The organism is Ramlibacter sp. 2FC (assembly GCF_005503345.1).
Classification (GTDB): domain Bacteria; phylum Pseudomonadota; class Gammaproteobacteria; order Burkholderiales; family Burkholderiaceae_C; genus SCMQ01.
The window spans coordinates 1-45492 of sequence record NZ_SCMM01000039.1 but is presented as its reverse complement, the minus strand read 5'-3'; the positions used below and the strand labels follow the sequence as shown (position 1 = coordinate 45492).

45 protein-coding genes, 2 tRNA genes and 1 pseudogene are annotated in these 45492 nt (G+C 69.7%); 30 read left to right on the top strand and 18 right to left on the bottom strand.

Going from position 1 to position 45492, the window contains the following annotated elements; translation table 11 throughout:
- Positions 1-176: 176 nt before the first annotated feature.
- Positions 177-614 carry a DUF192 domain-containing protein gene (locus FFS10_RS16365; RefSeq protein WP_249931323.1) on the top strand — a complete coding sequence of 146 codons (438 nt, stop codon included), beginning with the start codon at positions 177-179 and terminating at the stop codon, positions 612-614.
- Between the two features lie 100 nt (positions 615-714).
- Here the strand turns inward: FFS10_RS16365 and FFS10_RS16360 are convergent, their stop codons facing one another.
- The 3 genes from FFS10_RS16360 to xseA form a co-directional block, all read right to left on the bottom strand.
- Complete coding sequence (locus FFS10_RS16360) at positions 715-2952, bottom strand: NADP-dependent isocitrate dehydrogenase (RefSeq protein WP_137895543.1); 2238 nt, start codon at positions 2950-2952, stop codon at positions 715-717.
- A gap of 386 nt (positions 2953-3338) precedes the next feature.
- A complete protein-coding gene (locus tag FFS10_RS16355) occupies positions 3339-3920 on the bottom strand; it encodes a superoxide dismutase (protein ID WP_137895542.1) in 582 nt (193 codons plus the stop codon).
- Between the two features lie 54 nt (positions 3921-3974).
- Positions 3975-5348 (bottom strand): exodeoxyribonuclease VII large subunit, encoded by a 1374-nt coding sequence (gene xseA, locus FFS10_RS16350; RefSeq protein ID WP_137895541.1) that lies wholly within the window; start codon positions 5346-5348, stop codon positions 3975-3977.
- Between the two features lie 319 nt (positions 5349-5667).
- Here xseA and FFS10_RS16345 point away from each other — a divergent pair, with 319 nt between their 5' ends.
- The 6 genes from FFS10_RS16345 to adk all read left to right on the top strand — a co-directional run bounded on the left by FFS10_RS16345 (position 5668) and on the right by adk (position 9526).
- Entirely contained in the window at positions 5668-6297 is a 630-nt protein-coding gene (locus tag FFS10_RS16345; RefSeq protein ID WP_137895540.1) for a MotA/TolQ/ExbB proton channel family protein, read from the top strand.
- Between the two features lie 7 nt (positions 6298-6304).
- Positions 6305-6721 carry an ExbD/TolR family protein gene (locus FFS10_RS16340; RefSeq protein ID WP_137895539.1) on the top strand — a complete coding sequence of 139 codons (417 nt, stop codon included), beginning with the start codon at positions 6305-6307 and terminating at the stop codon, positions 6719-6721.
- A 9-nt stretch (positions 6722-6730) separates the two neighbouring features.
- Positions 6731-7768, top strand: coding sequence for a tetraacyldisaccharide 4'-kinase (gene lpxK, locus FFS10_RS16335; protein WP_137895538.1), 1038 nt, complete (start codon positions 6731-6733; stop codon positions 7766-7768).
- Complete coding sequence (locus tag FFS10_RS16330; protein ID WP_137895537.1) at positions 7749-7955, top strand: Trm112 family protein; 207 nt, start codon at positions 7749-7751, stop codon at positions 7953-7955. The genes lpxK and FFS10_RS16330 overlap by 20 nt, the downstream gene beginning before the upstream one ends.
- An 18-nt stretch (positions 7956-7973) precedes the next feature.
- On the top strand, positions 7974-8729 hold the full coding sequence (gene kdsB / locus FFS10_RS16325) for a 3-deoxy-manno-octulosonate cytidylyltransferase (protein WP_137895536.1): 756 nt from the start codon (positions 7974-7976) through the stop codon (positions 8727-8729).
- Positions 8730-8869: 140 nt separating this feature from the next.
- Positions 8870-9526, top strand: a complete 657-nt coding sequence (adk, locus tag FFS10_RS16320; protein ID WP_137895535.1) for an adenylate kinase — start codon at positions 8870-8872, stop codon at positions 9524-9526.
- Positions 9527-9572: 46 nt separating this feature from the next.
- On the opposite strand, the gene FFS10_RS16315 is transcribed toward adk, so the two are convergent.
- Positions 9573-10520, bottom strand: coding sequence for an asparaginase (locus FFS10_RS16315; protein WP_137895534.1), 948 nt, complete (start codon positions 10518-10520; stop codon positions 9573-9575).
- 80 nt (positions 10521-10600) lie between these two features.
- Here FFS10_RS16315 and lexA point away from each other — a divergent pair, with 80 nt between their 5' ends.
- The 12 genes from lexA to FFS10_RS16255 all read left to right on the top strand — a co-directional run bounded on the left by lexA (position 10601) and on the right by FFS10_RS16255 (position 19924).
- A complete protein-coding gene (gene lexA, locus FFS10_RS16310; protein WP_137895533.1) occupies positions 10601-11275 on the top strand; it encodes a transcriptional repressor LexA in 675 nt (224 codons plus the stop codon).
- A gap of 126 nt (positions 11276-11401) precedes the next feature.
- Complete coding sequence (locus tag FFS10_RS16305; RefSeq protein WP_137895532.1) at positions 11402-11710, top strand: hypothetical protein; 309 nt, start codon at positions 11402-11404, stop codon at positions 11708-11710.
- 100 nt (positions 11711-11810) lie between these two features.
- Positions 11811-12818, top strand: coding sequence for a D-2-hydroxyacid dehydrogenase family protein (locus FFS10_RS16300; RefSeq protein ID WP_137895531.1), 1008 nt, complete (start codon positions 11811-11813; stop codon positions 12816-12818).
- A 67-nt stretch (positions 12819-12885) separates the two neighbouring features.
- Positions 12886-14412: a 3-hydroxyacyl-CoA dehydrogenase gene (locus tag FFS10_RS16295; protein WP_137895530.1), complete on the top strand. Its 1527-nt coding sequence runs from the start codon at positions 12886-12888 to the stop codon at positions 14410-14412.
- Between the two features lie 94 nt (positions 14413-14506).
- Complete coding sequence (locus FFS10_RS16290; RefSeq protein ID WP_137895529.1) at positions 14507-15286, top strand: oxepin-CoA hydrolase, alternative type; 780 nt, start codon at positions 14507-14509, stop codon at positions 15284-15286.
- A 146-nt stretch (positions 15287-15432) separates the two neighbouring features.
- On the top strand, positions 15433-16152 hold the full coding sequence (locus tag FFS10_RS16285; RefSeq protein ID WP_137895528.1) for a Crp/Fnr family transcriptional regulator: 720 nt from the start codon (positions 15433-15435) through the stop codon (positions 16150-16152).
- Positions 16153-16180: 28 nt separating this feature from the next.
- Positions 16181-17266 (top strand): phosphotransferase, encoded by a 1086-nt coding sequence (locus FFS10_RS16280; protein WP_137895527.1) that lies wholly within the window; start codon positions 16181-16183, stop codon positions 17264-17266.
- Positions 17267-17305: 39 nt separating this feature from the next.
- The gene (locus FFS10_RS16275; RefSeq protein WP_137895526.1) at positions 17306-18565 is read left to right on the top strand and encodes an acyl-CoA dehydrogenase family protein; all 1260 of its coding nucleotides are present in this window, start codon (positions 17306-17308) and stop codon (positions 18563-18565) included.
- Between the two features lie 65 nt (positions 18566-18630).
- The gene (locus FFS10_RS16270; RefSeq protein WP_137895525.1) at positions 18631-19323 is read left to right on the top strand and encodes a glutathione binding-like protein; all 693 of its coding nucleotides are present in this window, start codon (positions 18631-18633) and stop codon (positions 19321-19323) included.
- Between the two features lie 39 nt (positions 19324-19362).
- Positions 19363-19439 (top strand) — tRNA-Pro (locus FFS10_RS16265).
- A gap of 41 nt (positions 19440-19480) precedes the next feature.
- Positions 19481-19557, top strand: a tRNA-Arg gene (locus FFS10_RS16260).
- A 49-nt stretch (positions 19558-19606) separates the two neighbouring features.
- Positions 19607-19924, top strand: coding sequence for a hypothetical protein (locus FFS10_RS16255; protein WP_137895524.1), 318 nt, complete (start codon positions 19607-19609; stop codon positions 19922-19924).
- A 52-nt stretch (positions 19925-19976) separates the two neighbouring features.
- On the opposite strand, the gene FFS10_RS16250 is transcribed toward FFS10_RS16255, so the two are convergent.
- Together FFS10_RS16250 and FFS10_RS16245 are read right to left on the bottom strand one after the other, a co-directional pair.
- Positions 19977-21035, bottom strand: a complete 1059-nt coding sequence (locus tag FFS10_RS16250; RefSeq protein WP_137895523.1) for a metal-dependent hydrolase — start codon at positions 21033-21035, stop codon at positions 19977-19979.
- Positions 21036-21042: 7 nt separating this feature from the next.
- Entirely contained in the window at positions 21043-21624 is a 582-nt protein-coding gene (locus FFS10_RS16245) for a hypothetical protein (protein WP_137895522.1), read from the bottom strand.
- Between the two features lie 304 nt (positions 21625-21928).
- On the opposite strand from FFS10_RS16245, the gene FFS10_RS16240 reads away from it, so the two are divergent.
- The 5 genes from FFS10_RS16240 (at position 21929) to FFS10_RS16220 (ending at position 26787) form a co-directional block, all read left to right on the top strand.
- Positions 21929-23125: an ABC transporter substrate-binding protein gene (locus FFS10_RS16240; RefSeq protein ID WP_137895546.1), complete on the top strand. Its 1197-nt coding sequence runs from the start codon at positions 21929-21931 to the stop codon at positions 23123-23125.
- Between the two features lie 161 nt (positions 23126-23286).
- Entirely contained in the window at positions 23287-24150 is an 864-nt protein-coding gene (locus FFS10_RS16235; RefSeq protein WP_137895521.1) for a branched-chain amino acid ABC transporter permease, read from the top strand.
- Positions 24151-24159: 9 nt separating this feature from the next.
- Positions 24160-25227 carry a branched-chain amino acid ABC transporter permease gene (locus FFS10_RS16230; protein ID WP_137895520.1) on the top strand — a complete coding sequence of 356 codons (1068 nt, stop codon included), beginning with the start codon at positions 24160-24162 and terminating at the stop codon, positions 25225-25227.
- Positions 25220-25981 (top strand): ABC transporter ATP-binding protein, encoded by a 762-nt coding sequence (locus FFS10_RS16225; RefSeq protein ID WP_137895519.1) that lies wholly within the window; start codon positions 25220-25222, stop codon positions 25979-25981. Before FFS10_RS16230 ends, FFS10_RS16225 begins: the two co-directional genes overlap by 8 nt.
- Positions 25982-26073: 92 nt before the next feature.
- Positions 26074-26787 carry an ABC transporter ATP-binding protein gene (locus FFS10_RS16220; RefSeq protein ID WP_137895518.1) on the top strand — a complete coding sequence of 238 codons (714 nt, stop codon included), beginning with the start codon at positions 26074-26076 and terminating at the stop codon, positions 26785-26787.
- Positions 26788-26790: 3 nt separating this feature from the next.
- Here FFS10_RS16220 and FFS10_RS16215 read toward each other — a convergent pair whose 3' ends face one another.
- Positions 26791-27561 carry an IclR family transcriptional regulator domain-containing protein gene (locus FFS10_RS16215; protein ID WP_137895517.1) on the bottom strand — a complete coding sequence of 257 codons (771 nt, stop codon included), beginning with the start codon at positions 27559-27561 and terminating at the stop codon, positions 26791-26793.
- A gap of 147 nt (positions 27562-27708) precedes the next feature.
- On the opposite strand from FFS10_RS16215, the gene pobA reads away from it, so the two are divergent.
- A complete protein-coding gene (gene pobA / locus FFS10_RS16210) occupies positions 27709-28893 on the top strand; it encodes a 4-hydroxybenzoate 3-monooxygenase (RefSeq protein ID WP_137895516.1) in 1185 nt (394 codons plus the stop codon).
- A gap of 16 nt (positions 28894-28909) precedes the next feature.
- On the opposite strand, the gene FFS10_RS16205 is transcribed toward pobA, so the two are convergent.
- Genes FFS10_RS16205 through FFS10_RS16195 form a run of 3 tightly spaced genes read right to left on the bottom strand, consistent with a single transcriptional unit; the run spans position 28910 to position 32042 of the window.
- Positions 28910-30121, bottom strand: coding sequence for an MFS transporter (locus FFS10_RS16205; RefSeq protein WP_137895515.1), 1212 nt, complete (start codon positions 30119-30121; stop codon positions 28910-28912).
- Complete coding sequence (locus FFS10_RS16200) at positions 30118-31239, bottom strand: Gfo/Idh/MocA family protein (RefSeq protein WP_137895514.1); 1122 nt, start codon at positions 31237-31239, stop codon at positions 30118-30120. Before FFS10_RS16200 ends, FFS10_RS16205 begins: the two co-directional genes overlap by 4 nt.
- A complete protein-coding gene (locus FFS10_RS16195; protein WP_137895513.1) occupies positions 31236-32042 on the bottom strand; it encodes a ThuA domain-containing protein in 807 nt (268 codons plus the stop codon). The genes FFS10_RS16200 and FFS10_RS16195 overlap by 4 nt, the downstream gene beginning before the upstream one ends.
- A 123-nt stretch (positions 32043-32165) precedes the next feature.
- Here FFS10_RS16195 and FFS10_RS16190 point away from each other — a divergent pair, with 123 nt between their 5' ends.
- A complete protein-coding gene (locus FFS10_RS16190) occupies positions 32166-33119 on the top strand; it encodes an AraC family transcriptional regulator (protein ID WP_212744143.1) in 954 nt (317 codons plus the stop codon).
- Between the two features lie 56 nt (positions 33120-33175).
- Positions 33176-34078, top strand: a complete 903-nt coding sequence (locus tag FFS10_RS16185; RefSeq protein WP_137895512.1) for a CoA transferase — start codon at positions 33176-33178, stop codon at positions 34076-34078.
- An 11-nt stretch (positions 34079-34089) separates the two neighbouring features.
- Here the strand turns inward: FFS10_RS16185 and eutC are convergent.
- Both eutC and FFS10_RS16175 read right to left on the bottom strand, forming a co-directional pair.
- Positions 34090-34955, bottom strand: a pseudogene (gene eutC, locus FFS10_RS16180) (ethanolamine ammonia-lyase subunit EutC).
- On the bottom strand, positions 34952-36307 hold the full coding sequence (locus FFS10_RS16175; RefSeq protein ID WP_249931322.1) for an ethanolamine ammonia-lyase subunit EutB: 1356 nt from the start codon (positions 36305-36307) through the stop codon (positions 34952-34954). Before FFS10_RS16175 ends, eutC begins: the two are co-directional and overlap by 4 nt.
- 180 nt (positions 36308-36487) lie before the next feature.
- Here FFS10_RS16175 and FFS10_RS16170 point away from each other — a divergent pair, with 180 nt between their 5' ends.
- A complete protein-coding gene (locus FFS10_RS16170; protein WP_249931320.1) occupies positions 36488-36940 on the top strand; it encodes a DUF1294 domain-containing protein in 453 nt (150 codons plus the stop codon).
- A gap of 52 nt (positions 36941-36992) precedes the next feature.
- Here the strand turns inward: FFS10_RS16170 and FFS10_RS16165 are convergent, their stop codons facing one another.
- Both FFS10_RS16165 and FFS10_RS16160 read right to left on the bottom strand, forming a co-directional pair.
- Positions 36993-39299 carry a YgiQ family radical SAM protein gene (locus FFS10_RS16165; protein ID WP_137895509.1) on the bottom strand — a complete coding sequence of 769 codons (2307 nt, stop codon included), beginning with the start codon at positions 39297-39299 and terminating at the stop codon, positions 36993-36995.
- Between the two features lie 64 nt (positions 39300-39363).
- Complete coding sequence (locus tag FFS10_RS16160; RefSeq protein WP_137895508.1) at positions 39364-40272, bottom strand: LysR family transcriptional regulator; 909 nt, start codon at positions 40270-40272, stop codon at positions 39364-39366.
- Between the two features lie 127 nt (positions 40273-40399).
- On the opposite strand from FFS10_RS16160, the gene FFS10_RS16155 reads away from it, so the two are divergent.
- Positions 40400-41038 (top strand): NAD(P)-dependent oxidoreductase, encoded by a 639-nt coding sequence (locus tag FFS10_RS16155; protein WP_137895507.1) that lies wholly within the window; start codon positions 40400-40402, stop codon positions 41036-41038.
- 6 nt (positions 41039-41044) lie between these two features.
- Here FFS10_RS16155 and FFS10_RS16150 read toward each other — a convergent pair whose 3' ends face one another.
- The 4 genes from FFS10_RS16150 to FFS10_RS16135 form a co-directional block, all read right to left on the bottom strand.
- Entirely contained in the window at positions 41045-41239 is a 195-nt protein-coding gene (locus tag FFS10_RS16150; RefSeq protein ID WP_249931319.1) for a DUF2783 domain-containing protein, read from the bottom strand.
- A gap of 169 nt (positions 41240-41408) precedes the next feature.
- Positions 41409-43109, bottom strand: coding sequence for an FAD-dependent oxidoreductase (locus FFS10_RS16145; RefSeq protein ID WP_137895505.1), 1701 nt, complete (start codon positions 43107-43109; stop codon positions 41409-41411).
- A gap of 93 nt (positions 43110-43202) precedes the next feature.
- Positions 43203-44045 carry a helix-turn-helix transcriptional regulator gene (locus FFS10_RS16140; RefSeq protein ID WP_137895504.1) on the bottom strand — a complete coding sequence of 281 codons (843 nt, stop codon included), beginning with the start codon at positions 44043-44045 and terminating at the stop codon, positions 43203-43205.
- A 117-nt stretch (positions 44046-44162) separates the two neighbouring features.
- On the bottom strand, positions 44163-44627 hold the full coding sequence (locus FFS10_RS16135) for a CHRD domain-containing protein (protein ID WP_137895503.1): 465 nt from the start codon (positions 44625-44627) through the stop codon (positions 44163-44165).
- A 162-nt stretch (positions 44628-44789) separates the two neighbouring features.
- On the opposite strand from FFS10_RS16135, the gene FFS10_RS16130 reads away from it, so the two are divergent.
- Positions 44790-45383, top strand: coding sequence for an IMPACT family protein (locus FFS10_RS16130; RefSeq protein WP_137895502.1), 594 nt, complete (start codon positions 44790-44792; stop codon positions 45381-45383).
- Positions 45384-45492 lie beyond the last annotated feature (109 nt).

The window sequence follows — 45492 nt, the reverse complement described above, 5'->3', positions numbered from 1 at the left end:
TCGCTGGTGTCCATCCACCAGCACCTCCAGTGTTCCGCTTGAACCGCCGTATGCGGAACCGCACGTACGGTGGTGTGAGAGGGCTGAGGGGGTAACCCCTCACCCTACTCAATCGCGTCCCACCTGCCCATTTCCAGCCACCCATGAACCTGCGCCAAATTCCCGTCACCGCCCTGATGCTGCTGGTCTTGTGGCCAGTGGCTGCCACCGCGCAGTCCGCGCCCCAGCTCGACCTGCCGCGCGTGAGCCTGCGGGCCGGCATGCACCTGATCGACGCCCAGGTGGCGCACACGCCCGAGCAGCGGCAGACCGGCCTGATGTGGCGCAGGGAGATGCCGCAACACGAGGGCATGCTGTTCGTCTTCGAGCAGCCCGCCGTCCAGTGCTTCTGGATGAAGAACACGCTGCTGCCGCTGACGGCCGCCTTCGTCGCCGACGACGGCACCATCGTGAACCTGGCCGACATGAAGCCCCAGAGCACGGACTCGCACTGCAGCAGCCAGCCGGTACGCTACGTGCTGGAAATGCGCCTGGGCTGGTTCAGCCAAAAGCGCATACAGGCCGGCTTCAAGCTCGGCGGCGCGCCTTTCGCCGCTGCTCCCAGGGGCCGCTGAGCCCAGGCCTCGCGACGGCCGGCCTCTATGACCATGAAAAAACGGCCCGCGGGCCGTTTTTTCTACCACCGCGAACGGCGGCCGCCGGCAGGCAGGCGCGTCAGGCCTGCATCGACGCCAATGCCGCGTTCAGCGTCTGGCTCGGGCGCATCACGGCGTCCAGCTTGCCCGTATCGGGCAGGTAGTAGCCCCCGATGTCGGCCGGCTTGCCCTGCACCGCCGCCAGCTCGGCCACGATGGCCTGCTCGCTCTCGGCCAGGCGCTGGGCCAACGGCGCGAACTTGGCGGCCAGCGCCGCGTCCTCGGTCTGTGCGGCCAGTTCCTGGGCCCAGTACATGGCCAGGTAGAACTGGCTGCCGCGGTTGTCCAGCTGGCCGGTCTTGGGCGAGGGGTTCTTGTTGTTCTCGAGCAGCTTGCCGGTGGCGGCGTCCAGCGTCCTGGCCAGGATCTTGGCCTGGGCATTGCCGGTCTTCAGCCCCAGGTCCTCCAGCGACACGGCCAGCGCCAGGAACTCGCCCAGCGAGTCCCAGCGCAGATGGTTCTCCTCGACCAGCTGCTGGACATGCTTGGGCGCCGAGCCGCCCGCGCCGGTCTCGTACATGCCGCCGCCGGCCATCAGCGGCACGATGGACAGCATCTTGGCGCTGGTGCCCAGCTCCATGATGGGGAACAGGTCGGTCAGGTAGTCGCGCAGGATGTTGCCGGTGGCACTGATCGTGTCCTGGCCGCGGATCACGCGCTCCAGCGTGTAGCGCATGGCGCGTACCTGGCTCATGATCTGGATGTCCAGGCCGGTGGTGTCGTGCTCATGCAGGTACATCTTGACCTTGGTGATGAGCTGGGCCTCGTGCGGACGGTAGGCGTCGAGCCAGAACACGACCGGCATGCCCGAGTTGCGCGCGCGGTTCACGGCCAGCTTGACCCAGTCGCGGATCGCGGCGTCCTTGACCTGGCACATGCGCCAGATGTCGCCCGCTTCCACGTTCTGGCTCATCAGCACTTCGCCGGTGTCGAGGTCCGTGATGTTGGCCACGCCGTCCTCCGGGATCTCGAAGGTCTTGTCGTGCGAGCCGTACTCCTCGGCCTGCTGGGCCATCAGGCCCACGTTGGGCACCGTGCCCATGGTCTTGGGATCGAAGGCGCCGTGCCACTTGCAGAAGTTGATCATCTCCTGGTAGATGCGCGCGAAGGTGCTCTCGGGCATCACGGCCTTGACGTCCTTCAGGCGGCCGTCGGCGCCCCACATCTTGCCGCCGTTGCGGATCATCGCCGGCATGGAGGCGTCGACGATGACGTCGTTGGGCGAGTGGAAGTTGGTGATGCCCTTGGCCGAGTCCACCATGGCCAGCTCAGGGCGATGCTCGTGGCAGGCGTGCAGGTCGCGCATGACTTCTTCGCGCTTGGCCGTCGGCAGCGTGGCGATCTTGTCGTACAGATTCACCATGCCGTTGTTCACGTTGACTCCGAGCTCGTCGAACAGCTTGCCGTGTTTCTCGAACGCTTCCTTGTAGAAGATACGCACGCAGTGTCCGAACACGATGGGGTGCGAGACCTTCATCATCGTGGCCTTGACATGCAGCGAGAACATCACGCCGGTCTTGCGGGCGTCCTCGATCTCCTTCTCGTAGAAGCCCAGCAGTTCCTTCTTGCTCATGAACATGCTGTCGATCACCTCGCGGTCCAGCAGGGCGACCTTGGGCTTGAGGACGATGGTCTTGCCGCTCCTGGTGATGAGCTCCATCTTGACGTTGCGCGCGCGGTCCAATGTCATCGACTTCTCGCCATGGTAGAAGTCGCCGTGGTGCATGTGCGAGACATGCGAACGCGAGGCCTGGCTCCACTCGGCCATGCTGTGCGGGTTCTTGCGCGCGTATTCCTTGACGGCCTTGGGCGCACGGCGGTCGGAGTTGCCCTCGCGCAGCACCGGGTTCACGGCGCTGCCGGTGCACTTGGCGTAGCGTGCGCGGATCTCCTTCTCTTCCTCGGTCTTGGGATTTTCCGGGTAGTCGGGAATGTTGTAGCCCTTGGCCTGCAGTTCCTTGATGGCCGCCATCAGTTGGGCGACCGAGGCGCTGATGTTGGGCAGCTTGATGATGTTGGCCTCGGGCTGGAGCGTGAGCCTGCCCAGCTCGGCCAGGTGGTCGGGCACGCGCTGCGCCTCGGTCAGGCGCTCGGGGAACTGGCCCAGGATGCGGCCGGCCACCGAGATGTCGCTGGTGGCGACATGGACCCCGGCCGGCGCGGTGAAGGCGCGGATGATAGGCAGGAAGGCACTGGTCGCCAGCCGCGGGGCCTCGTCGGTCAGGGTGTAGATGATGGTGGGTTGCTGGGTATTCATCTCTCGTCTCAGGAAGTGATCAAAGGGCGGAAAAAGGAGGGCATGCGGCCGACGCGTCACCCGACGCGCGGCCATGCGGCGCGACGATGCGGAGTCCGCGTCGACCCGCATTGACATCTTTTGCAATGCAATCCCACAACACGGAATTCTAAGCCCTGGAGCGGCATTTTCGCCAAGTCTTCTACAAGACTTACCATCCCGAACCCCCAGCCCACTGGATCGGAGGGCCGAAAATTCACATGGCGGAACCGTGGCAAGGCGCTTCGCCGGACAAAGAAAAGGGCCCGAAGATGGCTCTTCGGGCCCCTGGGTCCTGCATGCTCGCGGAGGAGGCGCCCGGCGGAGACCCGCCGGACGACCGCCAAAAGCAGGCGGCGCCTTGCAACTCAGGCGAAGTTGGCTTCGGCGAATTGCCAGTTCACCAGCTTGTCGAGGAAGACCTCGACGAACTTCTGGCGCAGGTTGCGGTAGTCGATGTAGTAGGCGTGCTCCCACACGTCGACCGTCAGCACGGCCTTGTCGGCGGTGGTCAGCGGCGTACCGGCCGGGCCCATGTTGACGATGTCCACGCTGCCGTCGGCCTTCTTGACCAGCCAGGTCCAGCCGGAGCCGAAGTTGCCCACGGCGCTCTTGACGAAGGCTTCGCGGAAGGCGGCGTAGCTGCCCCACTTGGCGGTGATCGCCGCGGCCAGCGCGCCCGTGGGCTCGCCGCCGCCGTTCGGCTTCATGCAGTTCCAGAAAAAGCTGTGGTTCCAGATCTGGGCGGCGTTGTTGTAGATGCCGCCGCTGGACTTCTTCACGATGGACTCCAGGTCCATGCTCTCGAACTCGGTGCCCTTTTGCAGGTTGTTCAGGTTCACCACGTAGGCATTGTGGTGCTTGCCATGGTGGTACTCCAGGGTTTCCTGGGAGTAGTGCGGGGCCAGCGCGTCGATCGCGTAAGGCAGGGGGGGAAGCGTGTGTTCCATGGTGTCCTCGTGGTTTGTTGTGGAGAAAGCGTTTGAATGCGCGATTGTAGGAACTTACAGCAGGCGCCGCTCGGTCACCATGAGATCGACCGTGCCATCGGCCAAGGTGGCCTGCAGAGCCTGGCCGGGTTGCGTGGCGCGCGCGCTGGTGAGCGCATGACCCTGCATGTCGGTCAACCAGGCATAGCCGCGCTGCAGCACCTGGCGCGGATCGAGCCCGGCCAGACGCAGACCCAGGCGGTCGAGGCGGTCGTGCTGGCGCTCCAGCCCGCGCTGCAGGTCCTGCGGCAACGCCTGGGCCAGCTGTTGCAGTTCGCGCAGGCGCGCCTGCAGCGCGGCGTGCGTGCCGTGGTGCAGGCGCTGGGCCTGTCCGGCGAGCAGCAGGCGGTGCTGAGCCAGCCGCGCCGAGGGACGGCCCAGTCGGGATACCGCCAGGTCCAGCCGCTGGCCCTGGCGGTCGAGCTGTCGGTGCGCCGCCTCGGCCAAGCGATCGGTCAGCAGCTCGAGCGCACCCAGCCAGACCTGGCGCGGCTGCGCGGCCAACTCGGCTGCGGCCGTGGGTGTGGGCGCGCGCAGGTCGGCCACGAAATCGGCGATCGTGAAGTCAGTCTCGTGCCCGACGCCGCAAATCACGGGCACCGGGCTTTGTGCCAGCGTGCGGGCCAGCTGCTCGTCGTTGAAGGCCCACAGGTCCTCCATCGAGCCACCGCCCCGCACCAGCAGGATCAGGTCCGGTGCGGGCACGCCCTGCCCGCCCTCGCCCAACTCCGCCAGGCGGTACAGGCGCGTCAGCGCCTGGACCAGCTCGGCCGGAGCACCGGCGCCCTGCACCGCCGCCGGCGCCACCAGCACCGGGATATGCGGCACCCGCCGCTGCAGGGCGGTTGCCACGTCGTGCAGGGCCGCCGCGCCCGGCGAGGTCACGACGCCTATGGCCCGCGGCATCAGGGGCAGCGGCCGCTTGCGCGCCGGGTCGAACAGGCCCTCGGCTTCGAGCTTGGCCTTCAGGCGCAGGAACTGCTCGAACAGCGCGCCCTGCCCGGCCCGGCGCATGGACTCGACGACCAGTTGCAGATCCCCGCGGGCTTCGTAGACGCCCAGTCGGCCGCGCAGTTCCACGAGCTCGCCGTCGCGCGGCGCAAAGTCGAGCAGGCTGGCCGCGCGGCGGAACATGGCGCAACGGATCTGTCCCGCCTCGTCCTTGATCGAGAAATAGCAGTGGCCGCTGGCCGCGCGCGAGAAGCCGCTGAGCTCGCCGCGCACCTCGACCGGGTTGAAACGGGCGTCCAGCGCTTCAGCCACGGCGCGGCACAGCGCGCCAACTGCCCAGATACGCGGCGTCAAATCAGGCTCCGGCTTGTACGGCGCCAGTCCTGCTCTGGCTTTGCGGGGCAAAGCACGGCGGCGGCAGGCATGAATAGTCCACATCCGGCTGCAAAGCGGCCCCCAAATCGCCCTGATGCCGCCGCAGAGCGTGAAATCTCGTCCAAGTCATTGATTTCATTGATTTTTCTTCTGCCCAAAATGTGATCGTTCTGTTGCAAACGCCATTTGGCGCGGGCTGAGCCCCCCTGGAACATGAGTTCTTCACAAAGTTATCCACAGAAAATGTGCACCGGATCGAGGCCGTGGCATCAGCCGCCCCGGGGAGCCCCGAACGGCAAACAAGCCTGGGCGAAGCGGGCGGCGCCTGAGCCATAATCTGCAGCGCAGTTTCCTGCCCCATGTCACACGCGGAGAGCCCGATTTGCTTTCGATCATACAAGCCGCAGGCTGGCCGATTTGGCCGCTGGTCGCCTGCTCCATACTCGCGCTGGCCCTCGTCATCGAGCGTTTCGCCAGCCTCAAGACCGCCCGGGTCGCACCCCCCAAGCTGCTCGACGAAGCCCTCACGGCCTCGCGCCAGGGCGTCCCGGCGCCGGACGTGGTCAGCAAGCTGGAGCAGAACTCCGCGCTCGGCGAGGTGCTGGCCAGCGGCCTGCGCGCCCTGAATGCCCATCCCGGCTGCAGCGACGAGGACCTGCGCGCCGCCATGGAGGGCACGGGGCGCAGCGTGGCGCACCGCCTGGAACGCTACCTGGCTGCCCTGGCCACCATCGCCTCGGCGGCGCCGCTGCTGGGCCTGCTGGGCACCGTGATCGGCATGATCGAGATCTTCGGCTCGCAGGCGCCGACCGGCGCCGCCGTCGGCGGCGGCAACCCGGCGCAGCTCGCGCACGGCATTTCGGTGGCGCTATACAACACCGCCTTCGGCCTGATCGTGGCGATTCCGGCGCTGATCTTCTGGCGCTACTTCCGTGCCCGCGTCGACGGCTACCTGCTGACGCTGGAGCTGGCCGCCGAGCGCTTCGCGCGCCACCTGAACACCCTGCGCTAGGTCCGGCATGAACTTCCGCCCCCGCTCGCGCGACGAGCCCGAGATCAACCTGATCCCCTTCATCGACGTGCTGCTGGTGGTGCTGATCTTCCTGATGCTGACCACCACATACAGCAAGTTCACCGAGATGCAGCTCAAGCTGCCGGTGGCCAACACCGAGGCACAGCGCGACTACCCCAGGGAGGTCATCGTCGCCGTGGCCGCCGACGGCCGCTACGCCGTCAACAAGGTGCCGGTGAACGGGCGCGGCGTCGACAGCATGGCCCGGGCTCTGACCGAAGCCGCCCGCGCCGGCCGCGACAGCGTGCTCATCATCAGCGCCGACGCCTCGGCGGCCCACCAGTCGGTGATCACGGTGATGGAGGCCGCGCGGCGCGTCGGCCTGACCCAGGTCACCTTCGCCACCCAGGCCGGCGCACACTGAGGCCGCCCCTTGCCTGGCTTTTCGCTGGAGCGTACGCTGCTGGCCGCCTGGACGCGGCGCGGCCTACTGGCTTGGGCGCTCTGGCCCCTCTCCCTGCTCTACGGCGCGCTGGCGGCTCTGCGCCGCAGCCTCTACCGGCTCGGCCTGCGCCGCGCCACCCGCCTGCCCGTGCCGGTCATCGTGGTCGGCAACCTGGTGGCCGGCGGTGGCGGCAAGACCCCGACCGTGATCGCGCTGGCGCAGCACTTGCGCGCGCGCGGCCTGCGGCCGGGCGTGGTCTCGCGTGGCCATGGCCGGCAGGGCCATAACTGCCGCGAGGTGCTGGCAGACAGCGCCGCGCAGGAGGTCGGCGACGAACCCCTGCTGATCCGCCAGACCTGCGAGGTGCCGGTGTTCGTGGCCGCCAGGCGCGTGGAAGCCGCGCAGGCCCTGCTCGCGCGCCACCCCGCCACCGACCTGCTCGTCTGCGACGACGGACTGCAGCACCTGGCCCTGGCGCGCGACATCGAGGTCTGCGTGTTCGACGAGCGCGGCACCGGCAACGGCTGGCTGCTGCCGGCCGGCCCGCTGCGCGAGCCCTGGCCGCGCGCGGTCGACCTGGTGCTGCACACCGGCCGGCGCGCCTTCGCGGCCGGCTACGGCGCCGAGCGCGCGCTGGCGGCCTACGCCCGGCGCGCCGACGGCAGCCGGGTGGCGCTGGCCGAGCTGCGCGCCCAGCCCGTGCTGGCCCTGGCCGGCATCGCCCGGCCCGAGGCCTTCTTCGCCATGCTGCGCGAGCAGGGGCTGAACCTGGCCCAGGCCCAGGCCCTGCCCGACCATTTCGACTTCGAAGGCTGGACCCCACCGCCGGGATGGCAGGGCGAGATCCTGTGCACCGAGAAGGACGCGGTCAAGCTCTGGCCCCAGTACCCGGGGGCCCTGGCCGTGCCCCTGGTCTTTGCACCCGAGCCCGCCTTCCTGGCTGCGCTGGATCGGGCACTCGACGCGCTGCGTGTCCCGCGCCAAGCGGCGTCGCTATCATCGGCCGATGGACACCAAACTACTTGAACTGCTGGTCTGCCCCGTCACCAAGGGGCCGCTGGATTTCGACCGCGAGCGCCAGGAACTGATCTCGCGCAGCGCGCGCCTGGCCTATCCGGTGCGGGACGGCATTCCCGTGCTGCTGGAGAACGAGGCCCGCACGCTGAGCGACGAGGAGCTCGAGAAGCTGCCGCCGCGCACGCCCCTGGTCTGAACACGGGGTGATTGCGGCATGAGTTTCACCGTCCTGATCCCGGCGCGCCTGGCTTCCTCGCGCCTGCCCAACAAGCCGCTGGCCGACCTCGGCGGCGCGCCCATGGTGGTGCGCGTGGCCCAGCGCGCTCTGCGCTCGGGCGCGAGCCAGGTCGTGGTCGCGGCCGACAGCCCCGCCATCGTGGACGCCTGCCAGCAGCACGGCGTGCGCGCCCTGCTCACGCGCGAGGACCACCCCTCGGGCAGCGACCGCCTGGCCGAGGCCTGTGCCCAGCTGGGCCTCGCCGACGAGGCCATCGTCGTCAACGTACAGGGCGACGAGCCGCTGATCGACCCCACGCTGATCGACGCCGTGGCGCAGTTGCTGCATGAGCGGCCCGAGGCCAGCATGAGCACGGCGGCGCACGCGATCGACAGCGTGGCCGACTTCGCCAACCCCAATGTGGTCAAGGTCGTGCTCGACGCCCGGCAGCTCGCGCTGTACTTCAGCCGCGCGCCCATCCCCTGGTGGCGCGACGGCTTCGCCCAAGGCATCCAGGACCTGCCGCAGCCTGCCCCCTTGCGCCACGTGGGCATCTACGGCTACCGGGCAGGCTTCCTGCGCCAGTTCCCGGCGCTGCCCCAGGCGGCGATCGAGGTCGGCGAGGCGCTGGAGCAGCTGCGCGCGCTCTGGCATGGCCACCGCATCGCCGTGCACGTGAGCGAGCACGCGCCGGGGCCCGGCGTGGACACGCCCGAGGACCTGGACCGGGTGCGCAGGCTGTTCGCCAGCTGAATCAAGAGGCCTTTACGCGGGGGCCCTGTCAGCGGGGCGGAAGCTCTCGCATGCTATTCTCGGAGGGAGATACGCGACGGGGCGGCCTTGCATCGCCCGTCTGCGCCGCCGATTTCGACATTCAAATTCCAAGGACATCCATGAGACTGATTCTGCTGGGCGCACCGGGCGCAGGCAAAGGCACGCAGGCCACCTTCATCTGCCAGAAATACGGCATCCCCCAGATCTCCACCGGAGACATGCTGCGCGCCGCCGTCAAGGCCGGCACGCCGCTGGGCCTGCAGGCCAAGTCCGTCATGGAATCTGGCGGCCTGGTCAGCGACGACCTGATCATCAACCTGGTCAAGGAACGCATCGCCCAGCCCGACTGCGCCCAGGGCTTCCTGTTCGACGGCTTTCCGCGCACCATCCCCCAGGCCGACGCCATGAAGGCGGCCGGCGTCAAGCTCGACTATGTGCTCGAGATCGACGTCCCCTTCGACGCCATCATCGAGCGCATGAGCGGCCGCCGCTCGCACCCGGCCTCGGGCCGCACCTACCATGTCAAGTTCAATCCGCCCAAGCTCGAAGGCCTGGACGACGTGACCGGCGAGCCGCTGGTGCAGCGCGACGACGACAAGGAAGAGACCGTGCGCAAGCGCCTGGACGTCTACAGCGCCCAGACCCGTCCGCTGGTCGACTACTACTCGGCCTGGGCCAAGGCCGACCCCGCCGCCGCCCCCAAGTACCGCGCCATCAGCGGCATGGGCAGCGTGGAAGAGATCACCGCGCGCGCCCTGCAGGCCCTGTCCAGCTGAACGCCGCCCGCGCTGGTAGACGCCCCGCCTGCCGGGGCGTTTGTCTTCAAGGGGCCAGCAGCGACAACAGCATCGCCACCCGCGCCTTGACCGGGCTCAGCCCCTGGGCGACGGCCAGCGCGTCGCCCGGCTTGGGCAGCACCCGGCCGTAGGCGCAGCGCGTCGTGCGCAGCACGCGTACGCCGCCCGCCTGGGCCCGCTGCAGCGCGGCCTCGAGCTCGTGGTGCAGCGAGCCATTGCCCGTGCCGGCCACCACCAGGCCTTGCACGCCGCCCTGCACCAGGGCGTCGACCGCCGCGCCGCCCGCCCCGGCGTAGTTCATCACGATCTCCACACGCGGCCAGGCCGGCGCACCGCGCAGCGCCTGCAGCGCCGACGCTGCGCCTTCGTCCGCGGCACAGGGCCGCAGCCAGCGCACGCGCGCCTCCTCCACCTGGCCCACGGGCCCCGCCTCGCCCGAGTCGAAGGCGTCGAGCCGGTAAGTGTGGCTCTTGCGCACGTCCAGGGCGCCGTGCACTTGGCCCGCGCAGACCGCCAGCACCCCATGTGCCGAGGGGGCGAGCGCCACGGCAAAGGCGTCCAGCAGGTTCTGCGGCCCGTCGGCCAGCAGGGCCGTGGCCGGGCGCATGGCGCAGGCCAGCACCACGGGCTTGTCCGGCGCCAGCACGGCCTGCAGGAAATACGCAGTTTCCTCCAGGGTGTCCGTGCCGTGGGTGATCACCAGGCCCCGCACCTCGGGCTGGGCCAGCCAGTGCTCGCAACGCAGAGCCAGGCGCTGCCAGACGCCGAAGTCCATGTCCTTGCTGTCGACCTGCGCCACCTGCTCGGCCTCGAGCTCGCAGTCCTGCAGCACGGCCGGCAGCCCGGGCACCGCGTCCAGCAACTCGGCCACGCCCAGCTGGGCCGCCTGGTAGCCGATGTTGTCGCCCGCCTGGGCCGACTTGCCGGCGATGGTGCCGCCGGTGCCCAGAACCACGATTTTTTGCTGTTTCACTTGCCAAGCCCTTCAAACTGATTAAAAATACAGTCACTGGATATCAACACAGTAGTCAGAGCCCGTCGCCAGGAGTCCCCATGATCGACAGCCCCAAACTCACAGCCCGCCAGCAGCAGATTCTGGAACTGATCCAGAACACCATGGCCCGCACCGGCGCTCCGCCCACCCGGGCCGAAATCGCCGCCGAGCTCGGCTTCAAATCGGCCAACGCGGCCGAAGAGCACCTGCAGGCCCTGGCTCGCAAGGGCGCGATCGAGCTGGTCAGCGGCACCTCGCGCGGCATCCGCCTCAAGGGCTCCTCGCTGCGCGCCCTGCACGAGGCGCGCGGCGACCAGTTCCACCTGCCCCTGCCCAGCCTGGCCCAACTGGTCCTGCCCTTGGTAGGCCGCGTCGCGGCGGGCTCCCCGATTCTCGCGCAGGAGCATGTGGACCGGACCTACCATGTCGAAAGCAGCCTGTTCCAGCACCGCCCCGACTACCTGCTGAGGGTGCGCGGCATGTCCATGCGCGACGCCGGCATCATGGACGGCGACCTGCTGGCCGTACAGGCCTGCAAGGACGCACGCAACGGGCAGATCGTCGTGGCCCGTCTGGGCGACGAAGTCACGGTCAAGCGCTTTCGCCGCAACAAGCAGCAGATCGAGCTGCACGCCGAGAACCCCGACTACCCCACCATCGTCGTCGAGCCCGGCGAGCCCTTCGAGATCGAGGGCCTGGCCGTGGGCCTGATCCGCAACACCATGCTGATGTAGCAGCCCGTCGCGCGCCGTCGCAGGTGGCGGGCGTTTGGCGGCCTAGGCCGACCACAACCCTGCGGCAGCGCGCTCGTTCCAGGAATCCTGCCTGTGTCCAACCTCGTTCATACCGAAAGGTTTCACATGGGAATCGCTTTGCTCACCCTGTCCTGCCTGCTTTCCCCGCTGCGCGCCCGCCTGGCGCGCAAGAAGCGCGCGCCTGGCAGCCCGGCGACAAGTACCGCCCTGCTTCGCCCGCCACACGCCAGTCATGCTGGCGCGCCGGCCCAGCCCGCCGCCAGGCATGCCGTGCCGCTGCGCGTGGTGCGCGTGGCCGAGGCCGGCTACCGGCCCGGCTGTGCCGGGCGCATGGTGATCTCGGGGCGCATGGCGGACGTCTGCGCCGAGCTGGACCGCCTGGCCGCGCGCGAGTCCGCGCTCGCGCAGCCCTGAGCTTCTGTTCTGCGTCGCCACGGGGCCATGCTGCGCGCCCAAAAATCTCGCGGCCGGCCCCTGGCCCCTGTCGGAGCCAAGGCCAAGGCACAATGACGGCATGAACATTGTGATCCTTGACGACTACCAGGATGCAGTCCGCAAGCTGGCCTGTGCGACCAAGCTCGATGCCTATCCCGCCAAGGTCTATACCAACACCGTCAAGGGCATAGGCCAGCTGTCCGTGCGGCTGCGGGACGCCGATGTGATCGTGCTGATACGCGAGCGCACCCAGATCACGCGCGCCCTCGTGGAAAAACTGCCCCGGCTCAAGCTGATCGCCCAGACCGGCAAGGTCGGCAGCCATATCGACGTGGCAGCCTGCACCGAGCGCGGCATCGCGGTGGCCGAAGGCGTGGGTTCGCCGGTCGCCCCGGCCGAGCTGACCTGGGCCCTGATCATGGCTGCCATGCGCCGCCTGCCCCAGTACATCGGCAACCTCAAGCATGGCGCCTGGCAGCAGTCCGGCCTCAAGTCCGCCTCCATGCCACCCAATTTCGCGCTTGGCACCGTGCTGCGCGGCAAGACCCTGGGCATCTGGGGCTACGGCAAGATCGGCCAGCTGGTGGCCGGCTACGGCAAGGCCTTCGGCATGCAGGTGCTGATCTGGGGCAGCGAGGCCTCGCGCGCGCGCGCCGCCTCTGATGGCTACGTGACCGCCGCCAGCCGTGAAGCCTTCTTCGAGCAGTGCGACGTGCTCTCGCTGCACCTGCGCCTGCACGATGACACGCGCGGCATCGTGACGCTGGAGGACCTGTCGCGCATGAAGACCACGGCGCTGATCGTCAACACCTCGCGCGCCGAGCTGATCGAGTCCGACGCCCTGATCAGCGCGCTCAACCGCGGACGCCCGGGCCTGGCCGCCGTCGACGTGTTCGAGGCCGAGCCCATCCTGCAAGGCCATGCCCTGCTGCGTCTGGAGAACTGCATCTGCACGCCTCACATCGGCTACGTCGAGCTCGACAGCTACGAGATGTATTTCAACGCCGCCTTCGACAACCTGGTCAACTACATCAAGGGCACGCCAACCAACATCGTGAACCCCGGCGCGTTGCAGGTGCGGCGCTGAAGCCCCCGGCCCGGGCTATGCCCTGGGGCCTTCAGGCACGGGGAAAACATGCACGATAATGCAGCTCATGCAAACCTCCCTCACCTTTCCAACCGTGGGCATCATCGGCGCCGGCGCCATGGGCCGGGGCATTGCCCAGATCGCGGCCCAAGCCGGCAGCCAGGTCTTGCTGTTTGACACCCAGCCCGAGGCCGGTGCGAAAGCCCAGGCGGCGATCGCCGCCCAATGGGACAAGCTGCAGGACAAGGGCCGCCTCTCCGCCGAAGCCGTGGCCGGCCACAAGGCGCGGCTGCAGGTCGCCACGGCGCTGCCAGAACTGGCCGACTGCGACCTGGTCGTCGAGGCCATCGTCGAGCGCCTGGACGTCAAGCAGCGGCTGTTCGCCGAGCTCGAGGCCATCGTCCAGCCCTCGGCCGTGCTCGTGACCAACACCTCCTCTCTCTCGGTGACGGCGATTGCCGCCGGGCTGAAGCAGCCCCAGCGCTTCGCGGGCTACCACTTCTTCAACCCGGTACCGCTGATGAAAGTGGTCGAGGTCATCGCGGGCCTCAAGACCGACGCCGCGGTCTGCGCGCGCCTGGCCGACTACGCACGCCAGATGGGCCACACCCCCGTGCAGGCCCAGGACACGCCCGGCTTCATCGTCAACCACGCCGGCCGCGGCTACGGCACCGAGGCGCTGCGCATCGTCAGCGAGGGCGTGGCCGACTTCGCCACCGTCGACCGCATCCTCAGGGACCAAGTCGGCTTCAAGCTCGGCCCCTTCGAGCTGTTCGACCTCACCGCGCTCGATGTCTCGCACCCGGTGATGGAGTCGATCTACCAGCAGTACTACCAGGAGCCGCGCTACCGGCCCAGCGTGATCACGGCCCAGCGCCTGGCGGGCGGCGTGGTCGGCAAGAAGGCGGGCGAGGGTTTTTACCGCTACGTCGACGGCGCGGCCCAGGTCGCGGCCGAACCGCCGGCGCCCCAGGTCGAGGCGCTGCCGCCGGTCTGGGTTTCGCCGCGCGCCGCGCGCCGCGCCGAGTTGCTGCAACTGCTCAAGGACCTGGGCGCGAGCATAGAGACCGGCGCCTCGCCCTCGCCGGTCGCGCTCACTCTGGTCGCGCCGCTGGGCTTCGACGTGACCACGGTGGCCGTGGTCGAGCGCCTGGACCCGGCACGCACGGTCGGCATCGACATGCTGATCGACGACGCTGCGACCAAGCGCCGCGTGCTCGCCACCAACCCGGCCACGCGCGCCGACATGCGCGACGCGGCCCACGCCCTGTTCGCGCGCGACGGCAAGCCTGTGAGCGTGATCCGCGACAGCGGCGGCTTCGTCACCCAGCGCGTGGTGGCGGCCATCGTCAATATCGCGGCCGACATCTGCCAGCAGCGCGTGTGCAGCCCCAAGGACCTGGAAACCGCGGTCACGCTGGGCCTGGGCTATCCGCTGGGCCCGCTGGCCATGGGCGACCGCTGGGGGCCGACCAACGTGCTCGAGGTGCTGTTCAACCTGCAGACGGTCTACGGCGACCCGCGCTACCGCCCCAGCCCCTGGCTGCGCCGCCGCGGCGCGATCGGCCTGTCCCTGATGCACGAAGAGGAGTGAAATGAACCGCCCCCACGCTCATCACTTCGTGTATTCGCTGCCCCCCGAGGGGGCCCAGGCCTCCCTTGGGGCGGCCCGGCGGGAGGCCTGACCCATGCCCGCCGAACTGCGTAGCACCCACCATGGCATGACCATGGTGCTGACCATCAGCAACCCCGAGCACCGCAACGCCCTGGGCCCCGAGATGTACGCCGCGGGCGTCGAGGCACTGAGCGTGGCCGAGTCCAGCCCCGAGGTGCGCAGCGTGGTCATCGTCGGCGAGGGCAGTGGCTTCAGTGCCGGCGGCAACCTGCAGCGCCTGCAGGCCAACCGCCAGCTGCCGCCCGAGCACCAGGCGCAGAGCATCGAGGGCCTGCACAACTGGATCGAGGCCATTCGCACCTTCCCCAAGCCGGTCGTGGCGGCGGTGGAAGGCGCGGCGGCAGGCGCCGGTTTCTCGTTGGCCCTGGCCTGCGACTTCATCGTCGCCGCCAGCAACGCGGTGTTTGTCATGGCCTACACCAACATCGCGCTCTCGCCCGATGGCGGTGGCAGCTGGAGCCTGAGCCGCGCCCTGCCGCGCCAGCTGGTCAACGAGCTGCTGATGTGCGCCGAGCGCATCTCCGCCGCGCGCCTGAACGAGCTGGGCCTGGTCAACCGCCTGGCCGATCCGGGCCAGGCCCTGGCCACAGCACTGGAGCTGGCCGAGCGCCTGAACGCGCGCGCGCCGAATGCCCTGGCCAGCGTGAAGGAGCTGGTCAACGAGGCGGGCGCGAACTCGCTGAACCAGCAGCTCGCGCTGGAACGCGACCACTTCGTGAAGAACCTGCACCACGCCAACGCCGGCATAGGCATCGCCGCCTTCCTGGCCAAGCAGACGCCGCGCTTCGAGTAGTTTCGGCCCGCGGCCCTGCGCCGCGGGCGCCCGTCCCCGCTCTCCAAGGCCTCGCGCAGGCCAGACGCTCAGGTGACAACCCCAGGCGTCTGGCCCAGTCTCGCGCGCGACAATGGCGGCGTTCCCAGTCACCGACAAGACAGGCCATGGACGACCCGATTCTTACCATCGACGAACGAGAGGCGATCAACAACGGTCGCTGGTTTTCATCCCTTTCGCCGTCGCTGCGGCACGACATACTCCGATGCGCCTGGGTCAAACGCTACAAGGACGGCGAGCTGATCGCCGCGCGGGGCGATCCCCCCGAGCAGTGGATCGCCTGCGCCAAGGGCGCGGTGCGCGTGAGCTCAACCTCGGTCTCGGGCAAGCAGGTCACGCTGACCTACGTGGAGCCGGGCATCTGGTTCGGCGACGTGGCGATCTTCGACGGCGACCGGCGCACCCACGATGCCTACGCGCATGGCGACACCACCATCCTCAACGTCTCCAAGGCGGACTTCAAGCGCATCCTGTCGCAGCACACCGAGCTCTACGAGGCCCTGCTGCGCCTGCAGGCGCGGCGCATCCGCCAGCTGTTCGGCTTGGTGGAGGACCTCAACACCCTGCCGCTGCGCGCGCGCCTGGCCAAGCAGCTGACCCACCTGGTGCGCAGCTACGGCGTGTCCAGCCTGTCCGACGCCAGCGAGATGCGCATCGGCCTGCAGCTGGCTCAGGAAGAACTGGCCCAGCTGCTCGGCGCCTCGCGCCAGCGCGTGAACCAGGAACTCAAGGCCATGGAGCGCGAGGGCGTGATCCGCATCGAGCCGGGCGGCCTGGTGGTGCGCGACCAGCAGACGCTGATGCGCATCGCGGAGGCCGAGGACTGATTCCAACTTCTCCCACTTCTCTTCGAGCGTGAGCAACTTCGACCATTTCCTTGGCACCCGCCCCCTGACCGATGCCCATGCCTTCGACGCCGCGGCGCTCGGCGCCTGGCTGGAGAAGAACCTGGAGGGCTTTCGCGGCCCCCTGAGCGTGGAGATGTTCAAGGGCGGGCAGTCCAACCCGACCTACAAGCTGCTCACGCCGGGCCGCAGCTACGTGATGCGCGCCAAGCCCGGCCCGGTCGCCAAGCTCCTGCCCTCGGCCCATGCGATCGAGCGCGAGTTCGCGGTCATGCAGGGCCTGTACGGCACCGACGTGCCGGTGGCGCGCATGCATGTGCTGTGCGAGGACGAATCGGTGATCGGCCGCGCCTTCTACGTCATGGAGTTCGTGCAGGGCCGGGTGCTGTGGGACCAGTCCCTGCCCGGCATGAGCCCGGCCGAGCGCGGCGCGATCTACGACGAGATGAACCGCGTGATCGCGGCCTTGCACAAGGTGAAGTTCGCAGAACGCGGCCTGTCCGGCTACGGCAAGCCCGGCAACTACTTCGAGCGCCAGATCGGCCGCTGGAGCAGGCAGTACCAGGCCTCGGTCACCCAGCCCATCCCCGAGATGGACCGGCTGATCGAATGGCTGCCCGCGCACATCCCGGCGCGGGCGCGCGACGCGTCCCTGGTCAGCATCGTGCACGGCGACTACCGGCTCGACAACCTGATGTTCCACCCCAGCGAGCCGCGCGTGCTGGCCGTGCTCGACTGGGAGCTGTCCACCCTGGGCCATCCGCTGGCCGATTTCAGCTACCACTGCATGGCCTGGCATATCCCGCCCGGCACCTTCCGCGGCATCGCCGGACTGGACCTGCCGGCCCTGGGCATACCGAGCGAGGCCGATTACATCCGCCGCTACTGCGAACGCACCGGCTTCGCCACGCCCGAGCAGCTGCGCGAGGACTGGAACTTCTTCCTGGCCTACAACATGTTCCGCATCGCCGCGATCCTGCAAGGCATTGCCAAGCGCGTGGAAGCCGGCACCGCTTCCAGCGAACAGGCGCGCGCCTCGGGCGCCGGCGCCCGGCCCATGGCCGAGCTGGCCTGGAAATACGCCCAGCAGGCCTGAGCGCCCACCACCGATTCACACCCCGCAGGAGAGACCGACATGGATTTCGCATACAGCCCCAAGGTCAAGGACATGCAGGCGCGCCTGCTGGCCTTCATGGACCAGCACATCTACCCCAACGAGGCGCGCTTCCTGCGCGAGATCGCCGAGAACCGCGCCAGGGGCAACGCCTGGGTGCCGACCGCGGTGATCGAGGAGCTCAAGCCCAAGGCGCGCGCCGCCGGGCTGTGGAACCTGTTCCTGCCGCGCTCGCCGCGCGCGCCCGAAGGCCTGTCCAACCTCGAGTACGCGCCGCTGTGCGAGATCATGGGCCGCGTGCCCTGGGCCGCCGAGGTGTTCAACTGCTCGGCCCCCGACACCGGCAACATGGAGACGCTCGAGCGCTACGCCAGCGAGGCGCTCAAGGACCGCTGGCTCGAGCCGCTGCTGCGCGGCGAGATTCGCTCGGCCTTCCTGATGACCGAGCCCGAGGTGGCCTCGTCGGACGCGACCAACATCCAATGCAGCATACGCCGCGAGGGCGACGAGTACGTGATCAACGGCCGCAAGTGGTGGTCCTCCGGCGCCGGCGACCCGCGCTGCGCCATCTACATCGTCATGGGCAAGACCGACCCCGAGGCCGGCCGCCACGAGCAGCAGTCCATGATCCTCGTGCCCGCCAACACGCCCGGCATCAAGGTGCTGCGGCCGCTCACCGTGTACGGCTGGGACGACGCGCCGCACGGCCACATGGAGGTGCTGCTGGAGAACGTGCGCGTGCCCGCCGGCAATCTGCTGCTGGGCGAGGGGCGTGGCTTCGAGATCGCGCAGGGCCGCCTCGGCCCGGGCCGCATCCACCACTGCATGCGCTCCATAGGCGCGGCCGAGCGCGCGCTGGAACTGATGTGCAAGCGCCTGAACAGCCGCGTGGCCTTCGGCCGCGAGATCGCGCGCCAGTCGGTCTGGCAGGAGCGCGTGGCCGAGGCGCGCTGCATGATCGAGCAGGCCCGCCTGCTCACGCTCAAGGCCGCCTACATGATGGACACCGTGGGCAACAAGGTCGCCAAGGCCGAGATCGCGATGATCAAGATCGTGGCGCCCAACATGGCCTGCCAGATCATCGACTGGGCCATCCAGGCCCATGGCGGCGCCGGCGTGTCGGACGACTTCCCGCTGGCCTACGCCTGGGCCCACCAGCGCACCCTGCGCTTCGCCGACGGCCCGGACGAGGTGCACCGCAATTCGCTGGCCAAGCTCGAGCTCGCCAAGCACCTGCTGCTGCCGCGCGAGGTCGAGATGCCGGTGACACGCGGCAGCTGAAGCCGCGCGCCTGCAGGGCCCGGCGGAACCGGGGAGAATCGCCGATTTACCGAGGAGTGTCTTTCGTGATCGACGTTTTCTCCTGGCCCACACCCAATGGGCACAAGGTCCACATCATGCTCGAGGAATGCGGCCTGCCCTACCGCGTGCACGCCGTCAACATCGGCGCCGGCGAGCAGTTCGCCCCCGAGTTCCTGCGCATCAGCCCGAACAACAAGATCCCCGCCATCACCGACCCCGATGGCCCGGACGGCAAGCCGATCTCGCTGTTCGAGTCCGGCGCCATCCTGCTCTACCTCGCCTCCAAGACCGGCCGCTTCCTGCCCAAGCCGGTGCGCCAGAGATACGAGGTGCTGCAGTGGCTGATGTTCCAGATGGGCGGCGTCGGCCCCATGCTGGGCCAGGCGCACCATTTCCGCCTCTACGCGCCCGAGAAGATCGACTATGCGGTGCAGCGCTATACCAACGAGGCCAGGCGCCTCTACGCCGTGATGGACAAGCAGCTCGACAAGCGCAAGTACATCGCCGGCAACCAGTACAGCATCGCCGACATCGCCATCTTCCCCTGGCTGCGCAGCTGGCAGAACCAGGGCATAGACTGGACCGACCATCCTCGCCTGAAGGACTGGTTCGACCGCGTCGGCGAGCGCCCCGCCGTGCAGCGCGGCGTGCAGGTGCTGGCCGGCGTGCGCAAGCCGTTGACCGACGACAAGGCGCGCGAGGCACTGTTCGGCCGCACGCAATATGCCAGGCGCTGAGCCACACGCCGCCTGCAGCGGCTAGAATGCAAGGCTTGTCGGAGCGTAGCGCAGTCTGGTAGCGCATCTGGTTTGGGACCAGAGGGTCGAAGGTTCGAATCCTTTCGCTCCGACCATCATCCGCAGCAAAGGCCCGCCGCGCGGGCCTTTGCCCCATCTGCCCGTAGCTCAACTGGATAGAGCAACGGCCTTCTAAGCCGTAGGTCGGGGGTTCGAGTCCCTCCGGGCAGGCCAGCGACTTAATTGGGCAAACGCCAATCCACCCCCTCTGGGAGGAATCGATATGTTCCAAGTTCACGTCTATCTGTACGTTTGGGATAGCGCGAATCTCGAGCTATCCGAGAACTGGGCGGCCTTCTACAAACGGATTGAGCTCCCGTTCGCCCCATTCATTGGCCTGGAAATCAAACTTCCACTCGACACGATGGGCTGTCGAATCGAAAGCGTCAGCTGGGACGTCGAGGGGGGATTTTTCCGTTGCAAGGCCGAGGACCTATTCACCAACACAGTGGAGCTCGATCAGCCAGCGTTTGAGGATTGGCTGGAGGATCTTGCAGAGACCGGTTGGACGTCCGATGGGATCCATCCCAAGCAGAGCTAGGGTTCGATCCCCTCCTGGGTCAGATCCGCACTTCAAGCCACCTCACGCCCCCTCACCCCAGCCGCTGGCGCGCGTCCTGGCTGAAATACCGCAGGCGGTACAGCCGCCAGGGCCCGCCCATCGGTTCCTGGCAGAAGCCGTAGCGGAAGGTCTCGGGCCAGCGCGGCAGGTCGTAGCGCAGGTCCGTGAACCAGACGCACAGCTGCGCCTCGGAGGCATCGACGCGCGCCAGCGCCGGGAAGACGGCGAAGCGGCCGAAGGCCGCGAAATCGGGCCGCATCCATAGCTGTTGCGCCAGTTCGCGCAGCTGCGGGTCCTCTCCGAAGCGATGGTGCGGCGACCAAGCCAGCCGGTCGGGCGGCACATAGGCCTGCGCCAGCTCATGCAGGCGGCCCAGGCCGGGCCATGGCGGCACCAGCGCGCCATGGCCCAGCAGGTTGACATGGGCCACCTGGTAGCGCGGCCCCTGCTGCGCGATGAGCTTCCAGTTGAACGGTGAAAACGGCTGGGGCAGCGCCTCCAGCTGGTCCGGCGCCATGCCGGCCACCGAAGCGGCGTCGGCACCCAGGCGCAGCGCCTGCTGCTTGAGCAGGGCCTGAGCCCCCACGCCGAGGCACAGCAAGGCCAGCCCCGCCGCCGCGAACCCGCGCCGCCCCGTGCGCAGGGCGGCGGCGAGGCTCGCGCCCAGGACCAGGGTGATCAGCGGATCGACGACGAAAGTGAAGCCCAGGTTGGGGCGCCAGTCAGACAGCGGGTACAGGATCTGCGTGCCATAGGCGGTGATCAGGTCCAGGACAAGGTGAGTGGACAGTCCGACGCCGCTGACCACCGCGGCTTCGCCCAGCGCCTGCCGGCGCCGCGTCAGGACGCAGAACATGGCGCCCAGCAGCAGCGCCCAGCAGGGCAGCAGCACAAGAGAGTGGGTCGGCGCCTGGTGCCAATCGGCAAGAAAGCGCAGCGGATCGATGAGAAAAGCCAGGAAGTCCGCGTCCGGGAAGGCGGCGGCGAGACCGCCCAGCAGCAGCCGATCGCGCATGCCCAGCTGCTTACCTGCGCCGGCGCCGAGGTAGGCGGCTTGGGCGCCCATCAGCGCATGGGTCAGGGCGTCCATGCGGGACTCAGCGCGACCAGCGCATGGCGACGCGCTCGGCCAGCAGCAGTTGCCGATCGAGCCAGGCGCGCGTGCGCCCCGCGTCCGGCGAGTCGTCCCACAGCCAGCAGCCGAGGGTGCTGACAAAGATGGCTGTGAGGGCGGCCTCCTCCAGCTCGCGCCGCAGGCCCACGGCTGGCAGACAGGCCGTCTCCCTGATCCACTGCACGGTGCGGCTCACGCGCAGCAGGCCACGCAGCTGCAGATGCAGGTGATCGGGCTGCCCCTTGTAGCGCAGCATCTCGATGCTCAGGCGCCGGTGCGCGGCCAGCGCCTGCAGCCAGGCCAGTATCGCGCGCGACAGGCGCTCGCGCACCGGCAGGGCAAGCCAGCCGGCCGCTTCGCCGGCACGAAGCAGGGCCCGATCGGCGCGGTCGAACCAGGCCTCTGCCAGATCGTCCTTCTGACCGTAGTGGCGGTGGATTTCTTCCAGGGCGATGCCCATGAGGTCCGCGAGTTCGTGCAAATGCAGTGCGTCCCAGCCGTCGCGTTCGCCGAGCAGCAGGGCCGAGTCCAGAATGCGCTCGGCCCGGTCATCGTCCTCGCCCATGGCATGCCGCTCCTCTTGAGACCGCCCGCGCGGCCCATATCACCGAAGACTACATGGCAGGGCGGGTCTGCCCCGGTAATAACCCTGTGTGGATCGCACGATCAAAGGCAATATACTGCCGCTCAATCAGGCGTGCGCAATTTAATGCACATCTAACGGCTTCAGTTCGAACAGGCATGCACCGGGGCCCGGCCCGATCCAGAACTGCCGCGATGTTCGGGTAAGCCCCAAGACCGAGCGCGATCCGATTTCGGGTAAATTACTTTAGGTCTAAATTAAATAGGAGACTTGCATGGCATCCCACCTGACTTCCCGCCGCTTGGTCCTCTCGCGCAGCGCCGCCTTGATAGGCGCTGCCTCCACCGGCCTGCTGCTGCCCGAGATCGCACGCGCCCAGGGCGCCAAGGTCCGTGTGGGGCTGATGCTGCCTTACACCGGCACCTTCGCCCAGCTCGGCGTGGCGATCGAGAACGGCGTGCGCATGGCGATCGCCGAACAGGGCGGCAAGCTCGGCGGGCGCGAGATCGATTGGTTCAAGGTCGACGACGAGTCCGACCCCTCCAAGGGCGTGGAAAACGCGAGCAAGCTGGTGCAGCGCGACAAGGTCGACGTGCTGATCGGCACCGTGCACTCGGGCGTGCAGATGGGCATCCAGAAGGTGGCGCGCGACTCGGGCGTGCTGACCCTGATCCCCAATGCCGGCGTGCACGCCGCCACACGCGCGCTGTGCGCGCCCAACGTGTTCCGCACCAGCTTCTCCAACGGCCAGCCGACCATGGCCCTGGGCAAGGCCATGGTCGATCGCGGCCACAAGAAGGCGGTCTGGATCACCTGGAAATACGCGGCCGGCGACGAGGCCTTCGAGGGCTTCAAGGAAAGCTACACCAAGGCCGGCGGCACCATCGTCAAGGAGCTCGGCCTGCCCTTCCCCAACGTCGAGTTCCAGGCCCTGCTGACCGAGATCGCCGCGCTCAAGCCCGACGCCGTGGCCTGCTTCTTCGCCGGCGGCGGCGCGGCCAAGTTCATCAGGGACTACGCCGCGGCGGGCCTCAAGGGCAAGATCCCGCTGTACGGTTCGGGCTTCCTGACCGAGGGCGTGCTCGAGGCCGCCGGACCGGCGGCAGACGGCATACTGACCACGCTGCACTACAGCGACTCGCTGGACACGCCGCGCAACAAGGCCTTCCGCCTGGCCTATGCCAAGTCCTTCAAGCAGCAGCCCGACGTCTACGCCATGCAGGGCTACGACACCGGCCTGCTGCTGGCCCAGGGCGCCAACGCCGTCAAGGGCGACCTGGCGAACAAGGCCGCGCTCTACAAGGCCATGGAGTCGGCCACCATCGACAGCCCGCGCGGCAAGTGGACCATGAGCCGCGCCCACAACCCGGTGCAGGACATCTACCTGCGCCAGGTGGAAAAGGGTGAGAACAAGGTGATCGGCGTCGCCGCCAAGGCGCTGGCCGACCCGGGCACCGGCTGCCGCATGGCGGCCGCGGCCTGAATGCATGGCCCCCACGCTCGTCACTTCGTGTACTTCGCTGCCCCCCGAGGGGGCCGCAGTCGCCTGGGGGCGGCCCGGCGGCGACTGAGCCTTCGGAGTCCGCGCATTTCCGCAGTCCAACAACGGCGGATGCCCTCCGCCGTTTTTCTTGCCTCATTCCCATGGACCTAGCCAACTTCCTCATACAGCTGCTCAACAGCGTGCAGTACGGGCTGCTGCTGTTCATGCTGGCCGCCGGCCTGACGCTGATCTTCGGCATCATGGGCGTGGTCAACCTGGCGCATGGCAGCTTCTACATGCTCGGGGCCTACCTGGCCTATTCGCTGAGCAGCCAGTTCGGCAGCTTCACGCTCGCCATCGTCGGCGGGACCGTGCTGTCGGTGCTGTTCGGCCTGGTGCTCGAATGGCTGCTGTTCCGCCACTTCTACCACCGCGACCACCTGGACCAGGTGCTGCTGACCTTCGGCCTGATCTACATCTTCGAGGAGGCGCGCTCCCTGCTCTGGGGCGACGACGTGCATGGTGTGCAGATCCCGGAGTTGCTGGCCGGCTCGCTCCCGCTGACCGAGACGCTGTCCTATCCCGTGTACCGCCTGTTCATGTCGGGCGTGTGCGTGCTGCTGGCGGTCGGCCTGTACCTGCTGATCTCCAAGACCCGCCTGGGCATGAAGATCCGCGCTGGCGCCTTCAACCGCGACATGACCGAGGCCCTGGGCATCAACATCAAACTGATCCACGCCATCGTGTTCGCGCTCGGCGTGGCGCTGGCCACGGTGGCCGGCATGATCGCCGCGCCGATCTCCAGCGTCTACCCCAACATGGGCTCGTCGGTGCTGATCATGTGCTTCGTGGTGGTGGTGATCGGCGGCATCGGCTCGGTGCGCGGCGCCCTGATCTCGGCCCTGCTGGTCGGCCTGGTCGACACCTTCGGCAAGGTGCTGCTGCCCCAGCTGGCCGGCATGCTGGTCTACATGCTGATGGCGGCCGTGCTGCTGTGGAAGCCCGAAGGCCTGTTCAAACACTGAGATTGCACCATGAGTTCTCCCAAAGCCAACCTTGAGACCCTGCCGCGCAGCGCACAGCTGCTGCTGGCGCTGGGCCTGGTCGCGCTGGCCGCCTTTCCGTTCGCCGGCAGCGACTTCTACATCCAGATGGTCACGCGCATGATGATCCTGGCCATCTTCGCGATGAGCCTGGACCTGCTGCAGGGCGTGACCGGCCTGGTCTCGCTGGGCCACGCGGCCTATTTCGGCCTGGCCGGCTACGCCCTGGCCTTCCTGACCCCGGCGGGCGAGCCCGTGAGCCTGTGGTGGACCCTGCCGCTGGCCGTGCTGGCCTCGGCGCTGGCCGCGCTGGTGATCGGCTTCTTCGTGGTGCGCACCCACGGCATCTACTTCATCATGGTGACCATGGCCTTCGCGCAGATGGTGTTCTACCTGTTCTTCGACAACAAGGTGCTCGGCGGCTCGGACGGCATCTACATCAACTTCAAGCCCGACGCGAGCCTGCTGGGCTGGCTGCCGTTCGACCTGGAGAACAAGCAGGTGTTCTACTTCTTCACCCTGGCCTGCCTGGTCGGCGTCTACGCCTTCCTGCGCCGCCTGCTCTGGAGCCCGCTGGGCCGCGCCCTGGCCGGCATCCGCGTCAACGAGCACCGCATGCGCGCCATGGGCTTCGCCACCTTCGGCTACAAGCTCTCGGCCTTCACGCTGGCGGGTGCGCTGGCCGGCCTGGCGGGCTACCTGTGGGGCGCGCAGACCGGCTTCGTCAACCCCGAGCTCATGGGTTTCCACATGAGCGCGCACGCCATCATGATGGTCATCCTCGGCGGCATGGGCAACTTCGCCGGTGCCATCGTCGGCGCCTTCGCCTTCGAGTCCCTGCTGCACGAATTCAAGGACCTGCCGGCCGTCGGCGCCTTCAACCTGGGCAAGCACTGGCAACTCTGGATGGGCCTGTTCATCGTGCTCGTGGTCACCTTCGCGCCGCGCGGTCTGCTCGGCCTGCTGGGACGCCTGGGCGTGCGCAAGGACCGGCCCGCGGCGCCCCACGCCGCGCCGCCCGCCCCGGCCGCCGTGCGCAAGGAAGGCAGCCATGCTTGAAGTCGTGCTCTCGGCGAAGAGCCTCACCAAGCGCTTCGGCGGCCTGGCGGCGGTCAACAACGTTACGCTGGACCTGTGGCGCGACCGCATCCATGCCGTGATCGGCCCCAACGGCGCCGGCAAGTCCACGCTGACCAACCTGCTGACCGGCGACCTGGCGCCCACCTCGGGCAGCATCACCCTGGGCGGACGTGACGTGACGCACTGGCCGCCGGAGAAAAAATCGCACCAGGGGCTGGGACGCAGCTACCAGAAGACCAACATCTTCGCGCCGTTCACCGTCTGGGAGAACGTGCGCCTGGCCGCCCAGTCGCGCGACCCGCAGCAGCCCTGGAACCCCTGGCGCTGGCTGCAGGACGCGTCCGCCTCGGCCGCCACCCGGGCGCGCGCCGAACGCGCGCTCGAGCTGGCCGGCCTGCAGGGCCGGCGCGACAGCGTCGCAGGCGCAGCCAGCCACGGCGAGCAGCGCCAGCTGGAGATCGCGATGACGCTGGCCACCGAGCCCCAGGTGCTGCTGCTGGACGAACCCCTGGCCGGCATGGGCGTGGCCGAGGCCGAGCGCATGGTCGAGCTGCTGCTGAGACTGAAGAAGAACCACGCCATGATGCTGGTCGAGCACGACCTCGACGCCATCTTCACGCTGGCCGACCACCTGACGGTGATGGTCAACGGCCAGGTCATCGCCAGCGACAAGCCCGCCCTGGTGCGCGCCGACGCGGGTGTGCAGGCCGCCTACCTCGGGGAGGAACACTGAAATGAAACGCCCCCACGCTCATCACTCCGTGTATTCGCTGCCCCCCGAGGGGGCCCAGGCCTCCTTTGGGGCGGCCCGGCAGGAGGCCTGACATGTCGGACCTGCTGATCGAGGCGCGAGGCCTCAACACTTATTACGGCGCCAGCCACATCCTGCGTGACCTGGACTTCACGGTCGCACGCGGCGAGACCATCGGCCTGATGGGGCGCAACGGCATGGGCAAGAGCACTCTGCTCAAGACCCTGATGGGCCTGGTCAAGCCGCGCAGCGGCAAGGTGCAGATCGCCGGCCGGGACATGACCGCCAGCCCGCCCTATGAGATCGCGCGGTTGGGGCTAGCCTACGTGCCCGAGGGGCGCGGCATCTTCGGCAACCTCAGCGTGGTCGAGAACCTGAAAATGGCCGCGCGCCCCGGCACGCGCGGCCAGCGCGACTGGACCTACGAGCGCGTGCTCGAGACCTTCCCGCGCCTCAAGGAACGCCTGGGCCACGGCGGCCAGCAGCTCTCGGGCGGCGAGCAGCAGATGCTGACCATAGGCCGGGCGCTGATGACCAACCCCGACCTGCTGATCCTGGACGAGGCCACCGAGGGCCTGGCACCACTGATCGCGCGCGAGATCTGGCGCATCTGCGGCCTGATCCGCGAAAGCGGCATCAGCAGCATCATCGTCGACAAGAACTGGAAGCACGTGACCCAGATCACCGACCGCAACATCATCCTGGTGAAGGGCCAGGTGGTGTTCGAGGGCAGCTCCGAACAATTGCTCGCGCAGCCGGGCCTGCTCGAGCAGTACCTCGGCGTCTGAGCGCTACAGCAACGGCCGCAGCTCGCGCGCCGCGTCCAGCAGCAGCGGCAGCAGGTCGCGCTGCAGCCGCTCGCGCTCTAGGCGCGCCGGCGAGGCCACCACGTTGAGCGCGGCCACGGTGCGGCCCTGCATGTTGCGCAGCGGGACGGCCAGGGCGTGCACGCCGAGCTCGTGCTCCTCGCTGGCGACACAGTAATCGTCGCGCCGCACCTGCTCGATCAAGGCACGGAAGGCCTTGGCGTCGATCTCGGTCTGCGGCGTCAGGCGCAGCAGGGTGCGGCCCTTGAGCCAGGCGTTGAGTTCCTTTTTCGGCAGCGCCGCCAGCAGCACGCGCCCGGTCGAGGTCGCGTGCGCGGGCAGGCGCGCGCCCAGGTGCAGGCCGTAGGCCAGCAGGCGCGGCGTGGGCCCCAGCACGGCGCTGCGCGCCACGATCACCACCTCGTCGCCGTCCAGCACCACGGCCGAGAAGGACTCCAGCGTCTGCGCCGCCAGGCGGTTCAGCGTCGGTTGCAGGGCGCGCGGCAGGCGCGCCGAGGCCAGGTAGCTGCCGGAAAAGCGCAGCACCTTGGGCGAGAGCCAGAAGTAGCTGCCGTCGCTCTCGAGGTAGCCCAGATGCGCCAGCGTCAGCAGGTGGCGCCGCGCCGCGGCGCGCGTGAGGCCGGCGCGCTGCGCCGCCAGCGTGGCGTTCAGGCGCTGGCGCTCGGTGTCGAAACTCTCCAACACGGCCATGCCCTTGGCCATGCCTTCGATGAAATCGGCGCGGGCGATCGTCATGGCGGCTTCTCCTCTGAGGGTATCACGGTTGCGCGGTGATCGCGCACCTGCGGCGATCATCGCACATTCGCCGCGCTGCGCACTGGCGCACGGGCCTTGCGATGCCTAAGCTAGCGCCATCTTCACCAAATCACCAGGAGACACTCCATGCGCACCCAGGTTGCCATCATCGGTGCAGGCCCCTCCGGCCTGCTGCTCGGCCAGCTGCTGCACAAGGCCGGCATAGACGCCGTGATCCTCGAACGCCAGACCGGCGACTACGTGCTCTCGCGCATCCGCGCCGGCATCCTCGAGCAGGTCTGCATCGACCTCATGGACGAGGCCGGCGTGGGCCAGCGCATGCACAAGGAAGGCCTGGTCCACGGCGGCATCGACCTGCTGTTCAAGGGCCAGCGCCACCGCATCGACATGAACCAGCTGACGGGCGGCAAGAACGTCATGGTCTACGGCCAGACCGAGCTCACGCGCGACCTGATGGAAGCGCGCGCCGCGGCCGGCCTGAGCACGGTCTACCAGGCCACCAACGTGCAGGTGCACGACTTCGACGGCAAGAACCCGCGCGTCACCTACGAGAAGAACGGCCAGACGCACGAGATCCACTGCGACTTCATCGCCGGCTGCGACGGCTTCCACGGCGTGTGCCGCGCCAGCGCGCCGCGCAGCGCGATCCGCGAGTACGAGAAGGTCTACCCCTTCGGCTGGCTGGGCCTGCTGTCGGACACGCCGCCGGTGCACGATGAGCTGATCTACGCCAACAGCCCGCGCGGCTTTGCCCTGTGCTCGCAGCGCAGCCACACGCGCAGCCGCTACTACCTGCAGGTGCCGCTGACCGACAAGGTCGAGGACTGGTCCGACGAGGCCTTCTGGCAGGAGCTGCGCCTGCGCCTGGACCCCGAGGCGCGCGCGAAGCTGGTCACCGGCCCCAGCATCGAAAAGAGCATCGCCCCGCTGCGCAGCTTCGTCACCGAGCCGCTGCGCTTCGGCCGCATGTTCCTGGCCGGCGACGCCGGCCACATCGTGCCGCCCACCGGCGCCAAGGGCCTGAACCTGGCAGCCACCGACGTCAAGTACCTCTACAACGGCCTGGTCGAGTACTACCAGGACAAGTCGGAGGCCGGCATCGACCGCTACTCCGAGCTGGCGCTCAAGCGCATCTGGAAGGCCGAGCGCTTCTCCTGGTGGTTCACCAGCCTGATGCACCGCTTCCCCGGCGAGGGCGAGATCGCGCAGAAGTTCCAGGAAGCCGAGCTCGACTACCTGATCCACAGCGAGGCCGGCGCCCGCACCATCGCCGAGAACTACGTCGGCCTGCCGCTGGACTTCGGCCAGTGAACCTGGGTCGGCCGCGCTAAGCGCGCGGCGGCTGCGGCACGTGGCGCGCGCCCCAGGCCAGCACGGCCGAGGCCAGCACCACCACGCCCAGCGCCGCTGTGAGCGACCAGCTGCGCGCCAGCGCCCCGATCAGCGGCGGGCCGATCAGGAAGCCGCTGTAGCCGATCGAAGACACGGCGGCGATGGCCGCGGCGCGCGTGGTGCCGGGCACGCGGGTCGCGGCGTTGTACAGCAGCGGCACCACCATGGCCAGGCCGGCGCCGATCAAGGCGTAGCCCGGCAGGGCCACCATCGGATGGCCGCTCAGCAGCACCGCCGCCATGGCCACCGCGCTGAGCCCACCGCCGAAGCGCAGCAGGCTGCGCTCCGCGAAGCGCCGGCGCAGGCCGTCGCCGCCGAAGCGGGCCATGGCCATGGCCGCAGAGAAGGCCGCATAGCCCATGGCCGCCTGTTCCTGCGCCAGGCCCAGCTCCTGCTTGAGGTAGAGCACGCCCCAGTCGTACATCGCGCCCTCGGCGCTCATGCCGGCGAAGATCAGCAGGCCCAGCACCAGCAGCTGGCCGCGCGGCCAGGCGAAGCGGGCGCGCGGCCCCTCGGCGGGACCTTCCTCGGGGTGGGTGTCGAGCATGCCGCGCGCGGTGAGGCCCACCCACAGGGCCACGGCCGCGCCTATCGCCAGCAGCTGCCAGCTCGCCGCCATGCCGCCGCGCAGCAGCGCGGCCGTCAGCACGGCCCCCGCCATGCCGCCCAGGCTGAAGCTGCCGTGCAGGTTGCCCATGATGGGCCGGCCGGCCAGGGCCTCGAGCGCCGAGCCTTCGGTGTTGATCGCCACGTCGAACAGGCTCATGACCGCGCCGAACAGCAGCATCGAAGCCAGCAGCCAGCCCAGGGACGGCCAGGACAGGGCCAGGGCCAGCATCAGGCCCATCGCGGCGGCGCAGCATTGCGCCGCGCGCCGCGCGCCCAGCCAGGCGACGAAGCGACCGGCCACGAACAGCGAGGACACGGCGCCGACGGCCGCGGCCAGCAGCACCAGCGCGAGCAGGCCCTCGTCCAGCCCGTACTGCGACTTGACCGAGGGGATGTGCACGCCCCAGGCGCCGCCGAGCACGCCCAAAGCGCCGAACTGGGCGCGCGTGGCCCAGCGCGCGCGGCGCCAGCGGCCCTGCGCGGCGGCCACCGTGGCCGGCACGGGCACGGTGGCCGCCAGCGATTCGCTGCTCGTCATCGCGGCCCCAGCTGCACCGGCGCCCCGCGCTGCGCGCTGGCGTAGATCGCGTCCAGGATCTCCATCACCACCAGGCCCTGCTCCGCACCCGCGTCGTGCGGCCTGCCGCTCAGCATGGCCTCGGCGAAATGGTGCATGGCCGAGAGCGCTGGCGTGTTGGGCGTGTGCATCAGCAGGTCCATGGCGGCGCCATTGTGCTCCATGAACATCTCGGCCGAGAACTGGTAGCCCTCGTTGAGGTTCTTCTGCAGCAGGCCGGCACGCGTGCCCAGCAGCCGGGTCTCCATGAGCTCGGCCTCGCGGATATGGGCGGCCCAGGAGGCCTCGAGCACCAGCGTGGCGCCGTTGCGGAAACGGATGAAGCCGGCCGCCAGGTCCTCCACGTCGAAGCGCTTGCCCGAGGCCGCCGCCAGCGGCGCCGCGATCGCGTCGTAGCGGCTGCCCATGACCCATTCGGGCTCCGGATAGCCCATCAGCCACAGGGCCAGGTCCAGCCGGTGCACGCCCAGGTCGATCAGCGGCCCGCCGCCGGCCAGCGCCTGCTGGCCGAACCAGCCGCCGAAGCCCGGCATGCCACGGCGGCGGTGCCAGACGCTGCGGCCGAAATAGAAGTCGCCGAACACGCCGGCGTCCACCTGCCGCTTCAGCGCCTGCGACTGCGCGCTGAAGCGGTAGGAGAAATTGATCATCAGCCGCCGGCCCGCGGCCTCGGCCGCGTTCAGCATCTCGCGCGCCTCGGCCGCGCTCATGGCCATGGGCTTCTCGCACAGCACATGGCAGCCCGCGGCCAGGGCGGCGAGGGTCAGATCCTTGTGGAACTTGTTGGGCGTGCAGATGCTCACGGCGTCCAACGACTCGCCAGCCAGCATGGCCTCGGCGCTGGCATGGCGGCGGGCGATGCCGAACTGCTCGCCCACCTGCTGCAGGCGCTGGGCGTCGGGGTCGGCGATCGCGACCACTTCGACCTGAGGGTGCTGGCGCCAGCCCTCGATGTGCATGCGGCCTATGCCCAGGCCCACGACGCCGACCCGCAGGCGTCTGCCGTCCGCCAGGCCCTCGGAGCGGGACGGGCCGGCGGCGGCCGCCTCGGCCTGGTAGTCCATCTGGGACGCGCTCATGCGATGTCTCCCTGTTCCTGCAGCATGCCCACCCGGCCGAAGCTCAGGGACTTGGGGCTCAGCGCCTCCAGCGGCGCGGTGTTGGGACAGCGGTCGGCCAGGCGCACGCGCGGCGCGGCCCATTGCACGGCGTTGGCGATCACGCGCTGCACGTTGGCGTCGTGGTAGGTCGGGTAGGCCTCGTGGCCGGGGCGGAAGTAGAACACCCGGCCATGGCCACGTTGCCAGCAGCAGCCGGAGCGGAACAGCTCGCCTCCCTCGAACCAGGACAGCAACACCAGCTCATCGGGCGTGGGGATGTCGAAGCGCTCGCCGTACATCTCCTCGTAGGGCAGCTCGAAATGCTCGGGCAGGCCGGCCGCGATCGGGTGGCTGGGCTCGACCACCCACAGGCGCTCCTTCTCGTCGGCCTCGCGCCACTTGAGCGAGCAATGCGTTCCCATCAGGCGGCGGAAGATCTTGGAGAAATGCCCCGAGTGCAGCACGATCAGGCCCATGCCCTCGAGCACGCGGCGCTGCACGCGCTCGACGACCGCGTCGCTGACCTCGGCATGGGCCTTGTGGCCCCACCACAGCAGCACGTCGCAGGCGTCCAGCCGGGCCGCGCTCAGGCCGTGCTCGGGCTCGTCCAGCGTGGCCGTGCCCAGGTCCAGGGCGCGCGCGCCCGGCAGGGGCGAGGCGGTCTCGCGCAGGGCCGCCGCCAGGGTCGCGTGCATGCCGGTGGGGTAGATCGCGGCGATCGCCGGGTTCTCCTGCTCGTGGCGGTATTCGTTCCAGACAATGACAGAAATCTTTTCGGACAAGGAAGTCTCCTTAAAACTTGCGACATGGCGCCTAAGCAAGCGAACTACACTCGCAACGTAGGCCTATCGTAGGAACGGAACCGCCCTCGAACAAGCGAGATCCGCACCAGAAAACCGATATCGATGTCAAAAATCCAGAGTCCTTTTCGAGACCCAGAAGGGGGCGGCTGCGCCCTCCCCGGCGCCGCGCCCGACCCGGCGCGCGCCGCGCGGATGCGCGGCGCCCTGTCCGAGGCCCTGCAAGGCCTGCAACAGGCGCGCATGGCCCTGCTTCGCCCGCACGCGCAAGGCGGCTTGGTGCCTCACGGCAGCGGGCACTTTCACAGCGCGCCCGAGCTGTTCGTGCAACTGGCAGGCTGGACGCGCTTCGAGTTTCCGGGGCGCAGCTGCCGGCTCGAGGCGGGCGAGGCCCTGCTGCTGCCGCCGCAGCTGCTGCACGCCGAGCAGGTGGGGCCCGGGCCGGACGGCCAGGCCTTCTGCAACCTCGTGCTCTATGCCGACGCCCAGGGCTTCAGCAGCCACCTGGCGAGCGAGCAGCGCCCCGGCCTGCCCGGCGTGCAGCACTTGGAGACGCGCCGCACGCCCCAAGCCGGCCGCATGCAGGCCTGGCTGCTCGACGCCTGCCCGCGCGCCGGCCTGCCGCCATCGGACTGGGACGAGGCGCAGGCGCGCGCCCTGGTCAGCGCGACACTGGCCAGCGCCCTGCGCCTGCTGGCGCAGTCGACCGGTCAGGCATCCGAGGAGCACCCCCTGGTCGCACGCGTGAAGCTGTGGGTCAAGAACCGCCTGGGCGAGCAAGATCTCAGCGTGCGCGGCCTGGCGCAGCAGGCCGGCTGCACGGCCGACTACCTCTCGCAGCTGTTTCACCGCCACACGGGCGAACACCTGGTCGCCCACATCGTGCGCCTGCGCATGGAGCGGGCGGCCCAGCTGCTGCTGGACGGGCGCATGGCCGGCAAGGCAGTGGCCTGGGCCTGCGGCTACGCCAGCCACAGCTATTTCACCCAGAGCTTCCGCCAGCATCACGGCGCCACGCCGACGGCCTGGCGGCGCAGCCAGCCGGCACCGCCAGCGTGAAACGGGCCGGCGGCCGCTTCCGCTACATTGGCGGCAACGCTCTCGGACCACCGCCCATGACCACCGCTTCCGTCCGCCGCCCCTTGCGCGGCACGCGCATCCTGAGCCTGGCGCTCAACCTGCCGGGCCCGGCCGCCCTGATGCGCCTGCGCGCCATGGGCGCGCGCTGCCTCAAGGTCGAGCCGCCCGCGCCCAAGGGCGGCGCCGCGGACGCGCCCGGCGACCCCATGGCCCAGTACAGCCCGGCGGCCTATGCGGCCTTGCACGAAGGCATCCCCAGGCGCCAGCTGGACCTCAAGTCCGAACGCGGCCAAGCCGCCCTGCACCGGGAGCTGGCGCGCTGCGACCTGCTGCTGACCTCGTTCCGCCCCTCGGCGCTGGCCAAGCTGGGCCTGGACTGGAAGGCGCTGCAGCGCCGCCACCCGGCGCTCTCGCTGGTGAGCATCGTCGGCGGGACCGGGCCCCTGGCCGAGCGGCCGGGCCACGACCTCACCTACCTGGCCGAGGCCGGCCTGGTGCCGGGCCTGGACCTGCCCGCCACGCTGTTCGCCGACATGGGCGGCGCCCTGCTGGCCAGCGAGGCCGTGCTTGGGGCGGTGCTGGCGTACAAGAGCTCGGGCAAGGCCAGCTGCCGGCAGGTGGCGCTGTCCGGGGCCACGGCCTGGCTGGCCCTGCCGCGCGACTGGGGACTGACCCTGCCCGGCGGCTGGGTCGGCGGCGCGCACGCGGGTTACCGCGTCTACCCCTGCAAGGACGGCCGCGTCGCCGTGGCCGCGCTGGAGCCGCATTTCGCGGCGGCGCTCTGCGCTGCCGCGGGCCTGCCGGCCAGCGACATGCGGGCACCCGCCACGCACGAGGCCCTCGCCGGCTTCCTCGCTTCGCGCACGCGCCGCCAGCTCGAGCGCCTGGCCTCCGAGCGTGACCTCCCCCTGCACACGCTGCCGAGCGCGGCGCGCTGACGGCGACTTGCTCAGGCCGAGGGATCGCGCGGCGGCGACTCCAGCAGGAAGCTGGCCATGGCGCCGGCTTCTAGCGGCGCCACCTCCTCGGCCTCGTCCTTGAGGCCCACGCCGGTCAGCCGGCGCGCCCGCGCCAGACTGAGCAGCCGGTGCAGCTGCTGCGCCGCCGCCGCCACGGACAGACCCGCGGGACGGACGTTGGAGATGCAGTTGCGCTGCGCGTCCGTCAGGCCCACGCGCGGCGCCCAGCTGAGGTAGATGCCGAGGCTGTCGGGCGAGCTCAGGCCCGGCCGCTCGCCGATCAGCACGGCCATCGCGTCGGCGCCCAGGCGCTCGCCCACCTCGTCGCCGACCGCCACGCGGCCCTGCGTGACCAGGGCCACCGGCGCGACGCGCCAGGCCTGGGCCGTATCCGCCTGCAGCCGCGCCAGCATGGCCGAGATCAGCGCCACGGCGCTCGTGTGCACGCCCAGGGCCGAGAGTCCGTCTGTGACGACGAAGGCCAGGTCGAAGCGGGCCGCCCCAGGTCCGGACGCTGCAGGTAGCTCGCGCGGTCGGGCGCAGCGCTGTGCAGCAACAGGGGCTGCAGGCCCAGGTCCTGCAGCGCCTGCGCGGTGCCGAGCGCGTCGAAGGCCAGGTGCACGGCGTCGCGCGCCTGGGCATGGGCGAGCTGGAACGCGAGCTGGGCCGCGGTCGGCAGGCTGTGGCCGGCGCGGCCCAGGGCGATGCGCGCATCGGTGTAGCGGCGCAAGGCGTCCCAGCGCGCGGCTGTGACCGGGGGTTTGGCGCATGCCTGCGCCCCCACGCTTGTCGCTCCGCGTACTTCGCTGCCCCCCTTGGGGGCCTTTGCGCCTTGGGACGGCCCGGCGGCGCTCATTGCCCATGCTCCAGCCGCTGCAGCACCTCGGCAAACGGCGCCGGCAGGCCCTCGGCTAGGCGCGAGCCCTCGCCCGGCTCGAACACGCCCATGGTCTGCAGCCAGGCTTCGAACTCGGGCGCGGGGCGCAGGCCCATCAGCTGGCGCATCACCAGCGCGTCGTGGAAGGAACTGCTCTGGTAGTTCAGCATGATGTCGTCGGCGCCCGGCACGCCCATGATGAAGTTGCAGCCGGCGGCGCACAGCAGGGTCAGCAGGGCGTCCATGTCGTCGACATCGGCCTCGGCATGGTTGGTGAAGCAGCAGTCGCAGCCCATGGGCAGGCCCAGCAGCTTGCCGCAGAAATGGTCCTCCAGGCCGGCGCGCAGGATCTGCTTGCCGTCGTAGAGGTACTCGGGCCCGATGAAGCCCACCACGGTGTTGACCAGCAGCGGGCTGAAATGCCGTGCCACGGCGTAGGCGCGCGCCTCCAGGGTCTGCTGGTCGCAGCCGTGGTGCGCGCCGGCCGACAGCGCGCTGCCCTGGCCGGTCTCGAAATACATCACATGCTCGCCACGCTGCCCGTCGTCGAAGACGGCGCCGCGCCCCAACGCCTGCGCTGCGGCCCGCGCTTCGCCCAGCAGGGCCAGGTCGATGCCGAAACTGCGGTTCGCGCCCTCGGTGCCGGCGATCGACTGGAACACCAGGTCCACCGGCGCACCGCGCTCGATTGCGCGCAGCGTGTTCGTGACATGGGTCAGCACGCAGGACTGGGTGGGAATGCCGTAGCGCGCGATCACGCCGTCCAGCATTTGCAGCAGCCGCACCACCTGCGGCACATCGTCGGTGGCCGGGTTGATGCCGATCACCGCGTCGCCGCTGCCCAGCAGCAGGCCGTCGAGCAGGCTGGCCGCTATGCCCGCGGCATCGTCGGTCGGGTGGTTGGGCTGCAGCCGCGTGGCCAGGCACCCGGCCAGTCCCAGCGTGCCGCGAAAGCGCGTGACCACGCGGCATTTGCGCGCGATCAGTGCCAGGTCCTGCAAGCGGCACAGCTTGCTGACGGCGGCCACCATCTCGGGCGTGAGGCCCGGCGCCAGCGCCGCCAGGGCCGCGGGCGTGGCGGCATCGCCGAGCAGCCAGTTGCGCAAGTCGCCCACGGTGAGGTGGCTGACCGGGGCGAAGGCCGCGGCGTCGTGGCGGTCGATGATGAGCCGCGTGACCTCGTCCTCCTCGTAGGGCACGACGGCCTCGCTCAGGAAGGCCTTCAGCGGCAGCTCGGCCAGCGCCATCTGCGCCGCCACCCGCTGCTGCGCGCTGTTCGCGGCCACACCGGCCAGGCGGTCCCCCGAGCGGGCCGGGCTGGCGGCCGCCATGAGGACGCGCAGGCTGTCGAAGCGGTAGCTTTGCGAGCCTATGCTGTGGGCGTAGCTCAAGGCTGGACCTCCATGGCTGCGGATCGGGCGCGACCTGCACCCTGGCATTGTCGGCCAGCACGCCGGACCTTGTCACGACGGGCTGGCAGAATCCCTCGACAAACACAAACAGGGCGTCCGATGAAGAGACAGGGAAGGACCGTGCGCCGGGAAGCGGCGCGCTCGCAGGCGCAGCTCCGAAAGCCTCCGCCCGCGGCGCCGGCCGTACCGGCCGCACCGGTGCTGTCGCTGACGCTCGCCTGGGCCCTGCTGATCGCCTGGGGCGTCTGGGCCGGCCGCCTGCCGCTGCTCACCCTGGCGGCCGCACCGCTGCTGAACCTGGCAACCTTCTACGTCTACTGGACCGACAAGCACGCCGCCCGAAACGGCCGCTGGCGCACGCGCGAGGACACCCTGCACCTGCTGGGCCTGCTCGGCGGCTGGCCCGGCGCATGGTGGGCGCACCAGATCCTGCGCCACAAGTCGCGCAAGGCGGCGTTCAGGCAAGCCTACTGGGCCACGGTGCTGCTGCACGGCGCGGCCCTGCTGGGCTGGCTGTTCTGGCTGCAGCCGAGATGGTCGTCGCTGTTGTGAGCGTGGGCAGGCGCGCGGCCGGAGCCGCCGGCACGACGGGCCGGACAAGACCTCAGCGCGGCCTGCGCGAGGCCTTGGCGGGCGGGCGCCCCGCGCCCGTGTCGCGCGGCGGCAGGCCGGTGTGCTGGGTCAGGATGCGGCCCTTGACCGGCGCGGCCGACGGGCGCGGCGCGGGCGTCGAGTTCTTGCGCCGCGCGCTCTGGTAGCTGCCGTCGTTCAGCGGCTGCCAGGTCGGGATCAGGTGCTGCTTGCCGTTGCCTATCAGGTCGGCGCGGCCCATGGCCTTGAGCGCCTCGCGCAGCAGCGGCCAGTTGTTCGGGTCGTGGTAGCGCAGGAAAGCCTTATGCAGGCGGCGGCGCTTCTCGCCGCGCACGATGTCCACGCCCTCGCTGTCGCGCGTGATCTTGCGCAGCGGGTTGCGGCCGCTGTGGTACATGGCCGTGGCGGTGGCCATGGGGCTGGGGTAGAAGGTCTGGACCTGGTCGGCGCGAAAGCCGTTCTTCTTGAGCCAGACCGCCAGGCTCATCATGTCCTCGTCGCTGGTGCCCGGATGGGCGGCGATGAAGTAGGGGATCAGGAACTGCTTCTTGCCCGCCTCGGCACTGAACTTCTCGAACATCTGCTTGAAGCGGTCATAGCTGCCTATGCCGGGCTTCATCATCTTGGACAGCGGGCCCTGCTCGGTGTGCTCGGGAGCGATCTTCAGGTAGCCGCCCACATGGTGCTGCACCAGCTCCTTGACGTACTCGGGGCTCTGCACCGCCAGGTCGTAGCGCAGGCCGGAGCCGATCAGGATCTTCTTGATGCCCTTGAGCGCACGGCCGCGGCGGTACATGCTGATCAGCGGGCCGTGGTCGGTGGTCAGGTTCTGGCAGATGCCGGGGTAGACGCAGCTGGGCTTGCGGCAGGCGGCCTCGATCTCGGGCGACCTGCAGCCTATGCGGTACATGTTGGCCGTGGGGCCGCCGAGGTCGGAGATCACGCCGGTGAAGCCGGCCACCTTGTCGCGGATCTCCTCGATCTCGTGGATCACCGAGTCTTCCGAGCGGCTCTGGATGATGCGGCCCTCGTGTTCGGTGATCGAGCAGAAGGTGCAGCCGCCGAAGCAGCCGCGCATGATGTTGACCGAGAAGCGGATCATCTCCCAGGCCGGGATCTTGGTCGCGCCATCGTGGCTGCCGCTTTCGTCGGCGTAGACCGGGTGCGGGCTGCGCGCATAAGGCAGGCCGAACACATGGTCCATCTCGGCCGTGGTCAGCGGGATGGGCGGCGGGTTGATCCAGACGTCGCGCGCGGTCGCAGCCTCGCCATGCGCCTGCACCAGGGCGCGCGCGTTGCCGGGGTTGGTCTCCAGGTGCAGCACGCGGTTGGCATGGGCGTAGAGCACAGGGTCGGCCTTGACCTGCTCGTAGCTGGGCAGGCGGATCACGGTGCGCTCGCGCGGCGGCAGCTTGCGCTTGCCGGACAGGGCCGGGTTGGGCATGAAGCTCAGCGGCTGCACGCCCGGCTCCGCCTGCGGCGCGCCGCCCTCCTCCTTGGCGCAACTGCTGCCCTGGGCCTGGGCCTGCTCGGCCGTGGTCATGTAGGGGTTGATGTGCTCGTCCACACGGCCCGGCAGGTCCACCGAGCGCGAGTCGATCTCGAACCAGCCCTCGGGCGTTTCCCGCCGCACGAAGGCCGTGCCGCGCACGTCGTTGATCTGCTGCACCGGCTCGCGCGCGGCCAGGCGGTGCGCGACCTCGACCAGGGCGCGCTCGGCGTTGCCGTACAGCAGCAGGTCGCACTTGCTGTCGACCACGATGGAGCGGCGCACCTTGTCCGACCAGTAGTCGTAGTGCGCGATGCGGCGCAGCGAGCCCTCGATGCCGCCGAGCACGATGGGCACATCAGGGAAGGCCTCGCGGCAGCGCTGGCTGTAGACGATGGCCGCGCGGTCGGGCCGCTTGCCGCCCTGGTCGCCCGGGGTGTAGGCGTCGTCCGAGCGGATCTTGCGGTCCGCCGTGTAGCGGTTGATCATGGAATCCATGTTGCCGGCCGTCACGCCCCAGAACAGGTTCGGCTTGCCCAGCGCCTTGAAGGGCTCGGCGCTGTGCCAGTCGGGCTGGGCGATGATGCCGACGCGAAAGCCCTGGGCCTCGAGCACCCGGCCTATCACGGCCATGCCGAAGCTCGGGTGGTCCACATAGGCGTCGCCGGTCACGAGGATCACGTCGCAGCTGTCCCAGCCCAGGCGCTCCATCTCGGCCCGGCTCATCGGCAGGAAGGGCGCCGTGCCGAAGCGCGCCGCCCAGTACTTGCGGTAGCTGGTCAGCGGCTTGGCAGCGCGCGCGAAGAAGGACACGTCGACGGGAGCGTTCATGGAGGGCTCGTTGGGGGCAACCTGCCATTTTAGTTGGCGGGCCTTGCCTGCAACAGCCTGAGGGCTACTGCCCGGCCTGGGGGAGGCGGGCTTGGTAGAAGTCGATGAAGGCGCGCACCTTGGCGGCCACGTGGCGCCCGGGCGCGTAGACGGCATAGATGCCGCCCTCGGGCAGCGACCACTGGGGCAGCAGGCGCACGAGTTCGCCGCGCGCTACCAAGGCCTCGGTGCTGGGCCGGTCCATGACCGAAACGCCGGCCCCCTCGAGCAGCAGCGTGCGCAGCGTGGCGGCCGAGTCGCAGCGCAGCCGGCCCGTCATGCGCACGCTGCGCTGCGCCCCGTCGGGGTCGGTGAAGCGCCAGGTCAGCGGCGTGGGCAGCAGGGTCAGCGCCACCCAGTCCATGCGCGCCAGGTCCTCGGGCGTTTGCGGCTGGCCGGCGCGGCGCAGGTAGGCCGGCGAGGCCACCACCTGCTGGGCGAAGCCGCCCAGGCGGGTGGCGCGCAGCGTCGAGTCGCGCAGCCAGCCCATGCGGAAGGCCACGTCGACGCCCTCCCGCACCAGATCGACCACCCGGTCGCTGGAGCGCAGCTCCAACTGCAGCCGCGAATGCAGCTGCGCGAAGGCCGCGACGGCGGGCGCCAGCGACTGCTGCGCCTGCTCCACCGTGCAGGCGATGCGCAGCGTGCCGCGCAACTCGCCCGTACGCCCCAGGCCGGCCAGCGTGTCCTGCACCCCGCGCAGCGCCGGCACGCATTCGTCGATCAAGGTCTGGCCGGCCTCGGTCAGCTGCACGCGGCGCGTGGTGCGCGTGAACAGGCTCAGGCCCAGCCGCGCCTCCAGCCGGCTGACCTCCAGGCTCACGCGCGCCTTGGACAGGCCCAGCCGCTCGGCCGCGGCCGTGAAGCCGCCGGCCTCGGCCACGGCGGCGAACACCAGCAAGGCGTTGAGGTCGGCAGACGCCTCAACCCCCATGTCGGCCCGTCGCCGCAACGGCAACTGTCAATAATTTCATAACAATGAATTCTGACATTGACAGTTTATCGAATCAATCGACGATGCGACAGTCGAGTCCTCCACTTGCTCGGAAAGGAAATACACCATGAACATCGCACTCATAGGCGCCAGCGGCTTCATCGGCTCGGCCCTGCTGGCCGAGGCCCTGGACCGGGGTCATCGCGTGACCGCTCTGGTCGGCCGCCCTGAGCGCCTGACGCCTCACCCGCAGTTGAAGGCCGTGAAGACCGACGTGCTCGACCAGGCGACCCTGGCCGGCCAACTGCGCGGCCACGACGCCGTGCTCAGCGCCTTCAGCGGCCATGCGCAGCCCGACGTCCTGGGCTACTACCTCCAGGGCTTTCGCGCCATCCTCGAGGCCACGCGTGCGGCCGGCGCGCCGCGCCTGCTGGTGGTCGGCGGTGCCGGCAGCCTGGAAGTGGCGCCCGGTGTGCAACTGCTGGACACGCCGGACTTCCCCGCCGCCTACAAGGCCTCGGCCGAGGGTGCGCGCCAGGCGCTGAACCTGCTGCGCGCCGAGACCGCGCTGGACTGGACCCTGCTGAGCCCCAGCGCCGAGATCGCGCCCGGCGAGCGCACGGGGCAATTCCGTCTCGGCACCGACCAATTGCTGAGCGACGCCGGCGGCAACAGCCGCATCTCGGTGCAGGACTACGCCTGGGCCATGCTCGACGAGATCGAGCGCCCGGCCCACAGCCGGCGCCGCTTCACGGTCGGCTATTGATCGGGCTCAGAGGTCGCGCAAGGCGGCCGCAATCTGGGCCTGAAAGGCCTGGGCGTCGGCCAGCGCCTGGGCATTGAGCAGGGCCAGCTTGACCAGGAACAGCTCGGACTTGTCCGGGCCGGCCTGGTCGATGGCCGTGGCCAGGGCGTCGTAGACCGACTCCAGGCCGGGAATCGTCAGCGTCTTGGGTTGTGGGCTCATGCTCATGCCTCCTGCCGAGCCGCCTCAAAGGAGGCATGGCCTTGCAGGCCGCGCCGCTGCGAGACGCAGCGGCTCTTCGGTCCGTCCACGCCTGCGCAGGCAGGCGTGGAGCCGCGGCCCTCAGCCCCCTCGGGGGGCAACGAAACGAAGTGAGTGTGGGGGTCCATGGTCATTCTCCTTGGCGGGCCAGGGCGGTGTCCAGTGCGGCCTGCAGGCGCTCGGCATCCAGGCTGATCCAGCGCGCGCAGACATGCTGGTCGGGCCGCAGCAGGTAGGCCGCGCCGCCGGCGGACACGCCGTAGCGCTGGCGCACATGGCCCTCGCTGTCGGCCAACGCGAGGTCGGCGCCTTCCACCGGAGCGGCCGCGCCCACGGCCGTCACGCGCAGCGGCACGCCGCGCGCACGGGTCTGGTCCACCACCCGGCGCAGCGACTCGGGCAAGGCCTCCCGGTCCGTGAAGTACAGCAGCTCGAAACCGCCGCCCAGGTGGTCCAGCAGGTAGTCGTCGGGGCCCAGGCGCAGGTTCAGTGGCGGCGCACCATGGCCCGGGCCGGCCTTGAACAGCAGGTCGTCGTCGCCCGCGCTGTTGAGCGCCGAATGCGTGTACTCGTGCGGGCGCGAGGTGCGCCAGTGGTAGAGCGGGCCGACGAAGGGCTGGCTCAGCGAGAGCGAGAGCACGGCGTCGCGCAGTAGGCGAAAACCCTGCGTGGGCGGGGTCATGAAGCGCGTGCTCTTGCCGGCCTCAGCGATGATCTCGCGCGCCGCGCCCACGCGCTCGGCGCTGTAGCTGGCCAGCAGCGCCTCGGGCGCCAGGCCCCTGGCCACGAAGGCCAGGCGCCAGGCCAGGGCCTGCGCGTCCTGAAAGCCGGTGTTGGCGCCGCGCACGCCGAAGATCGGCAGCATATGGGCCGCGTCGCCGGTGAACAGCACGCGGCCATGGCGGTAGTCGGGCAGGGTCAGCGCGCGCGCCGAGTAGACGGAGCACCAGTCCATCTCCCAGGGCTTGCCGGCATGGCCGATCATGGCCAGCTGGGCGTCGATGCGCGCCTTGAGCGACTCGGGCGCGAGCGCCTGCTCGGGCGTCTCGCCGGCCGGCAGCTGGTAGTCCACACGCCAGATGCCATGCGGCTCGCGGTGCATGAGCACGGTGTTGCCGGGGTTCCACTCGGGGTCGAAGAAGGCCAGGCGCTCGGTCGGCAGCGGCAGCTCGACGCGGATGTCGGCGATCACGAAGCGGCCCTCGTAGGAGGCGCCTTCCATCTTGAGGTCCAGCATGGAGCGTAGGCCCGAGCGCGCGCCGTCGGCGGCGACCAGCCAGTCGGTCTCCAGCGCGTAGTGCCCCTCGGGCGTGTCCACCTCCAGGCGCGCGAAGCCCTCGCCCTGTTCCACGCGGCTCACGCGGTTGCCCCAGCGCAGCTCGATCAGGGGCTGGGCGCGCACCGCGTCGACCAGGTATTCCTCGAGGTACTGCTGCTGCAGGTTGATCATGGGGAAGAAGCGGTCGTCTTCCTCGTGCGGGCCTTCCATGCGGAACACGCGCTGGCCGCGGTAGAAGGAGTTGCCGAAGCGCCAGGGCAGGCCGTTCTCGCTGACGCGGCGGTCCACGCCGACCTGCTGCAGGATCTCCATGGAACGGCGCGTGAACACGATGGCGCGGCTGCCCTCGGAGACCTGGCGCTCGGCTTCGAGCAGCACGCAGGGCTGGCCGTGGCGCGCCAGCTCCAGCGCCGCCGTCAGGCCGATCGGCCCGGCGCCGACGATGACCACCTGCTGGCGCGGCTGCGCGGGGTGCTGCGAGGGCAGCCAGGGATCGAACACCTGGTAGTCGTAGTAGATGGAGCGTCGTGGCTCGGCCTGGGGCTGGTGCATGTGGGTCTCCTGCGGGCTCTCGGACGCGCCCTGCGTGTCCGTGCCGCCAGTGTAGGCAGGCCCCCGGCGCGGCCTGTCCCCAAACGGGAACAGTCAGGGCGCGCCGGCTTCGGATGCCAGCAGCAGGCCCAGCAGCTCGCGCTGGCCCGAGATGCCGAGCTTGCGGTAGACGCGCTTGAGGTAGGTCTGGGCGCTGGAGACCTCGATGCCCATGCGGTCCGCGATGCCTTCGGTGGCCAGGCCTGCGAGCAGGCCGCGCACCAGGTCCACGTCGCGCTTGGTGAGCTCGGGACAGCGCCGCAGCAACCGGGCCAGTAGCAGCTCGGCCAGTTCGTTGTGCACCACATGGCCCGCGTAATGCAGGCGCACGGCCTGCACCACCAGGGGCGCGAAGGCTTCGACCGCCGCGATTGCCGCGTCATCGAAGGGCCCATGCTCCAGGCCCCGGTAGAAGTTGACCGACAGCCAGCGCTGCCCCTCGTACAGAGCCAGGATGGCGAGGCGCTCGGCCACCTGCGGCAGCTCGTAGCAGATCTCGCGGTACTCGCGGTGGGCGATGTCCTCGCCCTTTTGCCGGTGCAAGAGGATATGGGGATGGGACGGCGGGGCTTTCTGGGCCGCGGCCAGCTCGGCCTGCATCACCTGCTGGCTGCCGTCCAGCGGGTAGAAGCGCGCCACATAGTCCTGCGAGATGCGCGGCAGCGCCTGGGTGCGCGCGCGGTCGCCGACCGCCACGATGCGCGGGCGCCCCTGCCCCTCGTAGGAAAAGATGGTGCACTGCGCCAGCGGCACATGGGCGCCAACCAGGCGCAGCAGGTCCTCGGCCACGGCGTGGCGGCCCGAGAGGCCCAGCTTTTGCAGCAGGGCCGTGACCTGGGCGAGCGGGATCTCGAAGCGGGCGGAGGGGGTGGGCGGCAGCGGCCAGTACGCGCTCATGCTGGCCGCAATGTAACCGAGCCGCAGGCGAAGCTCAGTTGCCGCCGGGCCGCCCCAAGGCAACTGCGGCCATCCCAGGGGGCAGCGAGGACACGCCAGTGCCGAGCGTGGGGGCCATCACTCCCGCACGATCATCTGGCCGCGGATCTCGCCACCGGGGAAGGTCGCGGTGTGGATGTTGGCGTACCAGCGCCCCGCCATCAGGTCCTCGGCCTGGGCCGGGGTCAGCGTGGCCCGGCCCTCGTAGCGCCCGCTCAGCGCGCCCGGCCAGGACAGCGCCACGCCGGCGTTGCGCCCCGGGCCGGCGGGCCCGTGGAAATGCGCGGCCGTCGCGGGGCCGCTGAGCGCGTTGAACGAGGCCTTCCAGCGCAGCAGCCGCGTGTTCTTGTCCAGCACCGCGTCGACGCGGCCGGTGCCGGCCGTGCGCACGGGCGGCACCTCGTTCATGCCCGTCATCTGGGTGCTGAAGGCCACCAAGTGGGGGTCTGGCTTCAGCATGGCGCAGCCGCTGGCCAGCAGTGCCGAGGCCAGGACGGTGGCGCCGCATGCGGCCGCCCGCAGGGAGTGGGGTCTTGGTGTCATGCTTGGATCTCCGTCCAGGCCGGGGGCCCGGACGGCGCAGAGTGTAAGCGGCGTCCGCCGCCGCGCAGTCGCGCCGCCTGTGTCTTGTCACGTCGCTTACAAACGTGCGACAAGCCGCTCCCTGCCCGCGCTTGGGCCGCACTCGGTTAAGCTGCTGCCCCCATGCCCCAGACCCTGTCCGCGCCCGTGCACAGCGAACTGCTGATCAAGAAGAGCCGCTTCATCGGCTGCGTCGAGCCCATGGCCGACCGCGCCGGCGCCCAGGCCAGGGTGGCGCAGCTGCGCGCCGAACACCCCGGTGCGGCCCATGTCTGCTGGGCCCTGCTGGCGGGCGGCCAGTCGGCCGCGGTGGACGATGGCGAGCCGGGCGGCACGGCCGGCCGCCCCATGCTCGAGGTGCTGCGCCACCAGGACCTGGAAGCTGTGCTGGCCACCGTGGTGCGCTACTTCGGCGGCGTCAAGCTGGGCGCGGGCGGCCTGGTGCGCGCCTATACCGACGCCGTGGCCCAGGCCTTGCTGCAGGCGCGCAAGCTGCCGCTGCAGCGGCTGACCACGCTGCGCTGCGCCCTGCCCTATGCGCTGGAGGGCCTGCTGCGCCGCGAGCTCGATGCCACCGAGGGCGCCCGCCTGCTCGAAGTCAGCCACGGCACACTGGTCGAGCTGCAGTTCAGCCTGCCCGAGGACCAGGCTGGCGCCTTCGTGGCGCGCCTGAACGAGGCCGGACAGGGGCGCCTGGGCTGGCTCGATCCGCACTGAGAGGGTGTAGACGAAATGATCTACGTCGCCAGTCTAGTCGCGAGCATACGCGCTTCGGCCAACCAGACCCATGCGAGCGGCGCCCAGTCCGATCGATCGTGGTGTGCCA

Bases quoted from the DNA above. Each gene is read 5' to 3' on its own strand.
- FFS10_RS16140 (WP_137895504.1), bottom strand. From the start codon at position 44,045: ATGAGCGCGTACTGGCCGCTGCCGCCCACCCCCTCCGCCCGCTTCGAG.
- FFS10_RS16330 (WP_137895537.1), top strand. From the start codon at position 7,749: ATGGACACCAAACTACTTGAACTGCTGGTCTGCCCCGTCACCAAGGGG.
- FFS10_RS16130 (WP_137895502.1), top strand. From the start codon at position 44,790: ATGCCCCAGACCCTGTCCGCGCCCGTGCACAGCGAACTGCTGATCAAG.
- FFS10_RS16225 (WP_137895519.1), top strand. From the start codon at position 25,220: ATGCTTGAAGTCGTGCTCTCGGCGAAGAGCCTCACCAAGCGCTTCGGC.
- FFS10_RS16300 (WP_137895531.1), top strand. From the start codon at position 11,811: ATGAACATTGTGATCCTTGACGACTACCAGGATGCAGTCCGCAAGCTG.
- FFS10_RS16205 (WP_137895515.1), bottom strand. From the start codon at position 30,121: ATGACGAGCAGCGAATCGCTGGCGGCCACCGTGCCCGTGCCGGCCACG.
- FFS10_RS16295 (WP_137895530.1), top strand. From the start codon at position 12,886: ATGCAAACCTCCCTCACCTTTCCAACCGTGGGCATCATCGGCGCCGGC.
- FFS10_RS16200 (WP_137895514.1), bottom strand. From the start codon at position 31,239: ATGAGCGCGTCCCAGATGGACTACCAGGCCGAGGCGGCCGCCGCCGGC.
- FFS10_RS16285 (WP_137895528.1), top strand. From the start codon at position 15,433: ATGGACGACCCGATTCTTACCATCGACGAACGAGAGGCGATCAACAAC.
- FFS10_RS16165 (WP_137895509.1), bottom strand. From the start codon at position 39,299: ATGAACGCTCCCGTCGACGTGTCCTTCTTCGCGCGCGCTGCCAAGCCG.
- FFS10_RS16290 (WP_137895529.1), top strand. From the start codon at position 14,507: ATGCCCGCCGAACTGCGTAGCACCCACCATGGCATGACCATGGTGCTG.
- FFS10_RS16215 (WP_137895517.1), bottom strand. From the start codon at position 27,561: ATGACGATCGCCCGCGCCGATTTCATCGAAGGCATGGCCAAGGGCATG.
- xseA (WP_137895541.1), bottom strand. From the start codon at position 5,348: ATGTGGACTATTCATGCCTGCCGCCGCCGTGCTTTGCCCCGCAAAGCC.
- FFS10_RS16275 (WP_137895526.1), top strand. From the start codon at position 17,306: ATGGATTTCGCATACAGCCCCAAGGTCAAGGACATGCAGGCGCGCCTG.
- kdsB (WP_137895536.1), top strand. From the start codon at position 7,974: ATGAGTTTCACCGTCCTGATCCCGGCGCGCCTGGCTTCCTCGCGCCTG.
- FFS10_RS16305 (WP_137895532.1), top strand. From the start codon at position 11,402: ATGGGAATCGCTTTGCTCACCCTGTCCTGCCTGCTTTCCCCGCTGCGC.
- FFS10_RS16220 (WP_137895518.1), top strand. From the start codon at position 26,074: ATGTCGGACCTGCTGATCGAGGCGCGAGGCCTCAACACTTATTACGGC.
- FFS10_RS16230 (WP_137895520.1), top strand. From the start codon at position 24,160: ATGAGTTCTCCCAAAGCCAACCTTGAGACCCTGCCGCGCAGCGCACAG.
- FFS10_RS16360 (WP_137895543.1), bottom strand. From the start codon at position 2,952: ATGAATACCCAGCAACCCACCATCATCTACACCCTGACCGACGAGGCC.
- FFS10_RS16150 (WP_249931319.1), bottom strand. From the start codon at position 41,239: ATGAGCCCACAACCCAAGACGCTGACGATTCCCGGCCTGGAGTCGGTC.
- FFS10_RS16145 (WP_137895505.1), bottom strand. From the start codon at position 43,109: ATGCACCAGCCCCAGGCCGAGCCACGACGCTCCATCTACTACGACTAC.
- FFS10_RS16355 (WP_137895542.1), bottom strand. From the start codon at position 3,920: ATGGAACACACGCTTCCCCCCCTGCCTTACGCGATCGACGCGCTGGCC.
- FFS10_RS16135 (WP_137895503.1), bottom strand. From the start codon at position 44,627: ATGACACCAAGACCCCACTCCCTGCGGGCGGCCGCATGCGGCGCCACC.
- FFS10_RS16235 (WP_137895521.1), top strand. From the start codon at position 23,287: ATGGACCTAGCCAACTTCCTCATACAGCTGCTCAACAGCGTGCAGTAC.
- FFS10_RS16155 (WP_137895507.1), top strand. From the start codon at position 40,400: ATGAACATCGCACTCATAGGCGCCAGCGGCTTCATCGGCTCGGCCCTG.
- FFS10_RS16245 (WP_137895522.1), bottom strand. From the start codon at position 21,624: ATGGGCGAGGACGATGACCGGGCCGAGCGCATTCTGGACTCGGCCCTG.
- FFS10_RS16365 (WP_249931323.1), top strand. From the start codon at position 177: ATGCTGCTGGTCTTGTGGCCAGTGGCTGCCACCGCGCAGTCCGCGCCC.
- FFS10_RS16190 (WP_212744143.1), top strand. From the start codon at position 32,166: ATGTCAAAAATCCAGAGTCCTTTTCGAGACCCAGAAGGGGGCGGCTGC.
- FFS10_RS16175 (WP_249931322.1), bottom strand. From the start codon at position 36,307: ATGGCGGCCGCCAGCCCGGCCCGCTCGGGGGACCGCCTGGCCGGTGTG.
- FFS10_RS16160 (WP_137895508.1), bottom strand. From the start codon at position 40,272: ATGGGGGTTGAGGCGTCTGCCGACCTCAACGCCTTGCTGGTGTTCGCC.
- FFS10_RS16340 (WP_137895539.1), top strand. From the start codon at position 6,305: ATGAACTTCCGCCCCCGCTCGCGCGACGAGCCCGAGATCAACCTGATC.
- pobA (WP_137895516.1), top strand. From the start codon at position 27,709: ATGCGCACCCAGGTTGCCATCATCGGTGCAGGCCCCTCCGGCCTGCTG.
- FFS10_RS16170 (WP_249931320.1), top strand. From the start codon at position 36,488: ATGAAGAGACAGGGAAGGACCGTGCGCCGGGAAGCGGCGCGCTCGCAG.
- lexA (WP_137895533.1), top strand. From the start codon at position 10,601: ATGATCGACAGCCCCAAACTCACAGCCCGCCAGCAGCAGATTCTGGAA.
- adk (WP_137895535.1), top strand. From the start codon at position 8,870: ATGAGACTGATTCTGCTGGGCGCACCGGGCGCAGGCAAAGGCACGCAG.
- FFS10_RS16255 (WP_137895524.1), top strand. From the start codon at position 19,607: ATGTTCCAAGTTCACGTCTATCTGTACGTTTGGGATAGCGCGAATCTC.
- FFS10_RS16250 (WP_137895523.1), bottom strand. From the start codon at position 21,035: ATGGACGCCCTGACCCATGCGCTGATGGGCGCCCAAGCCGCCTACCTC.
- FFS10_RS16185 (WP_137895512.1), top strand. From the start codon at position 33,176: ATGACCACCGCTTCCGTCCGCCGCCCCTTGCGCGGCACGCGCATCCTG.